The organism is Microbacterium saperdae, from assembly GCF_006716345.1.
Lineage (GTDB): Bacteria > Actinomycetota > Actinomycetes > Actinomycetales > Microbacteriaceae > Microbacterium > Microbacterium saperdae.
Window position 1 is genome coordinate 1,180,500 of record NZ_VFOX01000002.1, and the last position, 55,021, is coordinate 1,235,520.

Consider the following 55,021-nt stretch of genomic DNA (forward strand, 5'->3'; position numbering starts at 1 on the left):
TGGAGTGTCGCCGAGGGGCGTCGGGTGATGTCGCGCGAGATCGAGATCAGAGGCGAGGTGTCTCCCGGCACCACACTCGGTTCCGGTGCCCAGCCGTTCGCGCTGTATCCGGTACCTGCACCCTTCGACATCGAGGTGCCGTCGCGCGCCGTGCATGTGCCGCACACGGTGACGGTGACCGAGGTGCTCGACGACGGCTATCTCATCACGGAGTCCGCGATCCAGGGGCAGACCTGGGATGAACTGCCTCTCGCCCTCACGCCGGCTTCTCCGCCTCGGGTCGTCTCCTTGCAGGGCGCGATCGACGAGTGGGCTGATGCCGTGCACGCGGCTGCGCCGGCATTCCCCGAGGACGCCGCGACCGATATCCTGCGGCGTCTGCCTCCCCGGACGCTGTCCGGGGAGTACCTCCCCGCGGCCGGTGAGGACGCGATCGACGCGATCGTGCGGGGGGTCCTCGACCTCGACCGCAGCTACCTCGCCGTGCAGGGGCCTCCCGGAACCGGCAAGACCTTCACCGGCTCCCAGGTGATCGCCCGACTGGTCAACGAGCACGGGTTCAAAGTAGGGGTGGTCGCGCAGTCTCACGCCATCATCGAGACGCTGCTGGATCGCGTGGTCGCGCACGGCGTCTCTCCCGCGCAGGTGGGCAAGGCGCCGAAGAACCCGGATGCCGACCCGTCCTACACCGTCATCCCCAAGAACGGGATGGCGTCGTTCCTGGAGGAGCACAGGAACGAAGGCGTCGTCGTCGGCGGCACGGCCTGGGACTTCAGCAACACCTCGCGCGTCGATCGCGGGGGCCTCGATCTGCTCGTGATCGATGAGGCAGGGCAGTTCTCGCTCGCCTCGACCATCGCGGTCGCGGCAGGCGCCCGACGGCTGCTCCTGCTCGGTGATCCGCAGCAGCTCCCACAGGTGAGCCAGGGAGCCCATCCCGAACCTGTCGACACGTCGGCGCTCGGGTGGGTGATGGACGGCGATGCGGTCATCCGTCCGGAGTACGGCTACTTCCTGGCGAAGTCGTGGCGGATGCACCCCTTCGTGGCCGCTCCTGTCTCGCGGCTCGCCTACGCGGGGAAGCTCGCCTCGGCGCCCGGAACCGAGCGGCGGTCGGTCGACGGTGTCGATCCGGGGTTGCACATCGTCCCGGTGCGTCACCGAGGCAATGCCACGCAATCGGCCGAGGAGGCCGCCGAAGTCGTCGCACTCGTGCGCGACCTCGTGGGTCGCACTTTCACCGACAACGACGAACCTGCCACGACACGGCCTCTCGGCGCGGCCGACATCATCGTCGTCGCACCGTACAACGCCCAGCGTCAGCTCGTACACGACGCCCTCGTCGCTGCGGGATTCCCTGACGTGGCGGTCGGTACGGTCGACAACTTCCAGGGCAAGGAGGCCGTCGTCTCCATCACGTCGCTCGCCGCATCGAGCGGGAGGGATGCGCCCCGTGGTCCGGAGTTCCTGCTGCTGCAGAATCGCCTCAACGTCGCGATCTCGCGCGCGCAGTGCGTCGCCTATCTGATCCATTCGCCGGCGTTGCTCGACGATCTGCCGTTCACGCCGGAGGGCGTCGCGCGGCTGAGCGCCTTCGCGCGCCTCGTGGGCGCGGCGGACTGAAGGAGCAGACGTGCACTCGATCGATGACATCCTCCGTGCCTCTGCGGCGTGGGTGTGGTTCCCGCGCGACGGTGAGCAGGAGAAGAGCGCGCTCCAGCTGGTGCGCTATCCCGCGCGTATCGGAGGAGGCGTGCGTGCGTCGCAGGTCGACTCGACGGACGACGCACACACCGTGCTCGATCACGCCATCGCGCGTACGCGGGAGTGGGGAGAGTCTCAGCTGACGTTCTGGACCAACGCGTCCGACCGGCCCGATCTCGAACAGGAGCTGCAGCGGCGCGGTGCGGAGCACTTCGACACCGTCGCGGTGTTCGCCCGGCCGATCGATCGGCTCGTCGTCGAGGTGCCGGCAGGCGCCACCGCAGAGATCGTCCGCACCCTGGAGCAGGTGCGCGAGGTCGACGCGATCAACGTGCCCGTGTGGGAGCAGTCGCCGCTCGATGACGCCGGGTTGGCGGACGAACTGGCCGCGGTCCTCTCGGGTCTGGCCGCCGGTGAAGGGTTCCACGTACTGGGCCGCCTCGACGGAGACGCCGTGAGCACCGGTGGCTGCACGATCGTCGATGGCTTCACCCGCCTGTGGGGCGCCGCCACGCTGGAGCGTGCGCGCGGCCACGGTGCCTACCGGGCCGTGCTGGCGGAGAGACTGCGTGCGAGTGCGGAGCTCGGCGCTGTCACGGCCCTGGTGAAGGGCCGCGTCTCGACGTCCGCGCCGATCCTCGAGCGCACCGGATTCACGTACTACGGAGATGAGCGGGCGTACCGTCTCACCGTCGCCTGAGCAACGTCACCCGCGCGGGAGCGCTGAGCGCGATGCTCGGCGCGCGACACGAAGAACCCGCGCCCGAACTCGAGCCCGAAACCGGACCCTGGCGCCGAGCCGGGAAGTCCGCGCCCGAACTCCGACCTCAGACCGTGCCGTAGAGGCGGTCGCCTGCGTCGCCGAGTCCGGGCACGATGTAGCCCTTCTCGTTCAGACGCTCGTCGAGAGCGCCCAGCACGAGCGTGACATCGCGATCGCCGGCCATGGCCTCGATCGCTGCGACGCCCTCGGGAGTGCCGAGCAGGCAGATCGCTGTGACGTCCTTGGCGCCGCGATCGAACAGGAACTGGATCGCTGCGGCCAGCGAGCCGCCCGTGGCGAGCATCGGGTCGATCGCGAAGCACTGACGGTCGCTGAGGTCGTCGGGAAGGCGCTCGGCGTAGGTCGTCGGCTCGAAGGTCTCCTCGTCGCGGACCATTCCGAGGAATCCGACTTCGGCGGTCGGCAGCAGCTTCACGAGCCCCTCGAGCATGCCCAGGCCGGCGCGCAGGATCGGCACGACGATCGGGCGCGGCTCGGAGATCTTCACGCCCATCGTCTTGGTGACCGGGGTGGTGATCTCGATCGGGCTGACCTTCACGGAACGGGTGGCCTCGTACGCGAGCAGTGTCACCAGCTCTTCCGTCAGCTGTCGGAACACCGGCGACGGGGTGCGCACATCGCGCAGCACCGAGAGCTTGTGGGTGATGAGAGGGTGGTCGGCGACGTGAACACGCATGGATACAGGGTAGTCGGCGGCGGACGTCGGCACGACATCGACCCTGCGGCCCTCGCGCGTCACTGTCGTAGGCTCGACGCATGACCGCTGCCGATGCTCCCGCGATGCGTCGAGCTCTCGAGCTCGCAGCGGAGGCGGCGGCGGCATCCGAGATCCCCGTGGGTGCGGTCGTCCTCGATCCCGCCGGTGCGATCGTCGCGGAGGGTCGCAACACCCGCGAGGCCACTCACGACCCCACGGGTCACGCCGAGATCGAGGCGTTGCGCAGCGCGGCGGCATCCGTCGGCTCCTGGAATCTCGATGGGCACACGCTGGTCGTCACGCTCGAGCCCTGCATCATGTGCGCCGGCGCGATCCTGCAGGCGCGCATCTCACGCGTCGTGTTCGGCGCGTGGGACGACAAGGCGGGTGCGGCGGGGTCGATGTACGACGTGCTGCGCGATCGTCGCCTGCCGTACCGTGCCGAGGTCGTCGGCGGCGTCGAGGCGGATGCCGCGACCGTGCTGTTGCGCGATTTCTTCACGTCGCGACGCTGACCACTCCACCTTCGGCGGTGCTTCGCGCCCTGTGCGAATCAGATCCCGCTGATCATCCGCAGAACGTGGGGGCGACCGAAAGACTGTGCGGAGATCGCCACGCGCGGCTGCGCGCGGATCAGTCCGAGGACTTGAGCACGAAGACGTCGGTCGACGGCTCCGGGTCGATCGCGGGGCGGTAGACATCGGGCTCGATGTAGACGACGCGCGCGACCGGCACGGCCTCGCGGATCCGCTCCTCGATCGCGTCGATGTCATCGGCCGCTTCGCGCACCGTCTTGTCCGAGGTGAGCGCGACCTTCGCCGCGACGAGCAGCTCGTCCGGTCCGAGGTAGAGGGTCTTCATGTGGATGAGCTTCTCGACCTCGGGGCCGGCGTTGATCGCGTCGACGATCTTGTCGTGGTCGGCGGAGGTCGCCCCTTCGCCGACGAGCAGGCTCTTGGTCTCGACCCCGAGCACGATCGCGATCAGCACGAGCAGGAGGCCGATCATCAGGGTGCCGATCGCGTCGAACACCGAGTTGCCGGTGATCACGGTGAGTCCGACACCGAGCAGTGCGAACGCGAGACCGGTGAGCGCGCCGGCGTCCTCGAGCAGGACGACCGGCAGTTCGGGGGCCTTGGCGCGCCGGATGAACGACACCCAGGACTGGCCCTTCTCGCGAACGAGGTTGCTCTCCTTCACAGCGGTGCGCAGCGAGAACGACTCCAGGCCGATCGCGATGACGAGCACGAGGATGGGCAGCCACCACCAGTTCGGGTCGAGCGCGTGCGGCTCGCGCAGCTTCTCGATGCCCTCGTAGATCGCGAACAGGCCACCCACCGAGAACAGGATGATCGAGACCACGAACGCGTAGACGTACCGCTCTCGTCCGTAGCCGAAGGGGTGCGAACGGTCGGCCTCGCGCTTCGCCTTGCGGCCGCCGAGCATCAGGAGCAGCTGGTTGCCGGAGTCGGCCACGGAGTGGATCGCCTCGGCGAGCATCGACGCCGAACCGGAGAGGGCCCAGGCGACGAACTTCGCGAGCGCGATGCCCAGGTTCGCCAGGAACGCCGCGACGATGGCCTTGTTGCCTCCGGATGCACTCATGATCCGAGTCTAGAACCGCCCGCCTCCGGATGTCGGGGAGCCCGCCGTAGGATGACGACATGGCTGAATCCCTCCCCGCTCTCGCGTTCCTCGGTGCCGGTTCGATGGGTGGCGCGATCCTTCGCGGCGTCATCGCGTCCGGCATCACGATCGACGGGGGGATCACGGCCACCAACCGCACCACCGCAAAGGCGGAGGCCTTCGCCGACCTCGAGGGTGTGACCAGCATCGCCCTCGAGTCCCAGCCGTCGGGCAGTGCGGATGCGGCCGCCGCTGCGCGCATTATCCTGGTCGGCGTGAAGCCGGCGATGGTCCCCGATCTGCTGCGGGAGATCGCTCCCCGCCTCGCCCCGGACGCCATCGTGGTCAGCCTCGCGGCCGGCGTCACCCTGCAGACGTTCGCCGACAACCTCGGGGCCGATGCTCGGGTCATCCGTTCGATGCCGAACACCCCGGCCACCGTGCGCAAGGGCGTGACGGGTCTGGCGGCCGGCGCCTCGGCCACGGCGGATGATCTCGCGCTCGTCCGTCGACTGTTCGAGACCGTCGGAGCCGTCGTCGAAGTGCCGGAGTCGCAGATCGACGCACTCTCGACGATCTCCGGTTCCGGCCCGGCGTACGTCTACCTGCTGATCGAGGAGTTCACCCGCGCGGCCGTCGGCATGGGCTTCGACGAGGCCGATGCGCGCCTCATGGTCGAGCAGACCTTCATCGGCGCGACGGCCCTGCTCGATGCCTCGGGGGAGGACCCCGCCGAGCTCCGTCGGCGCGTGACGAGCCCGAAGGGCACGACCGAGCGCGCGGTGACCGTGCTCCAGGACGCGCGCCTCGATCGCACCTTCGCGGATGCCGCGGCCGCTGCTCTCGCACGTGCCAAGGAACTCGCCGCCGGAGCATGAGGCATGCGGCTGCACATCGTCGGTGAGATCTGGTTCTGGCGCGGTCCCGCGCCGTACCACTTCGTGACGGTGCCGCCCGCCGAGAGCGAGATGATCCATGACGTCGCGGCGGTCGTGACCTACGGCTGGGGGATGATCCCGGCGAGTGTCACGATCGGCGGCAGCAGCGTGACCACCGCGTTGTGGCCGAAGGACGGCGGCTACATCGTGCCGATCAAGAAGGCCCTGCAGGATCGCGAGGGCATCGGCGTGGACGACGTCGTGGAGATCACGCTCGACATCGACGCCTGATCAGGCGCGGTGGGGATCAGCGGTCGAGGGCCGCGAACCGCTCGATGTCGCTGTTCGTACCGGAGACGATGATGAGGTCGTGGTTGGTGACGATCGTGTTGGCCTCGGCGTAGCGGAACGGCTTCCCCGGACTCTTCACACCGACCACGGTGACCTTGTACTTCGAGCGCACGCCGGATTCGTTCAGACCCACGCCCCGGATGAACTTCGGCGGATACATCTTGGCCAGCACGAAGTCGTCGTCGAAGCGGATGAAGTCCAGCATCCGTCCGCTCACGAGGTGGGCGACGCGCTCGCCGGCTTCGCGCTCCGGGTAGATCACGTGGTTCGCGCCGACGCGGGCGAGGATCTTGCCGTGCGACTGCGACACGGCCTTGGCCCAGATCTGCGGCACCTTCAGGTCGACGAGGTTCGCGGTGATCAGCACCGAGGCCTCGATCGAGGAGCCGACGGCGACGACCGCCACCTGGAAGTCCTGCGCCCCGATCTGGCGCAGCGCGTCGATGTTCTTCGCATCCGCCTGCACCGTGTGGGTGACGCGGTCCGACCACTTCTGGACGAGCTCGAGGTTGCCGTCGATCGCGAGGACCTCGCGGTCGAGGCGATCGAGTTCTCCGGCGCAGGCGGCGCCGAAGCGTCCCAGGCCGATGACGAGTACGGGAGCGTCGCCCCTGAGCACTTCAACCAACGATCGGCCTTTCCACGGGCAGCGAGTAATACTGCGATCGCGATGTCGCGGCGACTGCCGCGGCGAGTGTCACTGTACCAATGCGGCCCATGAAGATGGTGGCCGCCAGCACGTACGATCCGGCGTCGGGGAGCTCGGCGGTGAGACCGGTCGACAGGCCGACTGTGGCGAACGCCGAGATCACGTCGAACAGCACATGACTGATGTCGGCTTTCGTGATCTGGGCGATGATGATCGTCGAGAGCGCGACGATCGTGGCTCCCCACGCGACGACGCTGAGGGCCACGCGCTGCACATCGCTGGGGATGCGGCGGCCGAACACCTCGACGGACTGGCGTCCCTTGGCCTCTGACCACACGGCGATCGCCAGCACGGCCAGTGTGGTGACCTTGATGCCGCCGGCGGTCGATGCCGAACCACCGCCGACGAACATCAGCATGCTCGCCGCGACCAGCGACGATCCGTTGAGGTCGGACATGTCGATCACGTTGAAACCGCCGGAGCGGGTCATGGCCGACAGGAAGAAGGCCTGGAAGGTGGTGTCGCCTGCGTCCATGGATCCGAACGTCTTCGGGTTCGCGTACTCCAGGATCAGGAAGACGACGGCGCCGAGGACGAACAGCAGCACGGTCGTGACGAGCGTGAGCTTGGTGTGCAGCGACCAGCGCTTCACATGCCAGACATGCTTGGCCAGGGTGTAGATCACCGGGAAGCCGATGCTGCCGAGGAAGACGCCGACCATCAGCAGGGACAGCACGAGGTAGTCGTCGGAGAACACCGCGACGCCGCCGTCGTTGGGTGCGAAGCCCGTGTTCGTGAAGGCCATCGCCGCGAAGTACGGCGCTTCCCACAGGGCGGCGATCGGATCGACCTTCGCCATGACGAGCGACGGATACAGCAGGATCGCGAGCGCGCCCTCGATGAAGAGGGACGACAGCGCGACGGTGCGCAGCAGCTGACCGACTTCGCCCAGGCGGACGGTCTGGCTTTCGTTGACGACGCCGCCATGCGCGCGCAAGGGGTTGGTGTCTCCGGCCGCCATCAGCTTGGCCCGCAGCCCGAGCCGCTTGGAGATGACCATGCCCATCAAGGATGCGAGTGTGAGCACCCCCAGGCCGCCGATGTTGACGCCGATGAAGACGAGTACGTGGCCGAACGGCGACCAGTGGTTGGCCATGTCGACCGTGGCGAGGCCCGTGACGCAGATGGTGGAGACGGCGGTGAACAGTGCGTCGCTGAGGGGAGTGACGGTTCCGGTGGCCGAGGCGATCGGCAGCGACAGCAGCACGGTGAAGACGAGGATGAGCAGTGCGAAGATGACGATCGCGAACCGCGAGGGCGACGAGGTGATGATGTGCTTCGACCAGGAACCGATGTCGCGGATGCGCTGCTTCGGAGACGACGCCGAAACCATGCCCGACATCGCATCCCCCTTCGCGCTTCTCGACCGCGGTCATCAGTCGCACGACGCCGATCGCCGAGCCTTCGTCATGGTACTCCGTGCCGGGGGCGACTACCCTGAACTCATGACGGACATCTTCGACGTGATCGCAGACGGTACGAGGCGCGACATCCTCCAGCTCCTGCTGCGACGCACTGCCGAAGGTGACGCCGGCACCAGCGTGAGCCACATCGTCGCGGATCTCGGTATCAGCCAGCCCACGGTCTCGAAGCATCTGAAGGTGCTGCGCGACGCCGAGATGGTCACGGTCCGCGAAGACGGCCAGCGTCGTTTCTACAGCCTTGCCGTCGAGCCGCTCGAAGTCGTGGACGACTGGCTGGTCCCCTTCCTCGTCGACGCGTACGGAGACGACGCGCCGGATATCGAGTACCCGGTCGCGCCGCTGCCGGACAGCGCTGCACACGCCGCCGAGGTCGTCGGCCGGGCAGCCGCGTCTGCGAAGCATGTGGTCGCCACGGCGCTCAAGCGTCTCGGAGCCTGACCCCGGGACGCACATCGCCCCTGACGACAGGGGGCGTGTCATCAGGGGCGATCCGCAGGCCCCAGCCCGCGTCGATCCCGGCGGTGCCAGCCGGGATCGTTCGGTCAGCCTGGCAGTGCCGGCTGGGCGACTCTGAGGGAACGGCTATGTCTTCGCTGAGATCAGGTGCAGCGGAGGCGTGCCGATATCAGCGCCTGGCGGCCTTCCGGCGGAACAGCCATGAGCCCCAGACGACGGCCACGAGCAGGATCGCGAGGCACCATCCGATCGCCCACCACGGCTCCGTGTGCAAGGGCGCGTCCGTGAGCAGACCGCGGATCGTCTCCACGATCGGCGTGATCGGCTGGTGCGCGGCGACGGGCTGCAGCCATTCCGGCATGCTCGCGACCGGCACGAAGGCGCTCGACAGGTAGGGCAGGAACAGCAGGATGAACCCGTACCCGTTCGCCCCCTCCGGACTCCCCGCGGCGAGACCGATCGCAGCGAACAGATAGGTGATCGCGAGGATGTAGAGCGCGATCAGCCCGGCCAGGGCGATCCACTCGAGGATGTCGGCCTGCGGACGGAATCCCACGAGCACGCCGACGCCGATCACGATCGCGGTGGCGAAGAGGTTGCGCAGCACGCTCGACACCACGTGCCCGGTGAGCACCGCGCTGGCGCGGAGCGGCATGGTGCGGAACCGGTCGATGATCCCGGTGCGCATGTCGTTCGCGACATACACGGCCGTGGACGAGGCGCCGAAGCCGGCACACGTGAGGATGATGCCGGGTACGACGTAGTCCACATAGGCACCGGAGGGATCGATCGCCCCGCCGAACACCCAGGTGAACATGAGCATGAGCATCACGGGAAGCATGATGGCCATCAGCAGCGACTCCCCGTCGCGCAGGGAGTGCCGCAGGCTGCGGCCGATGAACACGAGTTCCGCGGTGATTCCGCGCAGGCGGGGCCGCGCTGCCGCTGCCCCGGGGACGGATGCCGTGCGCTGAGGTGTGGCGAGGACGGTGTTCATGCGTGCTCCTTCATGGGAAGCGAGGAGTGGGTGGGGGAGGTGACGGCGAGGAACACGTCGTCCAGGCTGGGCCGACGCAACGAGACGGTGCCTTCCGCTCCCTCTGCGTCGAGGACGTCGAGCGCTCGCCGCAGATCGGCGATCGACCCGTCGGTGGGGATCGCGCGACGCAGCGTGCCACGGACGTCATGCAGTTCCACGGTGTCGCCGCCGACGCGGGACTTGAGTGCTGCGGGCGTTCCGAGGGCCGCGATCCGGCCGTCGTGGAGCACGGCGATCCGATCGGCGAGCTGATCGGCCTCCTCGAGGTACTGCGTGGTAAGGAACACGGTCGTGCCGCCGCCCGCGACCTGGCGGATGGTCTCCCACAGGGCGCGGCGGCTTCGCGTGTCGAGTCCGGTCGTGGGCTCGTCGAGGAACAGCACCTCCGGGGTGACCACGAAGCTGAGGGCCAGATCGAGTCGTCGTCTCATCCCACCCGAGAAGGTGCGTACGCGCTGAGATGCCGCATCGACGAGATCGAACTGCTCGATCAGCTCGACGGAGCGCCGCCGTGCCGCGCCGCGACCGAGGCCTGCGAGACGAGCGAACATGATCACGTTCTCGGTCGCGGAGAGCGCATCATCGACTGCGGCGGATTGGCCGGTGAGACTGATCCGGCGCTGTACCTCGGTGCTCTGCGAGCGCACGTCCCAGCCGGCGACCAAGGCGCTGCCGCTGTCGGCGGAGGTCAGGGTCGTGAGGATGTTGATGGTCGTGGTCTTGCCCGCGCCGTTCGGGCCGAGCAGCGCGAAGACCTCGCCGCGCGAGACGGAGAAGTCGAGATCGTCGACGACCACCTTCTCCCGGAACGCCTTGCGCAGGCCGTGTACCTCGATGGCTGTCGTCATGGTTCTCCCTCTCTGTGTACGTCGCAAACTGTGTATGACCGACACAACTGTGTATGACAGTAACACACTGTTTATCAAATAAACAGAAGTAGGATGAGCCCATGACCGACGACGAGCTGCCGGAGCTGCCACGAGGGATCGCGCTCGCGTGGGGGGTCGCCGCGAACCCGCAACGCGGACCCAAGCGTGAGATGAGCGTCGAGCGGATCGTCGATGCCGCCGTGGAGTTGGCGGATGCGGAGGGCATCGGCGCTGTCTCGATGGCCGCGGTGGCGGCGAAGCTCGGCTTCACCCCGATGTCGTTGTACCGCTACGTCAGCGCGAAGGACGACCTCCTGCTGCTGATGCAGGAGCAGGGCACAGGCCTGCCGCCGGAGAGTCACCGTGCGCTCGACGGCTGGCGCGCACGCCTGCTGGCGTTGTATCAGGAGCAGGTCCTCCTCTATCTGCGCCACCCCTGGATGCTCTCTCTGCCGATCACCGGGTCTCCGATCACTCCGAACAGCTCCGCCTGGTTGGACGCCTCGCTCGCGACGCTGGACGACACCCCGCTGAACGCGGAGGAGCGGCTCGCGGTGGCGCTGGCGATCACCGGCCATGCGCGCTGGTGCGGGATCGTGCAGGCGGGGTATTCCGAGCAGGCGCGGGGCACGGGACTCTCGCCCGACGAGGTGGCCGCCAGGGAGGCCGCGCTCTTCGATCGGGTGATCAGTGCGGACGAGTTCCCCGCGCTGCGCCGCGCGATCGAGGACAGCGTCTTCCGTTCGGCATCCGATCCGTTCCGGTTCGCCGTCGAACGCACGCTCGACGGGGTCGCGGCCTACATCGCCGCGCTGGAACGAGACGCGACGCACAGCCTGTCCGACGACTGGATCACGATCGACCCGGCTGAGCTCGCCGGGGATCGACGGCTCAAAGAGGCGCAGAAGTCGGTGCGTGAGGCCGAGAAGGCCCTCCGCGCGGCACGGAAGCTGGAGCGGCAGGCCCTCCGCGAAGCCGGTGAGCGTCTCGCGAAGGTGAAGAAGTCCGGCTGATCCGGACGCGCACCCCCGGTCTGTTGTCATGATGTGGAGATGACCACCGAGTACCGCGCGCACTTCGACTTCACGATCGCCTTCGCCAACGGTGGTGGCCTCAGCGGCGAGGGCTTCCGCCTCGATCTGCCTCGGCAGGATGTGACGGCGGAAGAGATCGGCACTCTGCTCGTCGCCCACCTCGGTCTGGCGCTCGTCAGCGACGTCGCGCTGCGGGACCTCCGGATCGTGGAGGAGAAGCATCGAGGGAGTCGAGGGGTGCCCGCGCCCGCTAAGGGGGCCGAGGAGCGCGTGATCGACCTCAGCCACCCGATCGAGGCCGGGATGGTGACATATCCCGGTCTGCCCGTTCCGACGATCGTGCCGCATCTGACCAGAGAGGACTCGCGCGGAAAGTACGCACCCGGCACCGAGTTCGCCATGGACGTCATCACGATGATCGGCAACACGGGCACATATCTCGACGCGCCGTTCCACCGTTACGCGGACGGAAGCGACCTGGCCGGGCTCGACCTCGGCACTCTGGTCGGGCTGCGCGCGGAGGTGTTCCACCTGCAGGACGGATGGGACGCGGATCGACGGGGGATCGAGGCCGTGACGCTGGCGGATCGCGAACTGCAGGGTGCGGCCGTGTTGCTCGACACCGGATGGAGCAGTCGTTTCGGGACCCCGGAGTATGCGCACGGGGCGCCGTTCCTGACTGAAGGGGGCGCACGGTTCCTGGTCGACGCGGGTGTGCAGCTCGTCGGCATCGACTCCTTGAACATCGACGACACGGAGGGCGGTGGTGCCCGTCCGGCGCACACGCTCCTGCTCGCCGCCGGCATCCACGTGGTGGAGCACCTCACGAACCTGGCCGACGTGCCCGCGCGCGGCGCTCGATTCACGGCGGCTCCTCCGGCGGTGCGCGGCTTCGGGACATTCCCGGTGCGGTCCTTCGCGACGGTCGGTTCCCACTGATCACACGGGCCACATGGGTTTACATGCGTCCCAGCTACCCCATAGAGTGTGCTCATCGAGAAAGGGGTACGTGGGATGCCCGAAGTACCTGACGTCCGGTTCCTGACGGTGGCCGAGGTCGCCGACATCATGCGCGTGTCGAAGATGACCGTCTATCGACTCGTCCATGCCGGCGAACTGCCCGCCATCCGTTTCGGCCGCAGCTATCGCGTGCCGGAGTCGGCCGTCGCGGACGCTCTGCAGCGTCCGATCGCCGACGTCGGCTGAGGTCTCGCCAGCCGCGATCCCCGCTCGTGACAGTCGGGGCCCTGCGGTTTGCTAGACTGACCCGAGGCATTTTTTCCGTGCCCGTACCCGGGTGTCCGTCACCGTGCGACACCCAGCCACTGACTTAGTGAGGTTTCCGTGGGTTCTGTCATCAAGAAGCGCCGCAAGCGCATGGCGAAGAAGAAGCACCGCAAGCTGCTTCGTAAGACTCGCCACCAGCGTCGCAACAAGAAGTAAGCGGCCAGACACGAGCGCCTGTCTTCGGACGGGCGCTTTGTGTCTCTGCGCCGAGTGATCATCCGCAACATCGTGAGGACGTCATGAAGTCGATCACCGTCACCGAACTCGCCGAGCGCTCCGGCACGCCGCTCATCGACGTGCGCGAGACCGACGAGTTCGCCGCAGGCCACGTGCCCGGCGCCGTCAACATCCCCATGTCCGTGATCGGCAACCGTCTGGACGAGCTTCCCGATGAGGCCTTCGACGTGATCTGCCAGGCGGGCGGGCGCTCGGCGCGCGTCGTCGAGGCTCTCGAATCCCGCGGCTACGACGCCACGAACGTCGAGGGCGGAACGGGTGAGTGGATCGCTCAGGGCCGCGCGGTGGAGGTGCCGTCGGCGTGACGACGCTCACGCTCATCGGCAAGCCCGACTGCCATCTCTGCGATGTCGCATCCGAGGTGATCGACGCCGTCGTCGCCGAACTTCCCGACGCCGCCGCCGAGAGCATCGAGATCGTCGAGGCCTCGATCCAGGACGATCCCGCCCTCTACGAGCTGTGGTGGGAGAAGATCCCGGTCGTCCTGATCGACGGAGAACTGCACGCGCACTGGCGGGTCTCGCCCGATCGGCTGCGTCATGCCCTGGAAGAAGCCGTCCGAGGCGGCGTGCTGACCCCGCAGGAGGAGCCGAGATGACCGTTCGCCATGTCGTGATCTGGAAGCTCGCCGCGGAAGACGCCGCTGAGCGTCGGTCGCAGGCCGAGGAAGTCGCCCGGCGACTGAACGCGCTCGAGGGCGTGGTGCCGCAGCTGCTCTCGATCTCCGCGGGTGCGAACAGCGCCTACCCGGAGACGAACGCCGACGTCACGCTCGTCGCGGACTTCGAGAGCATCGCCGCGCTCGAGGAGTACCAGGTGCACCCGGCCCATGAAGAGGCCGCCGCATACATCCGTACGGTCGTCGCCTCACGGGTCGCCGTCGACTTCGACCTCTGACTCCGGCGCACGTCACTTTTCGTCACACTTGCAACACAAACGTGATCCGCCAGGGGCCGATCTCGTTGGTGGCGGTGTCGAGCAGCGTGTTTAGATGAACTCCTAACCCGTCCGTGGGCGCCACAGCCCTCGTCTCATAGGAGCTGTCATGCAGCGTCGCACCATCTTCGCCGGGCTTGCGCTCGCGGCGACCGCCACTCTCGCTCTCGCCGGTTGCGCGACCAACACGGGCTCCGGCTCGGGCACCGGCTCCGAAGAGCCGGCCGCTGGCGAGGAGTACGGTCTGGTCGAGGCCGGCACGCTCACGGTCTGCTCCGACATCCCCTACGCACCGTTCGAGTTCGAAGGCGGAGACAACGGCACCGGCTACACCGGCTTCGACATCGACCTGCTCGACGCCATCGCCAAGAAGCTCGACCTGAAGCTCGCCGTGCAGGACGTCGGCTTCGACGCGTTGCAGTCCGGCACGACCCTCGCCGCGGGAACCTGCGACGTCGGAGCCTCGGCGATGACGATCACCGACGAGCGCAAGGCCAACATCGACTTCTCCGACCCGTACTACGACTCGCTGCAGTCGCTGCTGGTCCGCACCGACTCGGGCATCGAGTCGATCGACGACCTCTCCGGCAAGAACGTCGGCGTGCAGCAGGGCACCACGGGCGAGACCTACGCCGGCGAGAACGCCACGGGCGCCGAACTGGTGCAGTACCCCTCCGACGGTGAGCTGTGGCCGGCGATGCAGGCCGGTCAGATCGACGCGATCCTGCAGGACCAGCCGGTGAACCTCGAGCACGAGAAGGCCGACTCCGCCTACAAGATCGTCGAGACCTACAACACCGACGAGTCCTACGGCTTCGCCTTCGCGAAGGGTGAGAAGGACGCACTGCTCGACGCGGTCAACGGCGCACTGCAGGAGCTGCGAGACAGCGGCGACTACCAGACGATCTACGACAACTACTTCACCGCGAAGTAATCGGCAGGCACGGTAGGTCGGGAGGACCTTGACAATGGCGTTGAGGCGCACCACCAAGAGCAAGTTGTACCGGTACATCGTCTATGCGGTGCTGATCGCGATCGTCGTCTGGGCGATCGTCGGCACCGACTGGGCGAAGATCGGGCCGCTGTTCTTCAACCCCGAGATCGCGATCAAGATGTTCCCGGGGATCATCACGACGGCGCTCGTGAACACCCTGTGGTTCACCGCGGTGGCGTTCGTCGCGGGTCTGCTGCTCGGCATCGTGCTGGCACTGCTGAAGCTGTCGAGCATCGGGCCGTTCCGATGGATCGCCACGGCCTGGATCGAGCTGTTCCGCGGGCTCCCCGCGATCCTCACGATCTTCGCCGTGGCGTTCATCCTGCCGATCGCCTCGGGTATTCCCGGCAAGGATCTCGGTGGTCCGGTCGTCCTGGGCCTCGTCGGCCTGGTGCTCGTCGCCTCGGCGTACATGGCCGAGACGATCCGTGCGGGAATCCAGGCGGTTCCGAAGGGGCAGACCGAGGCGGCCCGCTCGCTGGGCATGTCGCCCATGAAGACCACGTTCTGGATCATCGTGCCGCAGGGATTCCGCATCATCATCCCTCCGCTGACGAACGAGTTCGTGCTGCTGCTGAAGGACACCTCGCTGCTCTTCATCGCCGGCACGTTCATCTGGTCGAAGGAGCTCACGAATTTCGCTCGTGACGCATCGACGCAGAACTCGAACGCGACGCCGCTGATCCTGGCGGCAGTCCTGTACCTGATCGTGACGATCCCACTCACACGCTTCAGCGCGTGGCTGGAACGACGGATGGCGAAGCAGCGATGATCACCGACCTGATTGATGTCCACGCCCCGGCGATCGACCTGCAGGGGCTCGTGAAGTCGTTCGGCGACAACGAGGTGCTCAAGGGCATCGATCTCACGGTCACCGCCGGCGAGGTCGTCTGCGTCATCGGACCTTCCGGTTCGGGCAAGTCGACACTGCTGCGCTCGGTCAACCTGCTCGAGGTCCCCACCGGCGGCAAGGTGCTGATCGAGGGGATCGACATCACCGACCCCGACGTCGACATCGACCGCGTGCGCACCCGCATCGGCATGGTGTTCCAGAGCTTCAATCTGTTCCCGCATCTCGACGTCATGGGCAACCTCATGATCGCGCAGCAGCGCGTGAAGAAGCGCTCCAAGGCCGAAGCCGAGAAGGTGGCGAAGGAGATGCTCGCGCGCGTGGGGCTCTCCGAGAAGGCGGATGCGTTCCCCGGTCACCTCTCCGGCGGGCAGCAGCAGCGTGTGGCGATCGCCCGGGCGCTGTGCATGAACCCCGACATGATGCTGTTCGACGAGCCGACCTCGGCGCTCGACCCCGAGCTCGTGGGCGAGGTGCTGCAGGTGATGCGCAAGCTCGCCGATGAGGGCATGACGATGCTCGTCGTGACGCACGAGATGGGCTTCGCCCGTGAGGTCGGGTCACGCCTGATCTTCATGGACGGCGGACACATCGTCGAAGAGGGCGACCCGCGTGAGGTGCTCGGCAACCCGCAGCATCCGCGTACGAAGGACTTCCTCGCGCGCGTGCTCTGAATACGCACGGTCGCCGTGACCGCCTGATACCGAAAGAGACCCCCTGGTGCAGATACCTGCATCGGGGGGTCTCTTCGCGAAGTGGGGGTGTCTGCGTCAGACCTCGACGACCTCGGCACCGGGGGCGTTGCGCTGGACGGACTCGATGCCGCTCAGCGCCCCGGCCTTCGAGGAGTATCCCTCGCTCGTGGCGATGACCTCGCCGTTTCCTGCCTTCAGACGGAACCGGTACTCTCCGGACTTGTCGGTGTACAGCTCGAACTTGCCTGCCATGAGGCGTCCTTTCTCTGTCGGTCGAGGGAGCGGAGCTCCTCCGGGCTCACGCTATCCCGCGCCCTACATGTGGGGGAAGAGTGAAATTGTGGGGGACGAGCGAACTTAGCCGCGCGGATGCACCGCGACGGGTTCGGGGGCGATCGCGATGCGGACGCGATCACCGAAGGAGGGGTGGATGCCGGGCGCGTGCTGCACGCGGACGAGCTCGCCGGACTCCGTGCGCACGAGGGTTCGCCGCATGCTGCCGAGGAAGGTGCTCTCCTCGACCAGGGCGTCGGTGGCGGCATCCGCTTCGCTGGCGAAGAAGACGTTCTCGGGCCGCAGGTACACGTCGACCGGGCCGATCGCCGGGGACTGCAACGGCAGTCGCTGCCCCCAGACCACGACGTGGTCACCCTCGCCGACTCCGGAGACGACGCTGGACAGCCCGACGAACGCGGCGACGCCGGCCGTCGAAGGGGTCGTGTACAGCTGCTCGGGCGATCCGATCTGCTCGATCCGTCCGGAGTTCATGACCGCGATCCGGTCGGAGACGGCCAGTGCCTCCTCCTGGTCGTGCGTCACGAACACGGTCGTGATGCCGAGACGCAGCTGGATGCGGCGGATCTCGTCGCGCAACTGCACGCGCACCTTGGCGTCGAGCGCGGAGAGCGGCTCATCGAGCAGCAGCACCTTGGGCTCGGTGACGAGGGCACGGGCGAGGGCGACGCGCTGCTGCTGGCCCCCCGACAGCTGATGCGGGAAGCGGTCGGCGAAGTCGGCCAGGCCCACCAGCGCCAGCGCATCGAGGGCGCGCTTCGACGACTCGGAGGCGGAGACACCGCGCCGACGCAGGCCGAACGCGGTGTTCTCGGCGACGCGGAGGTGCGGGAACAGCGAATACGACTGGAACACCATGCCGATGTCGCGCTTGTTGGTCGGGATGCGCGACACATCGCGTCCGCCGAGGAGCACCGCGCCCTCATCCGACCCTTCGAGACCGGCCAGCACGCGCAGCAGGGTCGTCTTGCCGCAGCCGGAGGGGCCGAGCAGGGAGACGAACTCGCCGGGCGCGATGTCGAGGTCGACGCCGTGCAGCACGCGCGTCCCCGCATAGCTCTTGACGATGCCCTGGAGCTCGACACGGGTGCCCTCACCCGCCTCGGCGAGCAGCAGATTGTCCTTCGTGCGGGGGAGTGCATGGTCGAGGGTCATGAACGGGCCTTTCCGTTGCCGCGGGCGACGCGGCCGATGAGGAGGAGCAGGGTGAAGACGAACGCCAGCGCGAGCAGCGTGAAGATCGCCGGGGCGTACGGGTCCTGCTTCTGCACCACCACCATGGCCGTCTGGAACACCTGACGGTTGAGCAGCGAGGCGATCGTGAACTCGCCCAGCACGACCGCGATCGAGATGAGCGACGCCGCGAGGAGTCCCTGGCGAAGGTTGGGTGCGAGCACCTTCAGGACGACCGTCGGCCAGCTCGCGCCGAGCGACCGTGCGGCCTCCGACAGCGTGCGCAGATCGGCGGCATCGATGGATGCCTGGATCGAGCGGTAGGCGAACGGCAGCACCGTGACGCCGTAGGCGAACGCCAGGGTCCATGTGCCGGTGCCGAGTGTGCGACCGATCTGCAGATAGATCGGTGCGAGTCCGACCACGAGCACGATCGCGGGGATCGAGATCGGCAGGAGCACCGCGAACTCGAAGATCGGCTTGAGTGTGCCGAAGCGCAGGTTCACCAGGATCATGGTCGGCGCGAGCACCAGCAGCACGATCGCCACCGTGACGACGGCCAGGATCAGGGAGTTCCCCAGACCCGTCCAGATCGGCTTGATCGCCGCGGAGGCGGCGGGATCGAACAGGGCGATCCAGTGCTCGAGCGACAGGCCCTCCTTGCCGCGGAGGGTGAAGAGGAACGTCGACACCAGGGGGATCGCGAAGAACGCGCCGACGAGGATGCCGATGATCCAGCGCGTCACGGGAGACGGGGCGAGCCGGTTCATAACTGCCACCTCGCGGCCCGACGCTGGACGAGCGAGTACAGGGCCATGACCACTCCGACGATGACGATCATGCCGAGCGCGAGCGCGCCGGCCAGGTTCTCCCTGCCCAGGACCGTCTCGCTCGTGAGCGCGGTGCGGATCTGCAGGGGGACGATCTGCGAGCCCTGGCTGGCGAGCGCGGCGGCCGTGGCGTACGAGGAGAACGCGTTCGCGAACAGCAGCAGCAGGCTGGCGAGGAACGAGGGGGCGAGCACGGGGATGCCGATACGGAGCCAGAAGCTGGCACGAGTACCGCCGAGCGTGAGGTTCGCCTCAGCCCACTGCGGCTTGAGCGCGGCGAGGGCGGGCATGAACGTGATCACCATCAGAGGGATCTGGAAGTAGATGTACGGCAGGATCAGGCCGGGCAGCTCATACAGCCAGGTGCCGTTCTCGAAGATGTTGACGCCGAAGGTCTCTTTGAGGAAGACGGTGATGATGCCCTGGATGCCGATCGTCGCGATGAAGGCGAAGGCGAGCATGACGCCGCCGAACTGGGCGAACACACCGGCCGCGGCATCGACGCTCGCGCGGACGGCCCCGTCGGGGTTCATGCCCAGGAGGGCGTAGCAGACCAGGGCGCCCACGACGGCCCCGACGACCGCGGTGCCCAGGGAGAGACCGGCCGAGTTGGCGAAGGTGTTCAGCACGACTGGATCGCCCAGCGCCGAGATGTTCGTCCAGGTGAAGGAGCCGTCTTTCGTGAAGAAGCCGGAGCCGATCGCGAGGACGGTCGGCACCGCCAGGAACAGCACGACGTAGGCGGCGAAAGGGACCAGCCCCAACCAGGCCAGCGACGGCGCGGACCGCCGGGCCCTCGCGCTGTGCGAGGACCCGGCGGGGGTGGCGGGGACGGATGCCGCAGCATCCGTCCCCGGTGCGGAAAGGGTGGTCACTGGACCGCCGCTGCCCACTTCTCGCCGAGCAGGGTGCCGGCGTTGGTGGACTGCTCCTCGGTCGGGACGACGGTCTCCTCCGGTGCCTCGGGCAGGGCGGCCGCCAGGTCGGCGTCGATCGTGCCGGCCTCGGTCATGGCCTCCATGCGTGCCGGGCGCGCGCCACCCTTCAGCCACAGGTTCTGCACCTCGTCGCTGTAGAGGAACTCCTGCCACAGGCGCGCAGCGGCCGGGTGCGGAGCGTCGACGTTGATGGCCTGGTTGTAGTAGCCGGCGTAACCGGTGCCGTCGAAGACGACGACCTTCCAGTTCTCGTTGTCGGCGGTGTGCGAGGCGTTCAGGTAGTCCCAGTCGAAGACGACCGGAGTCTCACCGCTGGCGATCGTCGCGGTGGTGACGTCGACCTTGAGCAGGTTGCCGGCCTTCTGCAGCTCGGAGAAGAAATCGATGCCCGGCTGGAAGTCGTCGAGCGATCCGTCGGACTGGACGGTCGCGAGGCCGACCGCGGCGAAAGCGGCACCGGCCTGGGTCGGGTCGCCGTTGATCGCGACAGCGCCCTTGTAGTCGGCCGACAGCAGGTCGGAGAGCTCGGCAGGAGCGTCGAACTTCGAGGAGTCGTAGCCGATCGACATGTATCCGCCGTAGTCGCCGACGAAGAGGCCGGTGGGCTCTTTGAGCTCGTCGGGGATGTCATCCCACGTCTGCACCTTGTAGGGGGCGAAGGTGTCGGTGTTCTGCAGGGCGACGGTCAGACCGAGGTCGAACACGTCGGGAGCCGTGTCGAGACCCTTGTTGGTCTCCGCCGCCTGGATCTCCTCGGCGCTCGAGACATCGGGCGAGGCCTCGTTGATCGTGATCTCGGGGTACTTCTCGGCGAACAGGTCGAGGACCTCGCCGTAGTTGGCCCAGTCGCGGGGAAGCGCGATGACGTTGAGGGACCCCTCCGCCTTGGCAGCGGCCTCGAGCTCGGCGAAGGTGCCGAAGTCGGCGACGGAGGTAGCCGTCGTGGCGTCCACGTCGGAGTCGCCACCGGAAGCGGGTGCGTCGGTCGCGCCGGCGCAGGAAGTGAGTGCGAGCGCTGCCGTGGTGGCCAGGGCGATGCCGGCGCCGATGCGCGCGCGGCGGGTGAAGCGAGCCATGAGTGTCCTCTCGGGTGTCCGGCGATCGCCGGTTCGGGGTTGCGAGAGGACGCTACGGGGCGGGGGTTACCGGTCGTCGCGGGTCGGGTGAACGAACGGTGTCCGGCGGGTGGCGGGCGAGGTCCACGCCGGCCGGTCAGCCGCCGACCGTGTACTTGAAGCCGAGGTGGGAGCCGACGTAGCCGAGTCGCTCGTAGAAGCGGTGCGCCTCGGTGCGGGCGGCATCCGAGGTGAGCTGCACCATCGCCGCGCCGAGCGCGGGAGCTGCTGCTTCGCCGACCCAGCGCATCACGGCGGATCCGATGCCGGAGGAGCGCAGATCGCTGCGCACCCGCACGGCTTCCACGAGCAGACGCCTCGCGCCCCGTCGGGCCATGCCGGGGATCGAGGTGAGTTGCAGGGTGCCGACGATCGCCCCGTCGAGCTCGACGACCAGGAGATCGTTCGACGGTTCGGCGAGGATCTCGGCGAGTGCGCGGGAGTACGCCGGGCGATCAGCCTCGGATGCGACATCGCCGCGTGCCGCACTGATCGGGTCGTCCGCGAGCAGGGCGATCACGGCATCCGCATCCGCGGTCGTGGCGCGGCGCAGCACGGCACGACCGGCGCGGGAGTCGAAGGAGTGGGGGAGGGGGAGCGCGTCGAGCATGGCTCCAGTCTGTCAGCGCCGTAACTCAGGCTGCCCGCTGCCACAACTCCGGAGATCTGGAGTGTTTCGGCGCGGAACTGGGCCGCTGGGCCCGAGGCACCGTGATTCTCCGGAGTTACGGCGGCAAGGATCCTGAGTTGTGGACGCGGGCCGGCGTCGGCCGGAGCCCCGCCGGTCTGGCATCCTGACCTGATGGATATCGGCGCAGTGCTCGGCCTCGAGCAGCTCACCTGGGGCATGCTGCTGCTGGTGGTCCTCGCCGCGTTCGGCGCGGGCTGGATCGATGCGGTGGTCGGCGGCGGCGGACTGCTGCAGCTGCCCATGCTGCTCCTGATACCGGGCATCGCGCCGGTGCAGGCACTCGCGACGAACAAGTTCGCCTCGGTCTTCGGCACGGCCACGAGCAGCGTCACCTACTATCGGCGCGCGAAACCTGACATCCGCACGGCGTTGCCGATGGCGGTGATCGCCCTGGTCGGATCCTTCGGGGGAGCCGCGGTCGCGACGATCCTCCCGCCGGCCGCGTTCAAGCCGATCATCGTCGTCGCTCTGCTGGCCGTCGCGCTGTTCACGGCATTCCGACCGCAGATGGGTGCCGCGACGAAGCTGCGCTTCAGCGGCCACAAGCACCACATCATGGCGGGGGCGGCCGGCCTCGGGATCGGCTTCTACGACGGCATGATCGGGCCGGGCACGGGGACGTTCCTGGTCATCACCCTCGTCGCGCTGATGGGCTATGACTTCCTGCAGGCGAGCGCCAAGGCCAAGATCGTGAACTTCGCGACCAACCTCGGAGCGCTGCTGCTGTTCATCCCGCACGGATCGGTGCTGTGGCTGCTCGGCGGCATCCTCGCGGTGGCGAACGTCGCCGGGAGCTACCTCGGCTCGCGCATGGCGATCGCACGCGGCACGACGTTCATCCGGGTGGTGTTCCTCGTGGTCGTGATCGGACTGATCGCGAAGCTCGGTGTCGACGTGTGGAACGAGAACATCCTGCCGGCGTTCGCCTCGCTCGGCTGAGCCCCGGAGCCCCGGGCGGCCAGAGTTGACACCCGTGGTCGGAACTCGCCCACTTCAGCGTCGACAGGTGCCGACTTCGCGTCGGCACCAGAAACGAAAGTGGCACCTCGTGCCGGAATGCCTCAGCTATTCCGGCACGAGGTGCCAGGTTCATCGCCGCGGGGGCGTGAGGGTCAGGCCTCGTCCTCGGGCTCGTAGTCGACGCCGGCCTCGGCGCGCTGCGCGTCGGTGATCGGCGCCGGAGCGGAGGTCAGCGGGTCGAAGCCGTTGCCGGACTTCGGGAACGCGATGACCTCGCGGATCGACTCGGTCTTGGTCAGGTGCTGCAGCACACGGTCCATGCCGAGCGCGATTCCACCGTGCGGCGGGGCACCGAACTTGAACGCGTCGAGCAGGAAGCCGAACTGCTCGTCGGCCTGCTCGTCGCTGATGCCCATGACCTCGAAGACGCGCTTCTGGACGTCTTCACGGTGGATGCGGATCGATCCGCCGCCGAGCTCCGAGCCGTTGCACACGATGTCGTACGCGTAGGCGAGGGCAGAGCCGGGGTCGGTGTCGAACGTGTCCTGGAACTCGGGCTTGGGTCCGGTGAACGCGTGGTGCACGGCCGTCCACGCACCGGCGCCGACCGCGACGTCTCCGGAGGCCACAGCGTCAGCCGCCGGCTCGAACATGGGGGCGTCGACCACCCAGCTGAAGGCGAACTCATCCGGGTTCAGGTAGCCGAGGCGGCGTCCGATCTCGACGCGTGCGGCACCGAGGAGAGCGCGGCTCTCCTTCGTGGCACCGGCGGCGAAGAACACGCAGTCGCCCGCGCTCGCGCCGACGAACTCCGCGAGTCCGGCCTGCTCTGCCTCGGACAGGTTCTTGGCGGCGGGGCCACCGAGCGAGCCGTCCTCGTTGAAGAGCACATAAGCCAGGCCGCGGGCGCCGCGCTGCTTCGCCCAGTCCTGCCAGGCGTCGAGCTGCTTGCGCGGCTGGCTCGCGCCGCCGGGCATGACGACGGCACCGACGTACTCGGCCTGGAAGACGCGGAACGGGGTGTCCTGGAAGTACGCGGTCGCATCGACCAGCTCGAGACCGAAGCGCAGGTCGGGCTTGTCCGAGCCGTACTTGGCCATGGCGTCGGCGTAGGTCATGCGCGGCAGCGGCAGCGCGACCTCGACGCCGATGGTCGCCCACATCGCCTGGATGAGGGACTCCATCAGCGTGATGACGTCTTCCTGGTCGACGAAGCTCATCTCGATGTCGAGCTGCGTGAACTCGGGCTGGCGGTCGGCGCGGAAGTCCTCGTCGCGGTAGCAGCGCGCGATCTGGAAGTACTTCTCCACGCCACCGACCATGAGCAGCTGCTTGAAAAGCTGCGGCGACTGCGGCAGGGCGTACCAGCTGCCGGGGCTCAGGCGCGCGGGGACCAGGAAGTCGCGGGCGCCCTCCGGAGTGGAACGGGTGAGCGTCGGGGTCTCTACCTCGGTGAAGTCCTCGGCGTGCAGCACGTCGCGGATCGCCTTGTAGACGTTCGAGCGCAGGCGCAGTGCGGACGCCTGTGCCGGACGACGCAGGTCGAGGTAGCGGTACTTGAGGCGCGCCTCTTCGCCGACGGTCTCGCTGTCGGCGAGCGCCGTGGAGACCTGGAAGGGGAGCGGAGCGGACTCGTTCAGCACCTCGACGTCCGCGGCGATCAGCTCGATCTCGCCGGTCGGCAGGTTCGGGTTCGCGTTGCCCTCGGGACGCTGCGACACGACGCCCGTGACCTTGAGCACGAACTCGTTGCGCAGCGGGTGGGCGGTCTCCTCGTCGCGGATGACGACCTGGGCGATGCCCGAGGCATCCCGCAGATCGATGAAGGCGACTCCTCCGTGGTCACGACGGCGATCGACCCAACCCGAGAGGGTGACGGTCTGACCGATGTGCTCGGCTCGCAGTGAGCCTGCCGAGTGGGTGCGAAGCACGGAGAATTCCTTCTGATCTGCGAAAGGGTGAACCCGCCCAGTCTACGTGGGCGGTCGGGCCTCCTCCGGCGTGTTCTCCGGGCGGAAGGGGATCCTCAGTATGATCGCCACGACACAGCCTCCACACAGAAAGGGTGCACCGTGGACTCCAACGGCATCGCTGACCTCTACGCGTCGATCTTCTCCGGAACCACCGGACTGATCGCACTCGTCTTCTACGTCCTGGTGGCCATCGGCCTGTGGAAGGTGTTCTCCAAGGCGGGGTACCCCGGCATCCTCGCGATCATCCCGATCGTGAACATCGTCATCCTGGTGCGCATCGCCGGGATGTCCGGATGGCTCGCGCTGCTGTACATCATCCCGATCGTCGGCTTCGTGTTCGGCATCATCGTGGCGATCAAGCTCGGTGAGCGCTTCGGAAAGGGCGGGGTGTTCTCCTTCTTCCTGCTCTTCGTCTTCCCCTACATCGGCTACCTGATCCTCGGGTTCGGGGACTCCCGCTACAGCAAGGCCTGACGTGCCGGCGACGCGACTGCACCTCGTCCGCCACGGAGAGGTGCACAATCCTGCACGCGTGCTCTACGGGCGGCTGCCCGACTACCACCTGAGCACGGCCGGACGTCGCATGGCGCAGGCGGCCGCCGATCACGTGGCCGCTCTGGATCGGCCGGTCGCCGCGCTGTACTCCTCGCCTCTGGAGCGGGCCCAGGAGTCGTCGGAGCCGTTCGCGGAACGATTCGACCTGGTGCCCGAGATCGACATCCGCATCATCGAGCCGACGAACGTGTTCGAGGGCACGCAGATGCGGCGTTCCCTCATGAACCCGCTGAACTGGTGGCATCTGCGTCAGCCTTCCGTGCCGAGCTGGGGCGAGCCGTACTCCTCGATCGCGGAGCGGATGCTGAGCGCCATGGGCGAGGCCTGGCGGACGGCGGATGGCGGCGACGTCGTCATGGTCTCGCACCAGGCGCCGATCTGGATCACGCACCTCCGCGTGGCAGGCCTGCCGTTGCGGCACGACCCGCGCACGCGGCGCTGCGCCCTGTCGAGCGTCACGTCCTTCGAGCTCGTCGGCGACGTGTGGCGCGAGGTCGCCTATGCGGAGCCGGCGACGACCGAAGGCGCCGTGGACGTCGGAGCGGTCTGAGTCGTCAGTGCTCGGCGGCCAGCAGTGACTGGATGACGCCCACCGCGGCGAGCTGCCCTGCCGTCGCCGCCACCATCACGGCTGCCATCGGGCCGGGGAGTGCGGCGCGGTGGGCGAGGTCGCCGGCGGCGAAGACCCCCGGTGCCGAGGTGCGGCCGAAGTCGTCGACCTCGATCGCGCCGGAGTCCAGCATCCGCAGGTCCAGTTGCGCGGCGAAGGGGGCGCGCTGACGCATCGTGCCGGACGCGATGAACACGCCCGCGACGGCGCGCTCGGTGTCAGCGGTGTGCACCGCGACACCGGAGTCCGCACTCGAGACCGAGACGACGCCGGAGTCGCTCACCCTGACGCCGAGGGACTCGAGAGAGGCGACCTCTTCGGGGGTGAAGGTCTCCTCGACGGGGACCACCGTGATCTCGCTCACGATCCGGCCGAGCAGACCGATCAGGTGCGCGGCGCGGGCTGCGCCGCCGAGGATCGCGATCGGCTTCCCCGCGTGCTCGTGTCCGTCGCAGAACGGGCACGCGAAGGCGCGCGTACCCCACAGCGCTGACAGCCCGTCGACCTCGGGTAGTTCGTCGACCACTCCGGTCGCGAGGATGATGTTGCGCCCCGCTGCAGTGGAGCCGTCGGCGAGTGTCACCGTGAAGTCGCCCTCGGTGCCCGACACGCTCTCCACGCGAACATCGCGGATCTCCACGTCGTCGTAGGCACCGAGCTGCCCGCGAGCGGTCGCGCGGAACTCCGCGGGCGGGGTGCCGTCGTTCCCGATCACGTTGTGCATGTGCAGGACGGTGCCGTTGCGGTACTCGCCCGAGTCGAGAAGCAGGGCTGAGCGGTGCATCCGCCCCAGGGTGAGTGCGGCCTGGAGTCCTGCGGGGCCGGCGCCGATCACGATCGCGTCATACATGGGGGAGGGTCCTTCCGCCGTTCGGTCTTGTGTTCTTCGCCAGTCTGTGACTTCATGTCAACATGAAGTCAAGCTCGCAGAGCCCATGGTCCGTCGGCGAGGTCGCCGCGCGCTTCGATCTGCCGACCAACGTGCTCCGGCACTGGGAGACCGTCGGCCTGCTGCGGCCCGTGAGAGACCCGGCCGGTCGCCGGCGCTACGGCGAGGACGAGGTCGTGCGCATCGCGGTGATCCAGCGCAGCAAGGCGGCGGGCATGAGCCTGGAGCAGATCGGCGTGCTGCTCGACGACGGCAGCGCAGGGCGCCACCAGGTGCTGCAGGAGCACCTCGACGACATCGATCGGCGGATGGAGGAGATGCGGCGCTCGCGTGAGATGACCGAGCACGCCATGCGCTGCCGGTCGCACGACATCGCCACCTGCCCCCGGTTCCGGGCGGGGGTTGCGGACGTTCTCGCGCGGTTCTGAGGAGGCGCTGCGTCCGGCCCACGCATAGGAACCCTTGCGTAAACTGGGAATCGTGCCACTCGCCTCGACGGTCATTCCGCCCCGCAGCGGCCGCTCCTCCCGCACCGTGCGTTCACGCCGTGCGCTCGGGGCCGCGCTCGCCGCCGTTTTGGCGATCGGTCTGAGCGCCTGCGCTCCCGATCCGGTGAGCGAATCGTTCCTGAGCGGTGAGAACACCGGCTACGTGGCGGCCGACGGCGCGATCGTGGAGATCCCTGTCGCCGATCGCGGAGAGACCGTCGCCTTCGGTGGTGTCACCGAGGACGGCGAGACCTTCGACAGCGCCGACCTCGCGGGTCAGGTCACGGTCGTCAACTTCTGGTACGCCGGGTGTGCTCCGTGCCGCGTGGAAGCCGAAGACCTCGAGAGCGTCTGGCAGCAGTACGAAGACCAGGGCGTTTCCTTCGTCGGCATCAACACGCGTGACCAGGCCGACACCGCGAAGGCCTTCTCCGAAGAGTTCGGCGTCACCTACCCGAGTCTGATCGACGTCGACACGGCCGAGGCGAAGCTCGCGTTCGCGGAGGCCGTTCCGATCGCGGCGACCCCGACGACGCTCGTGCTCGACAAGCAGGGCCGTGTCGCCGCGCGCATCATCGGCCCCATCGACGGCACCTCGATCCTCTCCACGCTCGTCAAGGACGCGCTCGCGGAGAAGTCGTGAATCGTGCGGGAGCGTTGTGAACGCTGAAGCCATCATCGGATCCGGTGCCCTCTGGCTCGCGATCCCGGTCGCGATGCTCGCGGGACTCGTCTCCTTCCTCTCGCCCTGCGTGCTGCCTCTGGTCCCCGGATACCTGGGCTTCCTCGGCGGTGCGGTGGCGCCGCGGCCCCAGGGGAGCGCCGCAGGTTCCCCGGATGCCGCGGGCAGTGGTCGTGGCCGACTCGTGCTCGGCGTGCTGCTCTTCATCCTCGGGTTCAGCGTGGTCTTCATCGCCCTGACGGTGCTCGGCGGCACCGCCGGTGTGTTCTTCCTCCGCTGGGGCGACCTGATCACCCGCATCCTCGGCGTCGTCATCATCCTGATGGGACTGGTCTTCCTCGGCCTCTTCGGGTTCGCCCAGCGCGAGTTCCGCTTCCACGTCGACTCCAAGTTCGGCGTGATCGGCGCCCCCCTCCTCGGCATCGCGCTCGGCATCGGCTGGGCGCCGTGCATGGGCCCGACCCTCGCCGCGATCGTCGCCCTGTCGTTCAACGCCGGAGACCCGGTGCGCGCCGGATTCCTCGGTCTGGCCTACTCGCTCGGCCTCGGCATCCCGTTCCTGCTCGTGGCGCTGGGCTTCGGCTGGGCGACCAAGACCGTCGGGTTCCTCCGCCGTCACATCCGCATCGTCAACATCATCGGCGGCGTGCTGCTGATCGTGCTGGGCGTGCTGATGGTCACCGGGCTCTGGACCGACATCATGTCGCGATTGACGGCGGTGATCAGCAGTGTCCCGCTCCCCATCTGATGAGAAGAACGCAGACGACATGACCAAGGCCGCCGTGAACAAGAAGAACAGCGACGCGTCTGATCCGCTCCGCCCCTCCGACCACATCGACGGAGACGATTCGATCGCGCAGCCGCGGCTGGGTCTGGTCGGATGGCTGCGCTGGGGGTGGCGTCAGCTGACCTCGATGCGCACCGCACTCGTGCTGCTGCTCGTGCTCGCGATCGCCGCGATCCCCGGCTCGATCTTCCCGCAGCGCATGGCCGACCCCAACGGCGTCACGCAGTGGCAGCGCGACAACCCCGACATCTTCCCGATCCTCGACGGGCTCAAGCTCTTCGACGTCTACCTGTCGCCGTGGTTCTCCGCGATCTACCTGCTGCTGTTCGCCTCGCTCGTCGGCTGCGTCATCCCGCGCATCAAGCACCATGCCAAGGCGCTGCGGGCCCGGCCGCCCCGCACCCCGGCACGTCTGCAGCGACTCGAGGACTTCCGCTCGGTGCAGCGCACCGCCGCGGAGCCCGAGTCCGCCGCCGCCGCATCCGTCGAGATCGCGACCTCGCAGCTCAAGGCCCTGGGCTACCGCGTGGAGCGGTACGACCGCGGCCGCACGTTCTCGGTGTCGGCCGAGCGCGGCTACTGGCGGGAGACCGGCAACCTGCTCTTCCACCTGGCTCTGGTGGGCGTGCTGATCACGGTCGGCATCGGCGGAGGGTTCTCCTACACCGGGCAGCGCGTGCTGGTCGAGGGAGAGACGTTCGCGAACACCCTGGTCGACTACGACTCGATGAACCGCGGCCGCTTCGTCGGCGACGACGCCCTGGCGCCGTACTCCATGCGGCTCGACTCCTTCGACGTGAGCTACCAGCCCTTCGGCGAGCCCGGCTCCGGGCAGGCGGGCGACTTCTCCGCCGACGTCACCGTGAAGGAGAACGGCGAGGAGCGCACCGGCTCCGTGCAGGTGAACCACCCGCTCGCGGTCGCTGACGACAATGTCTTCCTGCTCGGCAACGGCTACGCCCCCACCATCACGGTGCGCAACGCCGACGGCGACGTGGTGTTCACCGGCAGCACGCCCTTCCTGCCGCAGGACACCCAGATGACGTCGCTCGGCGTGATCAAGATCACGGACGGGCTGCCGGAGCAGCTGGGTCTGCTGGGGTTCTTCTACCCGACCACGGGCGTGCTCGAGAGCGGTGCGTTCTTCTCCGCCTACGGCGACCTCACGAACCCGACGCTGACGCTCGACGTCTACTCGGGCGATCTCGGCATCAACGAGGGCACTCCCCGCTCTGTGTATGTGCTCGACACCAGCGATCTGACCAAGCTCACCGGGCGCACGACGGACGTCGAGTCGATCCAGCTCACCCCCGGCGACACCGCCGATCTGCCCGACGGCATGGGCACCGTGACCTTCGAGGACGACTCTCCGGCTGGTGCCACGGACGCCTCGCAGTCCGTCAAGCGCTTCGCCTCGCTGCAGATCCACCGCGATGACTCGGGGCCCTGGGTGCTCGGCTTCGCGCTGCTCGCGCTGGGCGGACTGATGCTCGCCCTGTTCGTCCCCCGCCGCCGCGTGTGGGTCAAGGCCACGGCGAACGCGGACGGCATCGCCCTCGAGTACGCCGGACTCGCGCGCGGTGAGGACCCCACCATCGCGATCGCCCTCGACGACCTGGTCGCCGGTCACGCCCGCCTGCTCGACGCGGACGGCGGCTCGGCTGCTGTCGCCGCGGAGGATGCGTCGACGGGCTCAGCGACTCCCGACGTCGCCTCCGCATCCGACACCCCGAAAGTAGACTGACACCATGTTCGACCTCAACGTGATCTCGCCGATCCTGCTGTGGACGGCGATCGCGGTCTACGCCGCCGCGTTCGTGGCCTACGCCTTCGACCTCGCGCGGCGATCGCAGTTGAGCGCCGACTCGCAGACGTTCGCCCAGGCCGAGCTCGTCGGCGCCGGCGTCGGCGCCCGCGGCACCGCTGCGTCGAAGACGGCGGCAGGTGCCACGGATGCTGCTCCGCAGCGGTTCGTGATGGCGCGCATCGGCACCTCATTGACGGTGCTCGCGTTCCTGTTCCACTTCGGCGCGACGCTCACCCGCGGCATCGCGGCCGGTCGTGTCCCGTGGGCGAACCTGTACGAGTTCGCCATGATCGGCACGCTGCTCATCATCGCCGTCTACCTCATCGTGCTGGTCCGCGTCGATCTGCGGTTCCTCGGCACGTTCATCACGGGTCTCGTGGTGGTACTGCTCGGACTCGCGGCGACGAACTTCTACATCGACGTCTCGCCGCTCATGGACCCCTTGAAGAGCGTGTGGCTGGTGATCCACGTCTTCGTGGCCTCGCTCGGCACGGCGTTCTTCGCTCTGGCGTTCGCGCTGTCGGTCATCCAGCTCATGCAGTCGCGCCGGGAGCGCCTCGTGTCCGAGGGCGCCGAGAAGACCGGCCCCGGCTTCCTGCGCACCTTCCCCGGATCCGAGCGGCTCGAGAGCATGGCGTACCGCTTCACGATCATCGGGTTCATCCTCTGGACGTTCACGCTGATCGCCGGATCGATCTGGGCGTACTACGCGTGGAGCCGCTTCTGGGGCTTCGACGTCAAGGAGACCTGGACGTTCGTCATCTGGGTGCTCTATGCCGGATACATCCATGCGCGGGCGACCCGCGGATGGCGCGGGAACCCCTCGGCGTGGTTGGCGATCGTCGGCTTCGCGGCCGTCATGTTCAACTTCACGATCGTGAACGTCTTCTTCAAGGGATTGCACGCCTACTCCGGCCTGTCCTGACCTCGCCACCGCAGAGGTTCTCCCCGCCGATACGCGGATGTATGCTCATCGCGGGGGAGGCACTGTGAACGGGAGGACTGATCCGTGACCATCGAGATCGGAATCATCGAAGACCATCCGGCGATGCTGCTCGGCACCGTCGCGATCCTCCACAAGAGCGACGACATCCGCGTCGTCGCCCATGGGACGACGGCGGCGGCGGTGGTGCGCCACGGAGGTCCGTTGCACGTGGTGCTCCTCGACCTGTCGCTCGCCGACGGCACCGGCCCCGCCGAGAACATCCAGGCGCTGGCGCCGCTGGGCGCACCGATCATCGCCTACACCTCGGGGGAGCGTCCGCATCTGATCCGAGAGGCGGCCCGCGCCGGGGCGTCGGGAATGATCCGCAAGTCCGACCGGATCGACCTGATCGCCGAGGCGGTGCGCCGCGCAGCCCGCGGCGAGATCGTCGCCAGCGCCGATTGGGCGGCCGCCCTCGAGTCCGATCGCGAGTTCGTGTCGGCACAGCTGAGCCCGCGCGAAGCGGAGGTCCTGTCGCTGTACGCCTCGGGTGAGACCGCGAAACAGGTCGCGCAGCTGCTGTATCTGTCGCCGGAGACGATCATCGATCACGTACGCCGGATCCGCGCCAAGTACGCCGCGGTCGATCGGGCGGCACCCACCAAGGTCGATCTCTTCCGCCGTGCGGTCGAAGACGGCCTGGTGGCACCCGAGCGCTGAGCACGGTCTCGTGCGGGGCGCTCAGCCGCTGAACGGCCAGATCAACGGCACGTAGAAGACCGCGACCGCGAAGAACAGCAGCATGAGCGGTAGACCGAGTCGCGCGTAGTCGCCGAACCGGTAGCCTCCGGGCTCCATCACCAGGAGATTGGCCGGAGTCGCCACCGGCGTGAGGAACGCGGCGGCACCGGCGACGGTCAGTGCCATCAGGAACGGGAGCACCGAGGCATCCATCGCGCTCGCGAGAGCGACCGCGACCGGCGCCACGATCAGCACGGTGGCGGTGTTGCTGATGAGCTGGCCCAGCACGAGCGTGATCAGCACGATGACCGCGACGGCGGCCTGAGGTCCGGTGTCTCCCAGCCAGGTGCGCAGGGTCTCGGCGATCAACGTCGCCGCACCTGTCTCTTGGAAGGCCGTCGACAGCGGGATCATTCCGGCGACGAGGATCACCGTGGTCCAGGAGATCGCGCGGTAGGCGCGCGCGATCGGCACCACCCCGGTCAGGATCAGTGCACCGGCGGCGAGGAGTCCGGCGATCGCGGCGGGCACGATGCCGGTGGCGAGCAGGACGATCATGGCGAGCACGATGACGGACGTGCGCTTCGCACCCGCACCGAGCGGAACGGACCGCCGCAGCGTGAGCGGCGCATCGACGACCAGGACCTCGTCTCGCTGGGCGGTGTGGCGCTGCAGGTCGTCCCAGGAGCCGTCGAGCAGCAGCGCATCTCCCGCGCGGAGCCTGTCGCCGGCGCTGGCGAGAGGCTCGCCGCCACGGCGCACGCCGAGCACCACGAGATCACCGCTCGGAGTGCACATGCCGGCGAAGACATGGAGTCCGATCAGGGAGGAACGCGGGGGCACGACCACCTCTGCGACGCCCCGTGCCGCCGACATCAGCGGGCGGTCGGTGGTGATCTCGTAGTCCGCCCTCAGCGTGCGGGCGAGCTTCTCGAGGTCGACCGGTGCGGAGGCCGCAGCTCTCGAAGGGAGCAGTCGAGACCCGAAGAGCAGGATGATGGCCAGCGTGCCGACCACCAGCGGCAGCCCGACCAGTGCGAACTCGAAGAAGCCGAAGGCGCGTCCTCCGTTGTCGGCGGACACCTCAGAGACGATGATGTTCACGGGCGTGCCGGTGAGCGCGAGCATCGACCCGGCGTGTGCCGAGAAGGCGAGCGGCATCAGCATCTGCGACGGGGCGATGCCCGCGCGGGCCGCGACCACGACGACCAGGGGCAGCAGCGCCGCGACCGCCCCGTTCACGCTGATGACGGCCGTGAGGACGGCCGTGAGCAGACCGATCGTGATCAGCAGGCGCCGCCGGTTCGTGCCGGTACGTTCGATGACCTCCTGCCCAGCCCAGGCGACGATGCCGGTCGATTCCAGCGCTTCGCTCACCACGAACAGGGCGGCGATGAAGAGGACCGTGGGGTTGCCGAATCCGGCCAGCGCGCTGTGCAGATCGAGAACACCGAAGAGGTAGAGGGCGACGGACACCCCCACGGCGACGACGCCGAGGGGGATGCGATTCGACACGAACGCGATCACCGCGCACAGCAGAATGATGAGCGTCGTCACGATCGGGTCCATAGGGCTGACCATAAACGGCGCTGCGCAGCCCGGCATCCCCCAATTCTGGGGGGGTCATGCTCGGGTCACTCACGCCAGGATGGGATCATGCCTGCCGAGAAGGAACTGAGCACCCCGAGTGCCGACAGCAAGGGGTTCCTGAACTGGATCGAGAAGGTCGGCAACAAGGTGCCCGACCCCACGATCATGTTCGTGTACCTGATCGGACTGATCGCCGTCCTCTCCGCGATCCTTTCGTGGGTCGGGGTGTCGGTGACCGACGAAGTGGTCACTCCCGTGCCGCGGGACGAGTTCTCGCAGATCAACGAGCATCTCGGCGGCACATGGAGCATCTACGACTCGGTCACCGGCGAGCCGGCCGAGGTCCCCGACTACATCGTCGAGGAGCGCACCTTCGACGTGCGCAACCTGCTCTCGGTCGACGGCGTCCGCTTCTTCTTCACCTCGTTCGTCGACAACTTCGCCGGCTTCGGGGTGGTGGCAGTGGTGCTGATCGCGATGGCGGGCGTCGGCGTCGCCGAGCACGCCGGGCTGATGGGGGCGCTGATCCGTCGCGTCGTCAAGGTCGCGCCGCGCCGCTGGCTGGCCTTCATCCTGATCTTCGTCGGGGTGCTGTCCTCGGTCGCGACGGATGCCGGATATCTCATCCTCGTGCCGCTCGCCGCGGCCGCGTTCCTCACCGTCGGGCGGAATCCGCTCGCCGGGCTCGCCGCCGCGTTCGCCGGTGTCGGGGCGGCCTTCGGGGCGAACCTGCTGATCACGCCGAGCGACAGCATGCTCACCGAGATCACGAACGAGGTGCTCACCTCCGCCGGGATGGAGCCGATCGAGGTCACCCAGAACTTCTACTTCGGGATCGTCTCGTCGATCCTCCTCGCCGTCGTCGCCCTTCTGGTCACGGTGTTCATCACGGAGAAGCGGCTGGGTGCATACGACCGCAGCGGACTCACGATCGCGGACGAGACGGAGAACATCGACCACGACGCCGAGGCGCGCGGCCTGCGGTTCTCGTTCTGGGCGCTGCTGGGGTACGTCGCCCTGATCGCGTTGCTCACGGCTCCTCCCGGTGCACCGCTGCGCGATCCCGAGACCGGGGCCATCATCGGGACCACGCCGTTCATGGCGAGCCTGGTGTTCATCATCTCGCTGGCGTTCCTGGTGTGTGGTCTCGCCTACGGCGCGGGAGCACGCACGCTGCGTGGGGGCTCCGCCGCCGTCGGAGCGATCGCCAAGACGTTCGCGAGCCTGGGCGGGCTGCTGGTGATGTTCCTGATGATCGCCCAGTTCATCGCCCTGTTCAACTGGACGAACCTGCCGACGGTGGCGGCCGTGTCCGCTGCCGAGCTGCTGCAGCAGGCGAACGTGCCGGCGATCGTGCTGCTGCTCGCCTTCATCGTGGTGATCGTGATCCTCGACTTCATCCTCCCCGGGCTGGTTCCCAAGTGGGTGATCTTCGCACCGGTGTTCATCCCGATCTTCGCCTCGCTCGATGTGGCACCGCAGACGCTGCTCGCCGCCTACCGGGTCGGTGATTCGCCGGTCAACGTGCTGACCCCGCTCATGGTCTATCTGCCGTTCATGGTCACCGTCGCGCAGCGCTACAAGAAGGATGCAGGAATCGGCACGATCATCGCCCTGATGATCCCGTATGCGATGTGGATGCTGATCTCGTGGGTCGCTCTGTACGTGGTGTGGTTCCTCCTCGGCATCCCCTGGGGTCCCGGCTCTCCGGTCGACATGGTCGGCTGACGCGTCACCTCCCCCCGTCGCCGATGCAGCACGGGGCTTCCCGACATCCGCACCGAAGGAACAGACCCATGGACCGTAGACCGAACAAGATCATCCCCGCCGACCTGGCCACGGTGCCGGGGCTCGATGCGCTCGAGGCCGCGCGCATCGAGGTCGGCGCCATCCCCTCCGATGCGCAGGCGATCGGTGTCGGGGTCTACACGGACGGCGACGTGCCAGGCGAGGTCGGGTTCGACCGCGCCGCGCTCGAGCAGGCAGGTTTCACGGCGAAGCCCGGCAGCGTGCTGAACGTGCCCCGCGCCGGTCGGCCCGATCTCGTCGTGATCGGTCTCGGCGCCCAGGACGACCTCACCGCCGATGTGCTGCGCGATGCCGCGGCGGTGCTCATGCGCGGTGCCGCCCGCCGTGAGCGGGTGGGGCTGCGGATCGATGACCTCGCGGGCGTCGAGGTCGAGGTCGCCACACGGGCGCTCGCCGAGGGTGCGCTGCTCGCCCGCTACCGCTACACGGTGCTGAACAGTGCGTCGACGCATATCGCCCTGAAGGCGCTCACCCTCGACATCCCGGGGTATGGCGATGTCGATCAGCCGATCACCCAGGCGTTCGTCGGAGCCCGAGCGGCAGTGGTGGCTCGCGACCTCGCCAACACTCCTCCCGGCCACCTCACAGCGGTCAACATGGGCGAGATCGCCGAGTCGCTGGGGGAGCGCTTCGGCTTCGCCGTGGAACTGTTCGACAAGGAAGCGCTGATCGCGCTCGGCTGCGGCGGACTCCTGGGCGTCAACCAGGGTTCGACCGAAGAGCCGCGCATGATCAAGCTCACCTACACGCCGTCGGGGGAGAGCAGCGGGCACCTCGGACTGGTCGGCAAGGGCATCATGTATGACTCGGGCGGCATCAGTCTCAAGCCGAGCGACCCGATGCATCTGCTGATGAAGATGGACATGGGCGGTGCGGCCGCAGTGCTCGGCGCATTCACCGGCCTGCGCGACGCCGGTACGACAGCGACCGTCTCCGGTTGGCTGATGTGCACCGACAACATGCCCTCCGGAACCTCCTACAAGCTCGGCGACGTGCTCACCGCCCGCGGCGGGACGACCATCGAGGTGAAGAACACCGACGCCGAAGGGCGCCTCGTGATGAGTGACGCGCTCGTGCTCGCGAACGAGGACGGCGTCGACGCCATCGTCGACATCGCCACGCTCACCGGCGCGGCGCTGGTCTCTCTCGGATCCGCGCGAGCCCCTGTCTTCGGCAACGATCAGCGCACGGTCGATCTCGTCACCGCAGCGGCCGCCACGGTCGACGAGCAGGTGTGGCAGCTGCCTCTGGAGAGGAAGTACCGTCCGCAGCTCGACTCGGAGATCGCCGACATCGCGAACCTCGGCGGCCCGTTCGCGGGTGCGACGACGGCGGCCCTCTTCCTGGAGCACTTCGTCGGGAAGACGCCCTGGGCGCATCTCGACATCGCCGGGACCATGCAGACCGAGAAGGACGACGCCTGGCGCACCGCCGGAGCGACCGGGTTCGGAGCCCGCATCCTGCTCGAGGTCGCACGCGGGTTCGCCCCCGCATCCTGAAACCCATCACAGAACGAGGAGTGCCATGGCTTCATGGACGTATGTCGGACCGCTCAACTTCGCGGTGTTCGCTGTTCCCTTCGGCGTCGACCTCACGGTCGTCATCAAGGAGTTGGAGACGCTCCAGCGGGCGCATTCGATCGAAGTGCTCGACATCGAGCTGATCGCCGGAACGGCGGATGGCGGTGTGCGACGGGAGACATTCGAGAACGCCTCCGCTGACGCGGCCGAGACGGATCTGCTCGATGACGACGACCTCGCGGAGATCGGTCGAGAGCTCGCCGCCGGGGAACGTGCACTGGTGGTGGTCTACGAAGACCGCAGCCTCGCCGGGGTCGCCGGACTGGTCGGTGGCCTCGGCGGCCGCAACATCTGGTCGGGCGGGATCGACGCCGCCGATCTCGACGACGAGTCCGCACCGCAGGAAGGGGCAGGAGCATGAGCCTGTTGAGAACGGCCGCGCGCGCTTCCGTGGCCACACGCGTCGTGGGCAACGTACAGCGCCGCCAGCGCCAGCAGTGGGCGGCGCAGGACGCCGCGCAGGCGGCGGCATCGGTTGCCCCGGCCCCGCCCGCCGCGCCTGCGAGGGGGGCAGCCCGGCGGTCGATACGCAGCAGCTGATCGGCCAGCTCCAGCAGCTCGGGCAGCTGCGGGATGCCGGTGTGCTGACCGAGGCCGAGTTCACGACCCAGAAGCAGCGTCTTCTCGGGTCCTGACCGCGGCATCGTGAGACTCGGATGCCGTGATCGCGGCATCCGTCATCGAAGGCCGCTTCGGCGGCAAGGGAGTATCTGCATGTCTTTCTGGTCAACCATCGTCGACGCCATCTGGTGGTTCCTCACGATCTTCGTGTTCGTCGCCTACCTGATGGCGTTGTTCTCGATCATCAGTGACCTGTTCCGCGACCGCGCGCTCAACGGTTTCGCCAAGGCGGTGTGGCTGCTGTTCCTGGTGTTCCTGCCGTTCCTCACCGCGCTGGTCTACCTGATCGCCCGCGGCAAGGGCATGGGTGAGCGCTCGGCGCAGCAGGCGGCCGCGGCACAGCACCAGGCCGAGGACTACGTGCGTTCGATCGCCGGCTCGGCGGCGACACCGACCGATGAGATCGAGCGGGCCAAGCGCCTGCTGGATGCGGGCGCCATCAGCGACACCGAGTTCTCCTCGCTGAAGCAGGCCGCCCTGGCTCGCGTCACGGCATGACCCGAGCATTCGACGAGGGATCGCGCCGATGACGCACGATCCTTCTCCTGCGGTGCCGGGCGCCGCGGAGCCCCTGCCTCCGGGTGGCGGCGCCGCGGCGCCCGGCACCGCACGTCTCGGCACCTTCGCCACGTCAGCCGAGGGCATCTACGGCCTCATCATCGTGGCGGGCATGATCGTGGTCAGTCGCAACCTCACGGCGAGCTCCGGTGAGGCGCTGCTCTCGGTGATCGCGACCCTGCTGGTCTTCTTCGCGGCGCACGTCTACGCGGCGGCGGTGTCATGGATGGCGGACCATCCGGAGCGCGATGGCGGGATCGGTTCGGCGATCCGTCACGGCCTCCACGAATCGCTCGGCCTGCTGGGCCTGGCCGCGGTGCCCGTCCTGATCCTGTTCCTCGGCTTCGCCGGAGTGCTGCACGACGCATTCGCGGTGTGGATGGCACTCGGCGCCGACGTTCTCCTCCTGGCGATCGTGGGGTGGGTGATCGCCGGTACGCGCACCACGAGCGTGTGGGCGCGGTTGGGCGGAGCGCTGGTCACGGCATCGTTCGGCGGTATCCTGATCGCGCTCAAAGCCCTCATCCACCACTGACCGGAACGTGACCATCGAGAATCCCCCCGCCATCGACCCGATGATCGATCGCCCGAACCCTCCTCGTCGATGGTGGCACCTCGATCCCGGGGGCGCGCTGGGTGGACTCGGGTTCGCCGTGCTGTCGGTGACGCCTTCTCTGCTGCCGCGGACCGCGTTTTTCCAGGGTGTGGTCACCGCTGTCGCGTTCGCTGTCGGATACCTGCTCGGCGTCGCCGTCTGGCGTGTGCTGCGCGGGCTGATCCGGCGACGTCCCGGACCTGCGCTGCACCGGGTGCTGTGGATCATGTACGCGACGATCTGGCTCGCCGCTGCCGCCGCGCTGTCGGTGCTGGCGCTGTCGTGGCAGAACGAGGTGCGTGCTCTGGTCGAGATGCCGCCGTTGGGTGGCGCGGACCTCACGGCCTTCCTGGCCGGCTTCGTTCCCGTGGTGGTGCTGCTGCTCGCGATCGGGAAGTCGAACCGGCGGGTCTTCCTCGCACTGCGACGCCGGAGCGGGACGCCGCTGGCGATCCTCGGCACCTCGACGGTCATCGTCGCGAGCACCGCGGGCATCGTGCTGGTCATGATGATCGCGGTCGACACCATCTACGCCGGGCTCAACGCGGAACCCGAGTCCCGTGTCACGGAGCCGAACTCGACATACCGTTCGGCGGGTCCGGAGTCGGCGATCGATTGGGAAGACCTCGGCAGGCACGGGGCGGCATTCGTCGGAGGGGGACCGACGGCCGACGAGATCTCTGCGCTCATCGATGCCCCCGCGACGGAGCCGATCCGCGTCTACGCCGGACTGGCATCCGCCGACACCGTCGAGGAGCGCGCTCAGCTGGTGGTCGCGGAACTCGAGCGCACCGGTGCCTTCGATCGCGATGTGCTGGTGGTCGCCACGACGACCGGGTCAGGGTGGCTCGAGGCGCAGACGGTCGACTCGATCGAGTATCTGCACGCGGGCGACACGGCCATCGCCGCGCTCCAGTACGCCTACACCCCGAGCTGGGTGTCGTTTTTGTTCGATCCGGACGCCCCGGTCGAGGCGGCCCGCGTGCTGTTCGACGCGGTGGAGGAGCGGTGGCTGCGGCTGCCGACGGACGATCGGCCCCAGCTGATCAGCTACGGACTCAGTCTCGGGGCGCACGGCAGCCAGGCGGTGTTCGACGACCTCGATGCGGTGCGCGCGCGCACGGACGGCGCGATGTTCGTCGGGAGCCCGGCGGGGTCGACGCTGTGGCGGTCGCTGCAGGACGCGCGCGATCCCGGGAGCCCGGTGTGGCGGCCGGTGCTCGACAAGGGGCGCGAGGTGCGGTGGATGTCGCGCGACGGTGATCAGCGGTTGCTCGACGGACCCTGGGAGCAGCCTCGTGTGCTGTATCTGCAGCACGCGACGGATCCGGTGACGTGGTTGTCGCCCGAGCTGCTGTGGCGTGCGCCCGAGTGGTTGGAGCCGGATCAGCGGGGCGAGGACGTCAGCCCCTCGATGCGGTGGATCCCGGTGGTCACCGCGGTGCAGGTGGGTATCGACATGCTCGGCGGCGAGGCGGTGCCCGCTCGCCACGGACACAACTTCGGCGACGTCGTCACCTCCGGGTGGCGCGAGGTCACCGGGGATGCAGGGTTGGGGGAGACGGCGATCGACGCCATCCGCACCGAGATCGAGAGCTACGCGCCGATCCAGCCGTTCCAGGAGTGAGCCCGCGCGGTCACCGTGCGCGGGCGGTGCGGCTTGGCGATCAGCGAAGGCCGAAGGGGATGACCTCGGCGTGCTCGATGCCGTCCTGATACCAGACGAGCTCTGCCTCGGTGACGGTCTCGGTCGGCAGGGCGGGGAGAGATCGACGCGCGGCGCGGTCGAGTTCGGCCCAGGCCTCCGTAGCGAGGGTCTTGCCGTAGACGACGGAGAGGTGGAACGTCCAGTCCTCCAGATCGAGCTCGCCGAGCCGCCGGAAGTCCGTATCGACGAGAAGGTCGGTCAGCGTCGCGTAGGCGGAGACCAGCGTGCGGGTGCGCGTGAGCCGCAGGATCACGATCTGCCAGGGAGCGGGGAACGTGTCCACCGCCTCGGCCGTCACGGTGATCGGATGCTGCCGCGCCGCCCAGGTCCGGATGGTCGCGGTCAGTTCCTCCCGGCGTTCCGGCTCCGCGAATCCGCGCAGCGTGACGTGTTCGGTGTGCGGGAACGTGAGGGAGGCCTCCACCGACGCGAGCGTGTCGCGCTGGATGGCCCGGTACTCGGTCGCCACCGCTCCGGTCGGGCGCAGCACGAGGTACTGCTGGCCCTCCAGCGAGGCGAGCTGGGCAGGCGAGGTCATGATCGGCCGACGCATGAGGCGAGCGTACCGATGCGGGGTCGGCCGCGTGCGCAGCTTCGGGTCGGACACGCCACACGCCGCCCGCCGGAAATGGCGGGCGGCGTGTCTCGGATGATCTCCGCAGCGGTGCGCGGGGCGGTCAGGCCGTCGCCAGCACCGCTTTCGTGGAGGTGGTCCGGCGCACGGCGACCACGAGCGTGGTGGCGACCAGCGACAGCACACCCCATACGACCAGCGCGGCCACGGCACTGCCGCTTCCGGCGATGAGTCCGGCGAACGCGGGCGCCGTCGGCAGGGCTGCTCCGAGCCCGGCGAGCCAGCCGGGCACGGTCGAGATCAGCCCGGTCGCGACCGCCAGCACTCCCACGAGGGCACTGATCCAGCGGCCGATTCCCCCGAACAGCGCGACCAGCGCCTGGTTCACGGCGGCGAAGGCGACTCCGGCGAGCACGGCAGTACCGGCGAACGCCCACCACGCGGCGGCGTCGTATGCGGCGACGAACTGCACGATGAGTGCGACCAGGAGTCCCTGACCGGCACCGATCAGTGCGGCAGGGGCGAACGCGCGCAGAGCGAGCGATGCCGAGGAACGGCGCGACGTCAGAGTGCGTGCGGTGTGCGCGCGCATCACGATGAACGAGGCCAGACCGCCGAACCACAGCACCACTGCGGCGAGCAGCGGGATCGCGGTCGGCCCGAAGATCGTGTTCATCGAGGAGTTCGTGGTCACCGGGTCGGCGATCACCGAGGCGAGCGATGTCGACTCGGAGTCGCTGAACGAGGGGAGCGACTCGGATGCCGTGCGCAGACCGCCGGCGAGGTCGCCGGTGCCGGTGGCGAGGGTATCGAGGCCGGTCGCGAGCTCGGTCGTACCGTCGGCGAGAGCGGTCGCGCCGTCGGCGAGCTGCGTCGCACCGCTGGAGAGGGCGCGCGCGCCGGCTGCGGACTGGTCGACGCCCTGGCTCGCGAGCTGGTTCAGGCCGCCGGCGAGCTGCGTGGCTCCGGCGCCGGCCGCGCTGAGCTGGCCGGAGATCTTCGCGGTGGCTGCCGTGTCGAACTGCTTCACGCCGGCCTCGACGCCGGCTGCGGCACCGGCGGCCTGCGCGGCTCCGCCCGCGACGTCCTTGGCCGTGGTGGCCGCCGTTCGGAGTTCCGCGCAGAACTCCGGCGTCGCGGCCGCATCGCACGTGGCGACGAGGGCATCGAGTTGCTTGGAGACGGAGGTGGAACCGGCAGCCACGCCGGTGGTCGCCGTCGTCGTGCCCTTCAGCCCGGCGTACAGCTCATCCGGCACGAGCCCGGATTGCGTGAGTGCGGCCGCGCCGCCTGTCAATCCCGAACCGATCGCCCCGGCTCCGTCCGCCGCGCCGCGGGTGTTCGTGGCGATCGTGTCGAGGCCGGTGGCCAGCGCCGATGCGCCGGAGCCGAGCTCGCTCGCACCCGATGCCAGCTTCGTGGCGCCGTCCGGGATCTCGGCCGCACCGTCGGCGGCATCTCGCGCTCCGCTGGCGAGCTTCACGGCACCGTCTGCCGCGTCACCGATCTGGTCGCCGATGGTGGTGAACCCGACCAGCACGTTCTCCATGGTCGCCTCCGACAGCATGGTGCCGAGAGTCGAGGCGGCGACGGTCGCGATCTGCCCCGTGATGAGGCCGTCGGCGACGAGGCCGTCGTCAGGGGTCGTGACCTTGATGGTGGCCTGTTCGGCCTTCCCGCCGCCGTCTGCGATGGCCTGTCCGGCCGACGTCGCCGCGGCGGAGAATTCCTCAGGGATCGTGATGACGGCCTGGTAGGAGCCGTCCGCGAGTCCGTCGGCGGCATCCTCCTCGTTCGAGATGACCCAGGTGAGGTTCGAGTCGAGATCGTCCGAGCCCTCCACGAGCCCGGATGCGAGCTGGCGCCCGAGCGGGGTGATCTGTCCGTCGATGGTCACCGGGTCGTCGAGATTGACGATCGCGGCGGTCATCGAGTCCAGACGCTCGGTCGGGTTCTGCAGTGCGGCGACGAGGATGCCGCCCACTGCTGCCGGCAGCAGCAGCACACCGAGGATGGTGAGCCACGTGATCGGCTTGCGGGAGCGGGCGCGCTCGATGGAGAGGGTCATGCGGTCACCTCGGTGGATTCTTCGGCCGCCCGGCGGGGCGTCCGCGTGTCGATGGTGTCGGCGGTCGGCCAGCCGGCCTCCGCAAGGATGGTGCGTGCGACCCCGGAATCGGATGCGGTGGCGAACACGGCGAGCGGGCGTGATGCCGCGGCGTCTCGGAGCATCGCGGTGGCCTGATCCCGCTGGCCTCCGGTGAGACGGTCGAGACCGTCCACGACGATCAGCTCGGATCTGCCGCGCAGCGCCTCGGCGAGGTCGAGCAGAGCGGCATCCGCATCGTCGACCAGTACGCAGCCGACGTGAGCCCTGACCCAGGCCGCACGGCCCGGGAGCAGATGTCCGACGACGCGGAGTCGGCCGGAATCGGCGGGAACGCGACCGGCGATCGCCAGCGCCAGTGCCCGGCGCACGCGGCGGTCGTCTCCGGTGGCGATGAGTGCGCCGCCGGGCTGCACGCGCAGCGAGACGCCCTCGAGAAGGGGAGCGTCGGCGCTGAGGGTCAGGTCGTCGGCAGCGACCACGGATTCGTCACCGGGCCACTCGGCCAGGTGCCGTTCGCGCTCGACGGCCTCGCCCTCGATGTCGACGCTCGGCAGGATCTTCTCGAGCCAGGCGGGGATCTCCCAGGCGCGCTCGCCGAGGATCGCCATGAGTGCGGGGATCAGCGTCATGCGCACCAGGAAAGCGTCGATCGCGATGCCGGCCGCGAGGCCGAGCGCGATCGGTTTGAGAGACGAATCGCCCTCGGGGACGAACGCCACGAACACCGCGAACATGATGAGTCCGGCTGCGGTGACGACCTTCGCCGACCCCGTGAAGCCGCTGCGCACCGTGCGGAGGGCGGCGGCGCGACGGGTCGCGCGGTCGGGGCTCTTCGAGTCGGGATCATGCACGAAGTCCTCGCGCATGCGGGAGACCAGGAACACTTGGTAGTCCATCGCGAGGCCGAACAGCACGCCCATCAGGATGATCGGCATGAAGCTGATGATGGGACCGACCTTGGCCACGTGCAGCAGATCGGCGAACCACCCCCACTCGAACACGGCACCCACGACGCCGAAGGCAGCGACGATCGAGAGCAGGTAGCCCGCCGCCGCCGTGATCGGCACCCAGATCGAGCGGAACACGATGGTCAGCAGGATCAGCGAGAGTCCGATCACGAAGATCCCGAACGGGAGCAGCGCATTTCCGAGCTGGTCGGAGATGTCGATGCCGACGGCGGTGAAGCCGGTGACCTTCAGATCGATCCCGAACTCGTCGAGCCACTCGTCGTGGTGGGAGCGCAGCTCTCGCACGAGGTCGGCGGTCGCCGGGTCATCCGGCGCGGTCTCGGGGATGATCTGCACGATGCCGGTGTCGGCGGTCTCGTTCGGGGTCGAGAGTGCGACCTCCTTGACGCCGGGGACCTTGGCCACGGCATCCCCGAGGTCATCCATCAGCGTGACGGGGTCCGTGGAGGTGACGATCGTGCCGGTCAGGATCATGGGGCCGTTGAATCCGGGCCCGAACTGCTCACCGACGAGGTCGTAGCTCTGGCGGGCCTCCGAATCCTTCGGCAGCACGCCGGCGTTCGGCAGCGCGAGGTTCAGGCTCAGGGCGGGCACGGCCACGATCCCCAGGCCGATGATGACGGCGAGGGAGACCAGCACGGGGCGCGTGGTGACGCCGCTGACCCAGCGCTCGCTGAAACCGCGGCGGGGTGCGGGAGCGGCCTTGCCCTTCTTCGCCTTCGGTGCCTTCTTCGGGCGACCGACGACCTTGCCCTTCATGAAGCCCAGCAGCGCGGGGGTGAGCGTGACGGCGATGGCAACGGCAACTGCGACGGCGGCGGAGGCCGCGATTCCCATGGTGGTCAGGAACGGGATGCCCGCGAAGCCGAGGCCGATCAATGCGATCAGCACCGTGACACCGGCGAACACGACGGCCGAGCCTGCCGTACCCACCGCACGCGATGCGGATTCCTCCGGGTCGACGCCCTCGCGGACCTGGTCCTGATGTCGCGCCATGATGAACAGCGCATAGTCGATGCCCACGGCGAGTCCCAGCATGAGCGCCAGCAGCGGGGTCGTCGAGGAGACGGTCGCGAACGCGGTGGCCGCGAAGATGCCGGCCATCGAGATGCCGACGCCGAGGATCGCGGTGAGCAGGGGGAGCCCGGCGACCACGAACGAGCGGAAGGTCACGATCAGCACGAGCAGGGCGATCAGCAGTCCGACGGCCTCGGTGAGTGTGACGCCGGGGATCGAGATCGCGAACAGGTCGCCGCCGAGCGATGTCTGAGATCCGTCCGGCAGCTCGGCCGAGAGGTCGCTGACGACCGCTCGCAAGGAGTCCTTGGTCGCCTCGGAGACATCGGTCGACTCGCCGTCGAACTGCACGCGCACGATCGCGGCGGTGTCGTCGTCGTTGATCATGCCGCTGACCATCTCGTCGTACGGTGACGTGGCCGCGAGGACCTCGTCGAGGTCGCCGAGGTCCGAGACCGCATCCTCGATGTGCTCGCGGTAGTCGTCATCCGTGATCTTGTCGCCGTCGGCGGCCACCACGATGAACTGCGCGTTCGTGCCGCTCACCTGGGGGAACGAGCGGGAGAGCTGCTCGAGCCCTGCCTGCGATTCGGTTCCGGGGATGGAGAACGAGTTGTCGGTCCCCGCGCCCAGCACGAGGGCTCCTGCACCGGCGATGCCGAGCGCGAGGAGCCAGGAGACGAGAACTCGCCACGGGTGCCGGAAGGACCAGCGGCCGAGCGAGGACAGGAATGTGGACACGCGTTCCTCCGAGGGATGCCATGTGGATACACAGGTGTATCCAATACATAGATGTATCGTAAGGTGACCCGCACGGTGGAGTCTGTGTGCGGGGTGTGAATCATGCGAGAGTGAAGGGCCAGGAGGTTTCGATGACGACACCCGCAACCCGCAGTCGAGAGAACACGCGCGCGCGGCTGCTCGACGCAGCCGCCCAGGTCTTCGCCGAGGTCGGCCTCGACGGCGCCTCCGTGGAGGCGGTCTGCGAGCGAGCCGGGTTCACGCGTGGCGCCTTCTACTCGAACTTCGAGTCCAAGGACGAGCTGTTCCTGACCCTCACCGCGAGCGTCGCGGATGTGCGCGTGAGCGCGGTGCGCACGCGCGTGGAGGAGATGACCGCAGAGGGAGCCTTGGCGGAGGGCTGCGATCCGATCGAGCTCGTGCAGCGCGTCATGGAACTCGGCGGCGACGACCGTCTCGGCGTCATGCTGATGAGCGAGATCCGCATCCGCGCACTGCGTGACGCGGAGTTCGGCGAGGCCTATCTCGCGCAGGAGAACGAGATGGTCGCGAGCGTGGCCCAGATCGTCGAGGACATCGTGGCCGCCGGATCACTGCGGCTGCGCATTCCGGCTGGTGCTGCAGCCCGCATGCTCATGATCCTCTGGGAGGGGATGACCGTGCGCGGAGCGATGGCGGGTCAGGACGACGAGAGGCTTCGCCACTCCGGCAGCGAGGAGCTCGCGCGTCTCGTGCAGCTGCTCATCGAGCCGTAGCCGTACGCCGGCTCGGCTCAGCGCTCGACCGTCTGCGGATTCGTGCGCGACGGCACCAGCGACAGCAGCACGGCCACGACGAGCATCGCGGTCGTCGCGAGGAACGTCGTGCGCAGGGCCGCCGTGAGGGTCTCCGCCGAGGCGTCGGCGATCGCGGTCGCCCCCGCGCTCGAGGCGAAGAGCGCCGCCAGCACCGAGGCGCCGGTGACGAGTCCCAGGTTCCGCGAGAGCCCGAGCAGTCCGGATGTCACGCCGCGGCGTTCCGCCGGAGTCGCACCGAGCACGCTGGTGTTGTTGGCAGCGAGGAACAGCTGGTAGCCCGGAGCGAGCAGCACGGTCCCCGTGATGTAGCCGGGGAGGCCCCCTGCGGCCGGCAGCAGAGCCAGCGCCAGAGAGCCCGCGATCATCGCCGTGAGACCGACCGTGGTCATGCCGCGGGCGCCGAAGCGGTCGACGGCGCGTCCGGCGACCACTCCGCTCAGGATCGAGGCCACGGGGCCGGCCGCCATGGTCGCGCCGATCGCGGCAGGGGCGAGGTGCAGTGCCCCGGCGAGGAAGAAGGGGCCGACGACCAGTGTGCTCATCATGACGGTACCCACGATGAGGTTGAGGACGGCGCCGAGCGAGATGGCGCGCACGGTCAGCAAGGCGAGGGGAAGGATCGGGTGCGCGGCGCGGCTCTCCCACACCCCGAAGAGCACGGCTGTCGCCACGGCGGCCGTGAGCAGGAGCGCGGTGGGCCAGGAGTCGTCGGTTCCCGGATCGGTCGCTCCGAGCGTGTAGAGCGCGACCGCGGCGGTGAGCAGCAGGACTCCTGCGACGTCGAAGCGGCCCCGAGGGCCTGCGGTGTGCCTGATCTCCCCGTGCGGCCTGCCGAGCAGGACTGCGGCCAGCAGCCCGAGCGGGGCCATGACCGCGAAGATGGCCGGCCATCCGGCGACCGTGATCAGCAGGCCGCCGAGTGCGGGGCCTGAGGCGGTTCCTACTGCGGCAGTCGTGCCGAGCAGTCCCATGATCGCGCCGAGGCGTTCCGGCGGCACCGTGTCGCGGGCGCGTGCGAGCGGCAGCGCCATCATCACGGCCGCGCCCACGCCCTGCAGCGCCCTCGCGGCGATCAGCATCCCCAGCGTCGGTGCGATCGCGCACAGGATGGCCGCGACGCTGAACACCGCGATACCGGCGAGCAGCACCCTCCGCCGTCCGAGCAGGTCGCCGAGGTGCCCGACTGTGAGGCTCGTCGCCGTCATCGCCAGCAGGTAGGCCAGCGCGACCCACTGGGTCTGGGCGAACGTGCCCTCCAGGTCGGCCGCGATGGTCGGCAGTGCGACGTTCGCGGCGCTCGTGCCCAGCGAGGCGACCAGGACGCTGAGGGCGAGTGCGCCGACTCCCGTGCGGAGGAGAGAGGGGGTGGAAGGAGCATCGGTCATGCTCAGAGCCTCGCCGCGGCGGTGCTTCTTCAGCAACTTGTGTTGCTAAAACCGGGACGATGTGCTGGAGTGGCCGCATGGATGAGACGGAGACGACGGCGCACCCGGATCGGACGTTGGAGCGGATCGGACCGCGTCTGCAGGCGCTGCGCCTGCGTCGTGGTGCGACGCTCGCCGACGTGGCGACGGCCACCGGGATATCGAAGAGCACGCTCTCTCGGCTGGAAACCGGACAACGGCGGCCGAGCCTCGAACTGCTGCTGCCCTTGGCCAGGGAGTACCGTGTGTCGCTCGATGATCTCGTCGGGGCGCCGGAGACGGGCGACCCGCGCGTGCGACTGCGACCGCGCAGGGTGAACGGCCGCACGGTGGTCGCACTGACGCGGCAACCGGGGGAGCGGCATGCGTGGAAGATCCTCGTGCCGCATTCGTCGCAGGAGCCCCGGCTCACCTCTCATGAGGGGTCGTCCTGGATGTACGTGTTGAGTGGGCGGATCCGGCTCATCGTGGGAGATCGTGACGTGGTGATCGAGAGCGGAGAGGTCGCAGAGTTCGACACGCGGACACCGCACTGGTTCGGCGCGGACGGCGACGAAGACGCCGAGATCCTGACGATCTTCGGCACGCACGGCGAGCGGGAGCACCGCAGCGCCGAGTTGGCCACCCGTCATCTGGCTGAAGTGCTGGGGGAGTCGATGGCCGACTGAGAAAGCGACCGAGAGCACCGACTCTTGATTAAGAGAGCTGACTCTCATAACCTGGTGAGGTGACCCTAACTTCATCGGGCGGACGCCCCGCACCGCGTCGACGCCCTGGGCGCCCGCCCGCGGTGGATGCTGACGCGATCGCCACCGCCGTCGTCGAGATCGGCTTCGCGGAACTGACCTTCGCCTCGGTCGCCGAACGTCTCGGCGTGGGGCAGGCCACGCTCTACCGCCACGCGAAGAACCGCGACGAACTGGTGCGCCTGGGTCTCGATCGAGCATTGCGCACCGCGGACTGGCCCGACGTCGAGGGCGAGTGGCGGCCGTTGCTGGAGCGATTCGCCATCGCGTCGTGGCATGCCTGGGAACAGCATCCCGGAGCAGTGCTGGAGGTGGCCAGGGGCGTCGTCCCCTGGTCGATCGTGAAGATCTCGGATCAGGTCGGCACCGCGCTGGTCGAGCGCGGATTCTCGGCGCGTGCCGCCGTGCTCGCGGTCGATCTGGTGTTCGACCTCACCGCCGACAGCAGACGCGGGGTCGAGACTCTCGATGCGCCGACCGCCGACGCGAAGGGCGGGATGCGAGAGCTGATCGAGAAGCAGTGGCGCTCTCCTTCCCCGGATGGTGTGTCCGTGGCGGATAGCCCTGCGGCGCAGGTGCACGCCGAGATGCTCCGGGCGATCACCGCCGGGCCGTTCGAGTGGTTCCACGGCAAGCTGCAGGTCGTGCTCGCGGGCATCGAGCACGAGCTCGCCGGCACCGGCGGCGGCTGACCACTCGATCACGGCGACGACACGACCAGAGAACGACAGGGAAGACCGTATGACCAGCTCCGACACCGCATCCATCCCCACCGTCGACGCCACCCCGCGCTCGCAGGTGCCGCTCCTGCTCGGGGCGGTCTTCCTCGCCTACCTCGCGCAGATGACGCTGAACCCGATCATCGCCCCGCTGTCTCGCGAGGTCGGACTCGCGGAATGGCAGATCGGCGTGACGATCAGTGTCGCCGCGGTGATGATCGTGCTGACGAGCCAGTTCTGGGGACGACGGTCGCAGTCATGGGGTCGCAAGCCGGTGCTGGTGTTCGCCTTCACGCTCGCCGTGCTGACCATGGCGCTGTTCGCGTTGACGGCCTACTGGGGCATGAACGGACTGCTCAGCGGCACGACGCTGTTCCTGCTGTTCGTGCTGCTGCGCGGCATCGGTTTCGGCGCTGCGCTCGCCGCCGTCCCTCCCACCGCCCAGGCGTACATCGCCGACGTCACGGTCGACGAGAAGGCGCGGGTGAAGGGAATGGCCGGTGTCGGCGCCGTGCAGGGGATCGCGATGATCGCGGGTTCCGTGGTCGGCGGCGTGCTGTCGGCGTTCGGCCTCATCACCCCGCTCATCGTGGTGCCGTTCCTCCTCGTGGCCGGCCTCAGCGTCGTCGCCTTCCGACTGCGGCGGGAGACGCGCACCGAGCTCATCGAGAAGCCGGCGCGGGTGCGTCCCTTCGACACCCGCGTCTGGCCGTTCCTGGTCGCCGGGTTCGGGATGTTCACCGCGCTCGGGTTCATCCAGGTCATCACGGGCTTCATCGTGCAGGACCGGCTCGGTCTCGCCGCCGAGCAGGCGGGGCTCGTCACAGGCGGCGCGCTGCTCGCCGCCGGCGTGGGCATGGTCACCGCGCAGGCCGTGATCGTGCCGAAGAGCGGATGGACACCGCCCACGCTGCTCCGCGTCGGTGGCCTCACCGCCCTGGTCGGCTTCTGCCTGCTCATCGCCGACCTCGGTGCGGTGGCGCTGTTCGCGGCGATCCTCATCATCGGTGTCGGGCTCGGCACCGCGATGCCCGGATACACGGCGGGGCCCACGCTCCTGGTCAGCCGTGAGGAGCAGGGCGGGCTCGCCGGACTCGTCGGCGCGACCACCGGGCTCACCTTCGTGGTGGCGCCGACGCTCGGCACCGCTCTCTACAGCGTGTGGCCGTCGTTGCCGATCATCCTCGGAGCCGTGATCATGGCCCTGGTCACGCTGTTCGTCTGGGTGCACCCGCGATTCCGACAGGTCTCCGCGGTGCGGACGGGGGAGTGACCCCGGCTCAGCGCGCGGCGGCTCCGAGCTCGTAGTGGCAGCGCGCGAGTCGCGCCACCCACCATTCCCGGCGCTCATCGGAAGCGGCGAGACGGGTGAGCGCGGCGGGGTCCGGTGTCAGCCGACCGACCGGGATCGAGCCGTCCACCGGGCGCAGGTCGGCGACGTCGTCGAGGAACAGTGACGAGGTGCCCAAGCCGCAGTCGTAGTCCAGCGTCGGGAGGGCGGCGGCCAGGGCGGCCCCCTGTGAGAGTCCGATCGCGGTGTCGAGTGCGCTGGAGACGACGACGGGAAGGCCGGCAGCGGTCACGATCTGCAGCGCGTGCCTCACGCCGCCGAGCGGCTGCGCCTTGATCACGAGCAGGTCTGCGGCTCGGGCGCGGGCGACGGCCAGAGGGTCGGACGACTTCCGCACGCTCTCGTCTGCGGCGACCGGGATGCCGAGGTACTTCACGCGCTGACGCAGTTCGGCGAGCTCGGGCACCGTGGCGCAGGGCTGTTCGACGTACTCGAGGTCGAACTCGTTCAGCGCGTGCACTGCGCGCTCTGCCTCGTCGACGTTCCAGGCGCCGTTCGCGTCGATGCGGATGCGCCCCTCGGGGCCCATGACCTCACGCACCGCCCGGATTCGGGACACGTCGTCGGCGAGAGACTGACCGGGCTCGGCGACCTTGACCTTCGCGGTGCGGCATCCGGCGAACCGCGCCAGCAGCTCGGGGACGAGGGCGGCGTCGATCGCCGGGACCGTCGCATTCACCCCGATGCGGTCGCGCAGCGGCTCGGGCTGGACATTCCACGCGAAGTCGATCGCGGCGGCGAGCCACGTCGCGGCCTCCGCGTCCTCGTACTCCGTGAAGGGGGAGAACTCCGCCCACCCCTGCGGGCCCTCGAAGAGAAGCGCCTCTCTGGTGTCCACACCGCGGAAACGGCTGTGCATCGGGAGGGCGACGACCCTGGCCGAGTCGATCAGGTCTGCGAGCGGCGGGATCATGTGCCCATTCTGCTCTCTGCGCGCCTGTGCGTGGCATCCCGCGCCGGGGCGAGTCGCGGCGACTCAGCCGAGACGCTTCTGCAGTTCGCCCATCCGCTCGCTGGGGCGGAATCCGAGCAGCGTGTTCACGGCGAGCATGTGCGCATTCGACTCGGCGTTGTAGGTGTAGATCGCGCGGGTCTGCGGAGCCTCGTGCTGCAGCATCCGCAGGTTCGCGAGCTTCACGGCCGTTCCGAGCCGGTGCCCACGATCGGCGCCGCGCACGAGCGTGCCCCACTGGTAGGCGTTTCCGTCATCGCCCGACACCACCACCTGCGTGTACGCGGCGGCCTCGCCCTGAGCGGTCAGCGCGATGGTGCCGAACGAGGTGCGGTTCTGGCGGATCAGGAGCTTCTCCTGCTCGCGGATGCTGTCGACGTCGGGCTTCATGGGTTCGATGTCGAGGTCGCCGCTGGGGGCTTCGGTGTCGATCGACGCGTCCAGTACCGTCCATCCCTCGATCACGTCATCCGGGACGGGGCCGACCCAGCTGCGGATCGTGTAGCCACTGATCGCAGCGGCGATGTCTGCTGCGAGGGAATCGAGCACGGCGGGATTCGCCGGCAACTCCAAGCGGTTCTGCACGTCGCCGAGCGCGAGCGCATAGCCGTGGTGGCGCGCGAACTCGCGGCCGGGGGTGCCCGTGCCGTCGGGGCCGAGAGCGTAGGGCCACGACGCGGTTCCCTGTGCGGTGGTGCGGGCGGATGCCGTCGCCTCCGCCTCGAGGAACGCGAGCGCCGCGGACCCGACGCCGCGGCGCCGGTGCGGCGGGGGCACGCTGACGGCGAGATGCGCGACGTGGGTGTTGTCCTTGAGCGGCAGCGCGAGGCTCGCCGAGCCGACGACGGCATCGCCGACGCGCAGCAGATAGCCCCGGCGTTCGATGACCGCAGAGTCCTGCTGCAGCTCGCTGCGGGACTCCTCCCTCGTCCAGACCGGGGTGTCCGCGCCGCGGTCTGCGCGCTCCGCGGCGGCGTAGGTCTCCCACCAGGCATCCACGCTCTCGGAATCGAAAGGGTCGATCCGGCTGATCTCGATCGTCATGCGGTCCACGCTACGTCGCCGGCACCCGCGCGGCCCTTGCGCCTCGCTCGGCCCTGTGCGCCTCGCTCGGCCTGAATCCGGCTCTTCGGCCGAATGAGGGGTATTCGGCCGAGGCAGGCGCAGGCCCACCTCTGCTACATAAATGTGTGATTGACAATGGTGTGTGACGCACACTATCGTCTCTGACATGAACGAAGTCCTCGACACGCACCTGCAGGAACTGCGGCGCGGCACCATCGTGCTCGCCTGCCTGCAGCTGTTGCGCACACCGGGCTACGGCTACGGCCTGCTGGAAGAGCTCGAGCGGCGGGGGTTCGCGACGGACGCGAACACGCTGTACCCGCTGCTGCGACGACTCGAGAAGCAGGAGTACCTCACCAGCGAGTGGAACACCGACGAGGCACGGCCCCGCAAGTTCTACCGCACCTCGGATGCCGGCATCCGTCTCGCCGACACCCTCACCGAAGAATGGCGATCGCTCACCACGGCGATCACGGGCCTCACCGCAGAGGAGAACTGACATGACCGGTGCGACGCTCACCGAGCGATACATCAGCGCGACGATCCGCAGCCTGAAGCCCGATGCGCAGGCAGACGTCAGAGCCGAGCTCGAGGCCTCCATCGCGGATGCCGTCGAGGCGCGCCTGGAACAGGGTGAGGGTCCGGCTGACGCGGAGCGGGCCGTCCTGACAGAGCTGGGCGACCCCGGCATCCTGGCCGCCGGCTATGCCGATCGTCCGCTGCACCTCATCGGCCCGCGGTACTACCTGACGTGGTGGCGACTGCTCAAGGTGCTCCTGCTGACCGTGCCGGTGTGTGTGCTCGGCGCCGTCGCGCTCGGCCAGACGATCTCCGGGGCGGCGGTCGGCGAGATCATCTCCTCGTCGATCCTCGCGGCCGGTGCGGTCGTCATCCACCTGTGCTTCTGGACGACGCTCGTGTTCGTCGTGCTCGAGAGGGCCGGCACCGACACCGGCGAGACGTGGAACGTCGACAAGCTCCCCGAGCCGATGGAGAACAGTGGCGGGCGGAGCGAGCTGATCGCCGCGCTGGTCTTCCTCGGAATCGCGGCCGGCGCTCTGCTCTGGGACCGGTTCCGCGGATTCGTCGTCGTCGAGGGAGAAGCCCTCCCGATCCTCGATCCGCGCCTCTGGCCGTGGGGGATCTCCGCCCTGTTCGTCCTGATCGCGCTGGAGGCGGTCTTCGCCGTCGTCGTGTTCAGGAAGGGGCGGTGGAGCACGGCGCTCGCCGTGGCGAACACCCTTCTCGCTCTGGCGTTCCTCGCGTGGGCGCTCACGCTGCTGCTGCGCGGCGAGCTCGTCAACCCGGACTTCCTCTCGCACATCGCCGCCGTCGGGGGAGAGGGATTCGCCACCGGCGACGCGAAGGCGGCGGGCGAAGGCGGGACCTTCCGCATCCTCGCCGTTCTGCTGGGGTTCGGTATCGCGGCCGGGGTGGTGTGGGACATCGTCGACGGCTGGATCAAAGCGGTACGCGCCCGCCGCGCTTCCTCCGTCGGCGGGACGAGCCGAGGAATAGGCTGGATGCCGTGACCACCGCATTCGTCTCCGACCTGTTCGACCCGAGCGAGTGGACCCTCGCGCCCGGCGCCGAGGACTACACCGACATCACCGCGCACGTCTCGCACGACGGCGGGGTCGCACGTATCGCCTTCCACCGGCCGGAAGTGCGCAACGCGTTCCGTCCGCACACGGTCGACGAGCTGTACCGCGCTCTCGACTTCGCCCGCCAGGATCCGCGTATCGGGGCGGTGCTGCTGACCGGCAACGGCCCCAGCGCGAAGGACGGCGGGTGGGCGTTCTGCTCGGGCGGAGATCAGCGCATCCGCGGACGCGACGGGTACAAGTACTCCGACTCCGAGACGACCGTGCACGATTCGGCGCGGGGCGGGCGGCTGCACATCCTCGAGGTGCAGCGCCTGATCCGCTTCATGCCCAAGGTGGTCATCGCGGTGGTACCCGGGTGGGCGGCCGGTGGAGGTCACTCGCTCCACGTGGTCTGCGACCTCACGATCGCGAGCGAGGAGCACGGCCGCTTCAAGCAGACGGATGCCGACGTCGGCAGCTTC

General features: G+C 68.6%; 60 protein-coding genes (2 of these 60 only partly in view). 39 read left to right on the forward strand and 21 right to left on the reverse strand.

The window, feature by feature from the left end; genetic code table 11:
* Both FB560_RS20220 and FB560_RS20225 read left to right on the forward strand, forming a co-directional pair.
* On the forward strand, positions 1-1,623 hold the 3' portion of the coding sequence (locus FB560_RS20220) for a TM0106 family RecB-like putative nuclease (protein ID WP_229673036.1). Its footprint begins 1,848 nt before the window's first position; 1,623 of the gene's 3,471 nt are visible here — the last part of the coding sequence; its start codon lies off the left edge, out of view; the stop codon is at positions 1,621-1,623.
* A 10-nt stretch (positions 1,624-1,633) separates the two neighbouring features.
* Positions 1,634-2,404 (forward strand): hypothetical protein, encoded by a 771-nt coding sequence (locus tag FB560_RS20225; protein ID WP_141874493.1) that lies wholly within the window; start codon positions 1,634-1,636, stop codon positions 2,402-2,404.
* 127 nt (positions 2,405-2,531) lie between these two features.
* Here the strand turns inward: FB560_RS20225 and upp are convergent, their stop codons facing one another.
* On the reverse strand, positions 2,532-3,164 hold the full coding sequence (upp, locus tag FB560_RS20230) for a uracil phosphoribosyltransferase (protein ID WP_141874494.1): 633 nt from the start codon (positions 3,162-3,164) through the stop codon (positions 2,532-2,534).
* Between the two features lie 80 nt (positions 3,165-3,244).
* Here upp and FB560_RS20235 point away from each other — a divergent pair, with 80 nt between their 5' ends.
* Complete coding sequence (locus FB560_RS20235; protein WP_141874495.1) at positions 3,245-3,700, forward strand: nucleoside deaminase; 456 nt, start codon at positions 3,245-3,247, stop codon at positions 3,698-3,700.
* A gap of 118 nt (positions 3,701-3,818) precedes the next feature.
* Here the strand turns inward: FB560_RS20235 and FB560_RS20240 are convergent, their stop codons facing one another.
* Entirely contained in the window at positions 3,819-4,790 is a 972-nt protein-coding gene (locus FB560_RS20240) for a cation diffusion facilitator family transporter (RefSeq protein ID WP_141874496.1), read from the reverse strand.
* Positions 4,791-4,849: 59 nt separating this feature from the next.
* Here FB560_RS20240 and proC point away from each other — a divergent pair, with 59 nt between their 5' ends.
* Both proC and FB560_RS20250 read left to right on the forward strand, forming a co-directional pair.
* Positions 4,850-5,689: a pyrroline-5-carboxylate reductase gene (gene proC / locus FB560_RS20245; protein WP_141874497.1), complete on the forward strand. Its 840-nt coding sequence runs from the start codon at positions 4,850-4,852 to the stop codon at positions 5,687-5,689.
* Positions 5,690-5,692: 3 nt separating this feature from the next.
* Entirely contained in the window at positions 5,693-5,980 is a 288-nt protein-coding gene (locus FB560_RS20250) for a DUF1905 domain-containing protein (RefSeq protein WP_141874498.1), read from the forward strand.
* Positions 5,981-5,996: 16 nt separating this feature from the next.
* Here the strand turns inward: FB560_RS20250 and FB560_RS20255 are convergent, their stop codons facing one another.
* On the reverse strand, positions 5,997-6,668 hold the full coding sequence (locus FB560_RS20255) for a potassium channel family protein (RefSeq protein ID WP_042538973.1): 672 nt from the start codon (positions 6,666-6,668) through the stop codon (positions 5,997-5,999).
* A complete protein-coding gene (locus FB560_RS20260; RefSeq protein ID WP_141874499.1) occupies positions 6,661-8,091 on the reverse strand; it encodes a TrkH family potassium uptake protein in 1,431 nt (476 codons plus the stop codon). The genes FB560_RS20255 and FB560_RS20260 overlap by 8 nt, the downstream gene beginning before the upstream one ends.
* Before the next feature lie 103 nt (positions 8,092-8,194).
* On the opposite strand from FB560_RS20260, the gene FB560_RS20265 reads away from it, so the two are divergent.
* Complete coding sequence (locus FB560_RS20265) at positions 8,195-8,611, forward strand: ArsR/SmtB family transcription factor (RefSeq protein ID WP_141874500.1); 417 nt, start codon at positions 8,195-8,197, stop codon at positions 8,609-8,611.
* 187 nt (positions 8,612-8,798) lie between these two features.
* Here the strand turns inward: FB560_RS20265 and FB560_RS20270 are convergent, their stop codons facing one another.
* Together FB560_RS20270 and FB560_RS20275 are read right to left on the reverse strand one after the other, a co-directional pair.
* Positions 8,799-9,626, reverse strand: coding sequence for an ABC transporter permease (locus tag FB560_RS20270; protein WP_188895053.1), 828 nt, complete (start codon positions 9,624-9,626; stop codon positions 8,799-8,801).
* Positions 9,623-10,516: an ATP-binding cassette domain-containing protein gene (locus tag FB560_RS20275; protein WP_141874501.1), complete on the reverse strand. Its 894-nt coding sequence runs from the start codon at positions 10,514-10,516 to the stop codon at positions 9,623-9,625. Before FB560_RS20275 ends, FB560_RS20270 begins: the two co-directional genes overlap by 4 nt.
* Positions 10,517-10,617: 101 nt before the next feature.
* Here FB560_RS20275 and FB560_RS20280 point away from each other — a divergent pair, with 101 nt between their 5' ends.
* The 10 genes from FB560_RS20280 (at position 10,618) to FB560_RS20325 (ending at position 16,549) form a co-directional block, all read left to right on the forward strand.
* On the forward strand, positions 10,618-11,550 hold the full coding sequence (locus FB560_RS20280) for a TetR/AcrR family transcriptional regulator (RefSeq protein WP_141874502.1): 933 nt from the start codon (positions 10,618-10,620) through the stop codon (positions 11,548-11,550).
* A gap of 39 nt (positions 11,551-11,589) precedes the next feature.
* Entirely contained in the window at positions 11,590-12,510 is a 921-nt protein-coding gene (locus FB560_RS20285) for a cyclase family protein (protein ID WP_141874503.1), read from the forward strand.
* A gap of 75 nt (positions 12,511-12,585) precedes the next feature.
* Positions 12,586-12,777 carry a helix-turn-helix domain-containing protein gene (locus FB560_RS20290; protein ID WP_045279170.1) on the forward strand — a complete coding sequence of 64 codons (192 nt, stop codon included), beginning with the start codon at positions 12,586-12,588 and terminating at the stop codon, positions 12,775-12,777.
* A gap of 138 nt (positions 12,778-12,915) precedes the next feature.
* On the forward strand, positions 12,916-13,014 hold the full coding sequence (locus FB560_RS20295; protein WP_003792170.1) for a 30S ribosomal protein bS22: 99 nt from the start codon (positions 12,916-12,918) through the stop codon (positions 13,012-13,014).
* A gap of 83 nt (positions 13,015-13,097) precedes the next feature.
* Positions 13,098-13,400: a rhodanese-like domain-containing protein gene (locus FB560_RS20300; RefSeq protein WP_141874504.1), complete on the forward strand. Its 303-nt coding sequence runs from the start codon at positions 13,098-13,100 to the stop codon at positions 13,398-13,400.
* Positions 13,397-13,693, forward strand: a complete 297-nt coding sequence (locus FB560_RS20305) for a glutaredoxin family protein (RefSeq protein ID WP_141874505.1) — start codon at positions 13,397-13,399, stop codon at positions 13,691-13,693. The genes FB560_RS20300 and FB560_RS20305 overlap by 4 nt, the downstream gene beginning before the upstream one ends.
* Positions 13,690-13,992 (forward strand): Dabb family protein, encoded by a 303-nt coding sequence (locus FB560_RS20310; protein WP_141874506.1) that lies wholly within the window; start codon positions 13,690-13,692, stop codon positions 13,990-13,992. The genes FB560_RS20305 and FB560_RS20310 overlap by 4 nt, the downstream gene beginning before the upstream one ends.
* A gap of 148 nt (positions 13,993-14,140) precedes the next feature.
* Positions 14,141-14,965 carry a basic amino acid ABC transporter substrate-binding protein gene (locus FB560_RS20315; protein ID WP_141874507.1) on the forward strand — a complete coding sequence of 275 codons (825 nt, stop codon included), beginning with the start codon at positions 14,141-14,143 and terminating at the stop codon, positions 14,963-14,965.
* Positions 14,966-14,999: 34 nt separating this feature from the next.
* Positions 15,000-15,797: an amino acid ABC transporter permease gene (locus FB560_RS20320; protein ID WP_141874508.1), complete on the forward strand. Its 798-nt coding sequence runs from the start codon at positions 15,000-15,002 to the stop codon at positions 15,795-15,797.
* Positions 15,794-16,549, forward strand: a complete 756-nt coding sequence (locus tag FB560_RS20325; RefSeq protein ID WP_141874638.1) for an amino acid ABC transporter ATP-binding protein — start codon at positions 15,794-15,796, stop codon at positions 16,547-16,549. Before FB560_RS20320 ends, FB560_RS20325 begins: the two co-directional genes overlap by 4 nt.
* A 96-nt stretch (positions 16,550-16,645) precedes the next feature.
* On the opposite strand, the gene FB560_RS20330 is transcribed toward FB560_RS20325, so the two are convergent.
* The 6 genes from FB560_RS20330 to FB560_RS20355 form a co-directional block, all read right to left on the reverse strand.
* Positions 16,646-16,822, reverse strand: a complete 177-nt coding sequence (locus FB560_RS20330) for a YegP family protein (RefSeq protein ID WP_141874509.1) — start codon at positions 16,820-16,822, stop codon at positions 16,646-16,648.
* 105 nt (positions 16,823-16,927) lie between these two features.
* Positions 16,928-18,019 carry an ABC transporter ATP-binding protein gene (locus tag FB560_RS20335; RefSeq protein WP_141874510.1) on the reverse strand — a complete coding sequence of 364 codons (1,092 nt, stop codon included), beginning with the start codon at positions 18,017-18,019 and terminating at the stop codon, positions 16,928-16,930.
* Positions 18,016-18,807 (reverse strand): ABC transporter permease, encoded by a 792-nt coding sequence (locus FB560_RS20340; protein ID WP_141874511.1) that lies wholly within the window; start codon positions 18,805-18,807, stop codon positions 18,016-18,018. Before FB560_RS20340 ends, FB560_RS20335 begins: the two co-directional genes overlap by 4 nt.
* Positions 18,804-19,742 (reverse strand): ABC transporter permease, encoded by a 939-nt coding sequence (locus tag FB560_RS20345; protein ID WP_170198225.1) that lies wholly within the window; start codon positions 19,740-19,742, stop codon positions 18,804-18,806. The genes FB560_RS20340 and FB560_RS20345 overlap by 4 nt, the downstream gene beginning before the upstream one ends.
* The gene (locus FB560_RS20350; RefSeq protein ID WP_141874513.1) at positions 19,739-20,881 is read right to left on the reverse strand and encodes an ABC transporter substrate-binding protein; all 1,143 of its coding nucleotides are present in this window, start codon (positions 20,879-20,881) and stop codon (positions 19,739-19,741) included. Before FB560_RS20350 ends, FB560_RS20345 begins: the two co-directional genes overlap by 4 nt.
* Before the next feature lie 136 nt (positions 20,882-21,017).
* Entirely contained in the window at positions 21,018-21,530 is a 513-nt protein-coding gene (locus tag FB560_RS20355; RefSeq protein ID WP_141874514.1) for a GNAT family N-acetyltransferase, read from the reverse strand.
* 192 nt (positions 21,531-21,722) lie between these two features.
* Between FB560_RS20355 and FB560_RS20360 the strand changes: the two genes are divergently transcribed.
* On the forward strand, positions 21,723-22,550 hold the full coding sequence (locus FB560_RS20360) for a sulfite exporter TauE/SafE family protein (RefSeq protein ID WP_141874515.1): 828 nt from the start codon (positions 21,723-21,725) through the stop codon (positions 22,548-22,550).
* 173 nt (positions 22,551-22,723) lie between these two features.
* On the opposite strand, the gene aspS is transcribed toward FB560_RS20360, so the two are convergent.
* Positions 22,724-24,502 carry an aspartate--tRNA ligase gene (gene aspS, locus FB560_RS20365; RefSeq protein WP_141874516.1) on the reverse strand — a complete coding sequence of 593 codons (1,779 nt, stop codon included), beginning with the start codon at positions 24,500-24,502 and terminating at the stop codon, positions 22,724-22,726.
* Between the two features lie 141 nt (positions 24,503-24,643).
* On the opposite strand from aspS, the gene FB560_RS20370 reads away from it, so the two are divergent.
* Positions 24,644-25,018, forward strand: a complete 375-nt coding sequence (locus FB560_RS20370) for a DUF5684 domain-containing protein (protein WP_141874517.1) — start codon at positions 24,644-24,646, stop codon at positions 25,016-25,018.
* Position 25,019: 1 nt separating this feature from the next.
* Positions 25,020-25,649, forward strand: a complete 630-nt coding sequence (locus tag FB560_RS20375; protein ID WP_141874518.1) for a histidine phosphatase family protein — start codon at positions 25,020-25,022, stop codon at positions 25,647-25,649.
* Positions 25,650-25,653: 4 nt separating this feature from the next.
* On the opposite strand, the gene FB560_RS20380 is transcribed toward FB560_RS20375, so the two are convergent.
* On the reverse strand, positions 25,654-26,559 hold the full coding sequence (locus tag FB560_RS20380) for an NAD(P)/FAD-dependent oxidoreductase (protein ID WP_141874519.1): 906 nt from the start codon (positions 26,557-26,559) through the stop codon (positions 25,654-25,656).
* A gap of 62 nt (positions 26,560-26,621) precedes the next feature.
* Between FB560_RS20380 and FB560_RS20385 the strand changes: the two genes are divergently transcribed.
* The 6 genes from FB560_RS20385 (at position 26,622) to FB560_RS20410 (ending at position 32,007) form a co-directional block, all read left to right on the forward strand.
* Positions 26,622-27,026 (forward strand): MerR family transcriptional regulator, encoded by a 405-nt coding sequence (locus tag FB560_RS20385; protein ID WP_141874520.1) that lies wholly within the window; start codon positions 26,622-26,624, stop codon positions 27,024-27,026.
* A 52-nt stretch (positions 27,027-27,078) separates the two neighbouring features.
* The gene (locus FB560_RS20390) at positions 27,079-27,729 is read left to right on the forward strand and encodes a TlpA family protein disulfide reductase (RefSeq protein ID WP_141874521.1); all 651 of its coding nucleotides are present in this window, start codon (positions 27,079-27,081) and stop codon (positions 27,727-27,729) included.
* 16 nt (positions 27,730-27,745) lie between these two features.
* Complete coding sequence (locus FB560_RS20395) at positions 27,746-28,516, forward strand: cytochrome c biogenesis CcdA family protein (RefSeq protein ID WP_141874522.1); 771 nt, start codon at positions 27,746-27,748, stop codon at positions 28,514-28,516.
* Between the two features lie 19 nt (positions 28,517-28,535).
* Entirely contained in the window at positions 28,536-30,299 is a 1,764-nt protein-coding gene (gene resB / locus FB560_RS20400) for a cytochrome c biogenesis protein ResB (protein ID WP_141874523.1), read from the forward strand.
* A gap of 4 nt (positions 30,300-30,303) precedes the next feature.
* Entirely contained in the window at positions 30,304-31,287 is a 984-nt protein-coding gene (ccsB, locus tag FB560_RS20405) for a c-type cytochrome biogenesis protein CcsB (protein ID WP_141874524.1), read from the forward strand.
* An 84-nt stretch (positions 31,288-31,371) separates the two neighbouring features.
* Positions 31,372-32,007 (forward strand): response regulator transcription factor, encoded by a 636-nt coding sequence (locus tag FB560_RS20410; RefSeq protein ID WP_141874525.1) that lies wholly within the window; start codon positions 31,372-31,374, stop codon positions 32,005-32,007.
* A 21-nt stretch (positions 32,008-32,028) separates the two neighbouring features.
* Here FB560_RS20410 and FB560_RS20415 read toward each other — a convergent pair whose 3' ends face one another.
* Positions 32,029-33,597 carry an SLC13 family permease gene (locus FB560_RS20415; protein WP_141874526.1) on the reverse strand — a complete coding sequence of 523 codons (1,569 nt, stop codon included), beginning with the start codon at positions 33,595-33,597 and terminating at the stop codon, positions 32,029-32,031.
* Positions 33,598-33,684: 87 nt separating this feature from the next.
* Here FB560_RS20415 and FB560_RS20420 point away from each other — a divergent pair, with 87 nt between their 5' ends.
* The 7 genes from FB560_RS20420 to FB560_RS20450 all read left to right on the forward strand — a co-directional run bounded on the left by FB560_RS20420 (position 33,685) and on the right by FB560_RS20450 (position 40,408).
* Positions 33,685-35,346, forward strand: a complete 1,662-nt coding sequence (locus FB560_RS20420) for an AbgT family transporter (protein ID WP_141874527.1) — start codon at positions 33,685-33,687, stop codon at positions 35,344-35,346.
* A gap of 68 nt (positions 35,347-35,414) precedes the next feature.
* The gene (locus FB560_RS20425; protein WP_141874528.1) at positions 35,415-36,926 is read left to right on the forward strand and encodes a leucyl aminopeptidase family protein; all 1,512 of its coding nucleotides are present in this window, start codon (positions 35,415-35,417) and stop codon (positions 36,924-36,926) included.
* Positions 36,927-36,951: 25 nt separating this feature from the next.
* The gene (locus FB560_RS21025) at positions 36,952-37,368 is read left to right on the forward strand and encodes a hypothetical protein (RefSeq protein WP_141874529.1); all 417 of its coding nucleotides are present in this window, start codon (positions 36,952-36,954) and stop codon (positions 37,366-37,368) included.
* Positions 37,369-37,444: 76 nt separating this feature from the next.
* Positions 37,445-37,642, forward strand: a complete 198-nt coding sequence (locus FB560_RS21030) for an SHOCT domain-containing protein (RefSeq protein ID WP_229673039.1) — start codon at positions 37,445-37,447, stop codon at positions 37,640-37,642.
* A 79-nt stretch (positions 37,643-37,721) separates the two neighbouring features.
* The gene (locus FB560_RS20440) at positions 37,722-38,126 is read left to right on the forward strand and encodes an SHOCT domain-containing protein (protein WP_141874530.1); all 405 of its coding nucleotides are present in this window, start codon (positions 37,722-37,724) and stop codon (positions 38,124-38,126) included.
* 28 nt (positions 38,127-38,154) lie between these two features.
* Positions 38,155-38,721: a hypothetical protein gene (locus FB560_RS20445; RefSeq protein WP_141874531.1), complete on the forward strand. Its 567-nt coding sequence runs from the start codon at positions 38,155-38,157 to the stop codon at positions 38,719-38,721.
* Positions 38,722-38,728: 7 nt separating this feature from the next.
* Positions 38,729-40,408 carry an alpha/beta hydrolase gene (locus tag FB560_RS20450; RefSeq protein WP_141874532.1) on the forward strand — a complete coding sequence of 560 codons (1,680 nt, stop codon included), beginning with the start codon at positions 38,729-38,731 and terminating at the stop codon, positions 40,406-40,408.
* 40 nt (positions 40,409-40,448) lie between these two features.
* Here FB560_RS20450 and FB560_RS20455 read toward each other — a convergent pair whose 3' ends face one another.
* From FB560_RS20455 to FB560_RS20465, 3 genes are all read right to left on the reverse strand, one after another.
* Positions 40,449-41,042 carry a 2'-5' RNA ligase family protein gene (locus FB560_RS20455; RefSeq protein ID WP_229673041.1) on the reverse strand — a complete coding sequence of 198 codons (594 nt, stop codon included), beginning with the start codon at positions 41,040-41,042 and terminating at the stop codon, positions 40,449-40,451.
* Between the two features lie 124 nt (positions 41,043-41,166).
* Entirely contained in the window at positions 41,167-43,131 is a 1,965-nt protein-coding gene (locus tag FB560_RS20460) for a YhgE/Pip domain-containing protein (protein WP_141874533.1), read from the reverse strand.
* Positions 43,128-45,899, reverse strand: coding sequence for an MMPL family transporter (locus tag FB560_RS20465; protein ID WP_141874534.1), 2,772 nt, complete (start codon positions 45,897-45,899; stop codon positions 43,128-43,130). Before FB560_RS20465 ends, FB560_RS20460 begins: the two co-directional genes overlap by 4 nt.
* Before the next feature lie 131 nt (positions 45,900-46,030).
* Here FB560_RS20465 and FB560_RS20470 point away from each other — a divergent pair, with 131 nt between their 5' ends.
* Positions 46,031-46,654, forward strand: a complete 624-nt coding sequence (locus FB560_RS20470) for a TetR/AcrR family transcriptional regulator (RefSeq protein WP_141874535.1) — start codon at positions 46,031-46,033, stop codon at positions 46,652-46,654.
* A gap of 17 nt (positions 46,655-46,671) precedes the next feature.
* Here the strand turns inward: FB560_RS20470 and FB560_RS20475 are convergent, their stop codons facing one another.
* The gene (locus FB560_RS20475; protein ID WP_141874536.1) at positions 46,672-48,081 is read right to left on the reverse strand and encodes an MFS transporter; all 1,410 of its coding nucleotides are present in this window, start codon (positions 48,079-48,081) and stop codon (positions 46,672-46,674) included.
* Between the two features lie 77 nt (positions 48,082-48,158).
* Between FB560_RS20475 and FB560_RS20480 the strand changes: the two genes are divergently transcribed.
* Genes FB560_RS20480 through FB560_RS20490 form a run of 3 tightly spaced genes read left to right on the forward strand, consistent with a single transcriptional unit; the run spans position 48,159 to position 50,858 of the window.
* Entirely contained in the window at positions 48,159-48,788 is a 630-nt protein-coding gene (locus FB560_RS20480; RefSeq protein WP_141874537.1) for a helix-turn-helix domain-containing protein, read from the forward strand.
* A gap of 59 nt (positions 48,789-48,847) precedes the next feature.
* Positions 48,848-49,558, forward strand: a complete 711-nt coding sequence (locus FB560_RS20485; protein ID WP_141874538.1) for a TetR/AcrR family transcriptional regulator — start codon at positions 48,848-48,850, stop codon at positions 49,556-49,558.
* A 49-nt stretch (positions 49,559-49,607) separates the two neighbouring features.
* Positions 49,608-50,858, forward strand: a complete 1,251-nt coding sequence (locus tag FB560_RS20490; protein WP_141874539.1) for an MFS transporter — start codon at positions 49,608-49,610, stop codon at positions 50,856-50,858.
* Between the two features lie 7 nt (positions 50,859-50,865).
* Here the strand turns inward: FB560_RS20490 and FB560_RS20495 are convergent, their stop codons facing one another.
* Positions 50,866-51,849 carry an o-succinylbenzoate synthase gene (locus FB560_RS20495; RefSeq protein WP_141874540.1) on the reverse strand — a complete coding sequence of 328 codons (984 nt, stop codon included), beginning with the start codon at positions 51,847-51,849 and terminating at the stop codon, positions 50,866-50,868.
* Positions 51,850-51,912: 63 nt separating this feature from the next.
* The gene (locus FB560_RS20500) at positions 51,913-52,932 is read right to left on the reverse strand and encodes a GNAT family N-acetyltransferase (protein WP_141874541.1); all 1,020 of its coding nucleotides are present in this window, start codon (positions 52,930-52,932) and stop codon (positions 51,913-51,915) included.
* Positions 52,933-53,119: 187 nt separating this feature from the next.
* Here FB560_RS20500 and FB560_RS20505 point away from each other — a divergent pair, with 187 nt between their 5' ends.
* The 3 genes in view from FB560_RS20505 to FB560_RS20515 are tightly spaced (at most 1 nt apart) and all read left to right on the forward strand, a layout consistent with a single transcriptional unit that may run on beyond the window.
* Positions 53,120-53,452, forward strand: coding sequence for a PadR family transcriptional regulator (locus FB560_RS20505; protein WP_141874542.1), 333 nt, complete (start codon positions 53,120-53,122; stop codon positions 53,450-53,452).
* Position 53,453: 1 nt separating this feature from the next.
* Positions 53,454-54,485, forward strand: a complete 1,032-nt coding sequence (locus FB560_RS20510) for a permease prefix domain 1-containing protein (protein WP_141874543.1) — start codon at positions 53,454-53,456, stop codon at positions 54,483-54,485.
* Positions 54,482-55,021, forward strand: partial view of a 1,4-dihydroxy-2-naphthoyl-CoA synthase gene (locus FB560_RS20515; protein WP_141874544.1) — the 5' portion only. It continues 372 nt past the right edge of the window; 540 of the gene's 912 nt are visible here — the first part of the coding sequence; the start codon lies at positions 54,482-54,484; the stop codon falls past the right edge of the window. The genes FB560_RS20510 and FB560_RS20515 overlap by 4 nt, the downstream gene beginning before the upstream one ends.

Excerpts from the sequence above, each read along its gene's own strand:
- upp (WP_141874494.1), bottom strand. The coding sequence starts at position 3,164 with ATGCGTGTTCACGTCGCCGACCACCCTCTCATCACCCACAAGCTCTCG.
- FB560_RS20235 (WP_141874495.1), top strand. The coding sequence starts at position 3,245 with ATGACCGCTGCCGATGCTCCCGCGATGCGTCGAGCTCTCGAGCTCGCA.
- FB560_RS20240 (WP_141874496.1), bottom strand. The coding sequence starts at position 4,790 with ATGAGTGCATCCGGAGGCAACAAGGCCATCGTCGCGGCGTTCCTGGCG.
- proC (WP_141874497.1), top strand. The coding sequence starts at position 4,850 with ATGGCTGAATCCCTCCCCGCTCTCGCGTTCCTCGGTGCCGGTTCGATG.
- FB560_RS20250 (WP_141874498.1), top strand. The coding sequence starts at position 5,693 with ATGCGGCTGCACATCGTCGGTGAGATCTGGTTCTGGCGCGGTCCCGCG.
- FB560_RS20260 (WP_141874499.1), bottom strand. The coding sequence starts at position 8,091 with ATGTCGGGCATGGTTTCGGCGTCGTCTCCGAAGCAGCGCATCCGCGAC.
- FB560_RS20265 (WP_141874500.1), top strand. The coding sequence starts at position 8,195 with ATGACGGACATCTTCGACGTGATCGCAGACGGTACGAGGCGCGACATC.
- FB560_RS20270 (WP_188895053.1), bottom strand. The coding sequence starts at position 9,626 with ATGAACACCGTCCTCGCCACACCTCAGCGCACGGCATCCGTCCCCGGG.
- FB560_RS20275 (WP_141874501.1), bottom strand. The coding sequence starts at position 10,516 with ATGACGACAGCCATCGAGGTACACGGCCTGCGCAAGGCGTTCCGGGAG.
- FB560_RS20280 (WP_141874502.1), top strand. The coding sequence starts at position 10,618 with ATGACCGACGACGAGCTGCCGGAGCTGCCACGAGGGATCGCGCTCGCG.
- FB560_RS20285 (WP_141874503.1), top strand. The coding sequence starts at position 11,590 with ATGACCACCGAGTACCGCGCGCACTTCGACTTCACGATCGCCTTCGCC.
- FB560_RS20290 (WP_045279170.1), top strand. The coding sequence starts at position 12,586 with ATGCCCGAAGTACCTGACGTCCGGTTCCTGACGGTGGCCGAGGTCGCC.
- FB560_RS20300 (WP_141874504.1), top strand. The coding sequence starts at position 13,098 with ATGAAGTCGATCACCGTCACCGAACTCGCCGAGCGCTCCGGCACGCCG.
- FB560_RS20310 (WP_141874506.1), top strand. The coding sequence starts at position 13,690 with ATGACCGTTCGCCATGTCGTGATCTGGAAGCTCGCCGCGGAAGACGCC.
- FB560_RS20315 (WP_141874507.1), top strand. The coding sequence starts at position 14,141 with ATGCAGCGTCGCACCATCTTCGCCGGGCTTGCGCTCGCGGCGACCGCC.
- FB560_RS20320 (WP_141874508.1), top strand. The coding sequence starts at position 15,000 with ATGGCGTTGAGGCGCACCACCAAGAGCAAGTTGTACCGGTACATCGTC.
- FB560_RS20325 (WP_141874638.1), top strand. The coding sequence starts at position 15,794 with ATGATCACCGACCTGATTGATGTCCACGCCCCGGCGATCGACCTGCAG.
- FB560_RS20330 (WP_141874509.1), bottom strand. The coding sequence starts at position 16,822 with ATGGCAGGCAAGTTCGAGCTGTACACCGACAAGTCCGGAGAGTACCGG.
- FB560_RS20335 (WP_141874510.1), bottom strand. The coding sequence starts at position 18,019 with ATGACCCTCGACCATGCACTCCCCCGCACGAAGGACAATCTGCTGCTC.
- FB560_RS20340 (WP_141874511.1), bottom strand. The coding sequence starts at position 18,807 with ATGAACCGGCTCGCCCCGTCTCCCGTGACGCGCTGGATCATCGGCATC.
- FB560_RS20350 (WP_141874513.1), bottom strand. The coding sequence starts at position 20,881 with ATGGCTCGCTTCACCCGCCGCGCGCGCATCGGCGCCGGCATCGCCCTG.
- FB560_RS20355 (WP_141874514.1), bottom strand. The coding sequence starts at position 21,530 with ATGCTCGACGCGCTCCCCCTCCCCCACTCCTTCGACTCCCGCGCCGGT.
- FB560_RS20360 (WP_141874515.1), top strand. The coding sequence starts at position 21,723 with ATGGATATCGGCGCAGTGCTCGGCCTCGAGCAGCTCACCTGGGGCATG.
- FB560_RS20380 (WP_141874519.1), bottom strand. The coding sequence starts at position 26,559 with ATGTATGACGCGATCGTGATCGGCGCCGGCCCCGCAGGACTCCAGGCC.
- FB560_RS20385 (WP_141874520.1), top strand. The coding sequence starts at position 26,622 with ATGAAGTCAAGCTCGCAGAGCCCATGGTCCGTCGGCGAGGTCGCCGCG.
- resB (WP_141874523.1), top strand. The coding sequence starts at position 28,536 with ATGACCAAGGCCGCCGTGAACAAGAAGAACAGCGACGCGTCTGATCCG.
- ccsB (WP_141874524.1), top strand. The coding sequence starts at position 30,304 with ATGTTCGACCTCAACGTGATCTCGCCGATCCTGCTGTGGACGGCGATC.
- FB560_RS20415 (WP_141874526.1), bottom strand. The coding sequence starts at position 33,597 with ATGGACCCGATCGTGACGACGCTCATCATTCTGCTGTGCGCGGTGATC.
- FB560_RS20420 (WP_141874527.1), top strand. The coding sequence starts at position 33,685 with ATGCCTGCCGAGAAGGAACTGAGCACCCCGAGTGCCGACAGCAAGGGG.
- FB560_RS20425 (WP_141874528.1), top strand. The coding sequence starts at position 35,415 with ATGGACCGTAGACCGAACAAGATCATCCCCGCCGACCTGGCCACGGTG.
- FB560_RS21025 (WP_141874529.1), top strand. The coding sequence starts at position 36,952 with ATGGCTTCATGGACGTATGTCGGACCGCTCAACTTCGCGGTGTTCGCT.
- FB560_RS20440 (WP_141874530.1), top strand. The coding sequence starts at position 37,722 with ATGTCTTTCTGGTCAACCATCGTCGACGCCATCTGGTGGTTCCTCACG.
- FB560_RS20445 (WP_141874531.1), top strand. The coding sequence starts at position 38,155 with ATGACGCACGATCCTTCTCCTGCGGTGCCGGGCGCCGCGGAGCCCCTG.
- FB560_RS20455 (WP_229673041.1), bottom strand. The coding sequence starts at position 41,042 with ATGCGTCGGCCGATCATGACCTCGCCTGCCCAGCTCGCCTCGCTGGAG.
- FB560_RS20460 (WP_141874533.1), bottom strand. The coding sequence starts at position 43,131 with ATGACCCTCTCCATCGAGCGCGCCCGCTCCCGCAAGCCGATCACGTGG.
- FB560_RS20470 (WP_141874535.1), top strand. The coding sequence starts at position 46,031 with ATGACGACACCCGCAACCCGCAGTCGAGAGAACACGCGCGCGCGGCTG.
- FB560_RS20475 (WP_141874536.1), bottom strand. The coding sequence starts at position 48,081 with ATGACCGATGCTCCTTCCACCCCCTCTCTCCTCCGCACGGGAGTCGGC.
- FB560_RS20480 (WP_141874537.1), top strand. The coding sequence starts at position 48,159 with ATGGATGAGACGGAGACGACGGCGCACCCGGATCGGACGTTGGAGCGG.
- FB560_RS20490 (WP_141874539.1), top strand. The coding sequence starts at position 49,608 with ATGACCAGCTCCGACACCGCATCCATCCCCACCGTCGACGCCACCCCG.
- FB560_RS20495 (WP_141874540.1), bottom strand. The coding sequence starts at position 51,849 with ATGATCCCGCCGCTCGCAGACCTGATCGACTCGGCCAGGGTCGTCGCC.
- FB560_RS20500 (WP_141874541.1), bottom strand. The coding sequence starts at position 52,932 with ATGACGATCGAGATCAGCCGGATCGACCCTTTCGATTCCGAGAGCGTG.
- FB560_RS20505 (WP_141874542.1), top strand. The coding sequence starts at position 53,120 with ATGAACGAAGTCCTCGACACGCACCTGCAGGAACTGCGGCGCGGCACC.
- FB560_RS20510 (WP_141874543.1), top strand. The coding sequence starts at position 53,454 with ATGACCGGTGCGACGCTCACCGAGCGATACATCAGCGCGACGATCCGC.